Annotated in this window: 52 protein-coding genes and 1 pseudogene; 27 read left to right on the top strand and 26 right to left on the bottom strand. The window is 57.4% G+C overall.

Annotated features, from left to right (window positions below):
• Window positions 1–101: 101 nt before the first annotated feature.
• From ttcA to ccoN, 11 genes are all read right to left on the bottom strand, one after another.
• Window positions 102–1,010, bottom strand: coding sequence for a tRNA 2-thiocytidine(32) synthetase TtcA (gene ttcA, locus OKC42_RS19745; RefSeq protein WP_115578116.1), 909 nt, complete (start codon window positions 1,008–1,010; stop codon window positions 102–104).
• A 74-nt stretch (window positions 1,011–1,084) separates the two neighbouring features.
• Window positions 1,085–2,032, bottom strand: coding sequence for a universal stress protein UspE (uspE, locus tag OKC42_RS19740; RefSeq protein WP_005345417.1), 948 nt, complete (start codon window positions 2,030–2,032; stop codon window positions 1,085–1,087).
• Window positions 2,033–2,182: 150 nt separating this feature from the next.
• A complete protein-coding gene (locus OKC42_RS19735; RefSeq protein WP_005351934.1) occupies window positions 2,183–2,938 on the bottom strand; it encodes an FNR family transcription factor in 756 nt (251 codons plus the stop codon).
• Between the two features lie 68 nt (window positions 2,939–3,006).
• Window positions 3,007–3,693: a sulfite exporter TauE/SafE family protein gene (locus OKC42_RS19730; RefSeq protein ID WP_108613359.1), complete on the bottom strand. Its 687-nt coding sequence runs from the start codon at window positions 3,691–3,693 to the stop codon at window positions 3,007–3,009.
• The gene (gene ccoS, locus OKC42_RS19725) at window positions 3,677–3,865 is read right to left on the bottom strand and encodes a cbb3-type cytochrome oxidase assembly protein CcoS (protein WP_081990675.1); all 189 of its coding nucleotides are present in this window, start codon (window positions 3,863–3,865) and stop codon (window positions 3,677–3,679) included. Before ccoS ends, OKC42_RS19730 begins: the two co-directional genes overlap by 17 nt.
• A gap of 138 nt (window positions 3,866–4,003) precedes the next feature.
• Window positions 4,004–6,388 carry a heavy metal translocating P-type ATPase gene (locus tag OKC42_RS19720; RefSeq protein WP_270820701.1) on the bottom strand — a complete coding sequence of 795 codons (2,385 nt, stop codon included), beginning with the start codon at window positions 6,386–6,388 and terminating at the stop codon, window positions 4,004–4,006.
• A 93-nt stretch (window positions 6,389–6,481) separates the two neighbouring features.
• Window positions 6,482–6,982, bottom strand: a complete 501-nt coding sequence (locus OKC42_RS19715) for a FixH family protein (RefSeq protein ID WP_139411796.1) — start codon at window positions 6,980–6,982, stop codon at window positions 6,482–6,484.
• 140 nt (window positions 6,983–7,122) lie between these two features.
• Window positions 7,123–8,106: a cytochrome-c oxidase, cbb3-type subunit III gene (gene ccoP, locus OKC42_RS19710; RefSeq protein ID WP_019446377.1), complete on the bottom strand. Its 984-nt coding sequence runs from the start codon at window positions 8,104–8,106 to the stop codon at window positions 7,123–7,125.
• Window positions 8,106–8,285 carry a CcoQ/FixQ family Cbb3-type cytochrome c oxidase assembly chaperone gene (locus tag OKC42_RS19705; protein WP_005336620.1) on the bottom strand — a complete coding sequence of 60 codons (180 nt, stop codon included), beginning with the start codon at window positions 8,283–8,285 and terminating at the stop codon, window positions 8,106–8,108. Before OKC42_RS19705 ends, ccoP begins: the two co-directional genes overlap by 1 nt.
• Window positions 8,286–8,295: 10 nt before the next feature.
• Complete coding sequence (ccoO, locus tag OKC42_RS19700; RefSeq protein WP_005336618.1) at window positions 8,296–8,910, bottom strand: cytochrome-c oxidase, cbb3-type subunit II; 615 nt, start codon at window positions 8,908–8,910, stop codon at window positions 8,296–8,298.
• Window positions 8,911–8,926: 16 nt separating this feature from the next.
• Complete coding sequence (gene ccoN, locus OKC42_RS19695) at window positions 8,927–10,351, bottom strand: cytochrome-c oxidase, cbb3-type subunit I (RefSeq protein ID WP_005336616.1); 1,425 nt, start codon at window positions 10,349–10,351, stop codon at window positions 8,927–8,929.
• Between the two features lie 281 nt (window positions 10,352–10,632).
• Here ccoN and OKC42_RS19690 point away from each other — a divergent pair, with 281 nt between their 5' ends.
• From OKC42_RS19690 to OKC42_RS19650, 9 genes are all read left to right on the top strand, one after another.
• Complete coding sequence (locus tag OKC42_RS19690) at window positions 10,633–11,094, top strand: hypothetical protein (RefSeq protein WP_005351925.1); 462 nt, start codon at window positions 10,633–10,635, stop codon at window positions 11,092–11,094.
• Between the two features lie 93 nt (window positions 11,095–11,187).
• Window positions 11,188–11,646, top strand: coding sequence for a GAF domain-containing protein (locus OKC42_RS19685; protein ID WP_005336610.1), 459 nt, complete (start codon window positions 11,188–11,190; stop codon window positions 11,644–11,646).
• A gap of 102 nt (window positions 11,647–11,748) precedes the next feature.
• Window positions 11,749–12,387: an RNA chaperone ProQ gene (proQ, locus tag OKC42_RS19680; protein ID WP_139747246.1), complete on the top strand. Its 639-nt coding sequence runs from the start codon at window positions 11,749–11,751 to the stop codon at window positions 12,385–12,387.
• A gap of 8 nt (window positions 12,388–12,395) precedes the next feature.
• On the top strand, window positions 12,396–14,411 hold the full coding sequence (gene prc / locus OKC42_RS19675; RefSeq protein ID WP_042062350.1) for a carboxy terminal-processing peptidase: 2,016 nt from the start codon (window positions 12,396–12,398) through the stop codon (window positions 14,409–14,411).
• Window positions 14,412–14,555: 144 nt separating this feature from the next.
• The gene (gene pepN, locus OKC42_RS19670) at window positions 14,556–17,180 is read left to right on the top strand and encodes an aminopeptidase N (protein WP_270820699.1); all 2,625 of its coding nucleotides are present in this window, start codon (window positions 14,556–14,558) and stop codon (window positions 17,178–17,180) included.
• A gap of 72 nt (window positions 17,181–17,252) precedes the next feature.
• Entirely contained in the window at window positions 17,253–17,474 is a 222-nt protein-coding gene (locus tag OKC42_RS19665) for a DUF2835 family protein (protein ID WP_270820697.1), read from the top strand.
• 278 nt (window positions 17,475–17,752) lie between these two features.
• Complete coding sequence (locus OKC42_RS19660; protein WP_270820695.1) at window positions 17,753–22,591, top strand: NAD-glutamate dehydrogenase; 4,839 nt, start codon at window positions 17,753–17,755, stop codon at window positions 22,589–22,591.
• 77 nt (window positions 22,592–22,668) lie between these two features.
• Window positions 22,669–23,679, top strand: coding sequence for a quinone-dependent dihydroorotate dehydrogenase (gene pyrD, locus OKC42_RS19655; RefSeq protein WP_139733235.1), 1,011 nt, complete (start codon window positions 22,669–22,671; stop codon window positions 23,677–23,679).
• Between the two features lie 90 nt (window positions 23,680–23,769).
• Complete coding sequence (locus tag OKC42_RS19650) at window positions 23,770–24,306, top strand: cell division protein ZapC (RefSeq protein WP_151286014.1); 537 nt, start codon at window positions 23,770–23,772, stop codon at window positions 24,304–24,306.
• On the opposite strand, the gene OKC42_RS19645 is transcribed toward OKC42_RS19650, so the two are convergent.
• A complete protein-coding gene (locus OKC42_RS19645) occupies window positions 24,294–24,530 on the bottom strand; it encodes a hypothetical protein (RefSeq protein WP_247822789.1) in 237 nt (78 codons plus the stop codon). The two genes, OKC42_RS19650 and OKC42_RS19645, sit on opposite strands and share 13 nt — an antisense overlap.
• A gap of 156 nt (window positions 24,531–24,686) precedes the next feature.
• On the opposite strand from OKC42_RS19645, the gene OKC42_RS19640 reads away from it, so the two are divergent.
• The 6 genes from OKC42_RS19640 (at window position 24,687) to rmf (ending at window position 29,949) form a co-directional block, all read left to right on the top strand.
• Window positions 24,687–24,950, top strand: a complete 264-nt coding sequence (locus OKC42_RS19640; RefSeq protein ID WP_005336598.1) for a type B 50S ribosomal protein L31 — start codon at window positions 24,687–24,689, stop codon at window positions 24,948–24,950.
• Window positions 24,951–25,076: a type B 50S ribosomal protein L36 gene (ykgO, locus tag OKC42_RS19635; RefSeq protein ID WP_005336596.1), complete on the top strand. Its 126-nt coding sequence runs from the start codon at window positions 24,951–24,953 to the stop codon at window positions 25,074–25,076.
• Between the two features lie 139 nt (window positions 25,077–25,215).
• Complete coding sequence (rlmKL, locus tag OKC42_RS19630; RefSeq protein ID WP_113739533.1) at window positions 25,216–27,393, top strand: bifunctional 23S rRNA (guanine(2069)-N(7))-methyltransferase RlmK/23S rRNA (guanine(2445)-N(2))-methyltransferase RlmL; 2,178 nt, start codon at window positions 25,216–25,218, stop codon at window positions 27,391–27,393.
• Window positions 27,393–27,623: a glutaredoxin family protein gene (locus tag OKC42_RS19625; protein ID WP_113739534.1), complete on the top strand. Its 231-nt coding sequence runs from the start codon at window positions 27,393–27,395 to the stop codon at window positions 27,621–27,623. Before rlmKL ends, OKC42_RS19625 begins: the two co-directional genes overlap by 1 nt.
• 74 nt (window positions 27,624–27,697) lie before the next feature.
• Window positions 27,698–29,611, top strand: coding sequence for an ATP-binding cassette ATPase Uup (gene uup / locus OKC42_RS19620; RefSeq protein WP_151286016.1), 1,914 nt, complete (start codon window positions 27,698–27,700; stop codon window positions 29,609–29,611).
• A gap of 158 nt (window positions 29,612–29,769) precedes the next feature.
• Window positions 29,770–29,949, top strand: coding sequence for a ribosome modulation factor (gene rmf / locus OKC42_RS19615; RefSeq protein ID WP_005315693.1), 180 nt, complete (start codon window positions 29,770–29,772; stop codon window positions 29,947–29,949).
• Window positions 29,950–30,033: 84 nt separating this feature from the next.
• Here rmf and fabA read toward each other — a convergent pair whose 3' ends face one another.
• Both fabA and OKC42_RS19605 read right to left on the bottom strand, forming a co-directional pair.
• A complete protein-coding gene (gene fabA / locus OKC42_RS19610; RefSeq protein ID WP_005336586.1) occupies window positions 30,034–30,594 on the bottom strand; it encodes a 3-hydroxyacyl-[acyl-carrier-protein] dehydratase FabA in 561 nt (186 codons plus the stop codon).
• Window positions 30,595–30,671: 77 nt separating this feature from the next.
• Window positions 30,672–32,648, bottom strand: a complete 1,977-nt coding sequence (locus OKC42_RS19605; protein WP_151286017.1) for a Lon protease family protein — start codon at window positions 32,646–32,648, stop codon at window positions 30,672–30,674.
• Window positions 32,649–32,777: 129 nt separating this feature from the next.
• Here OKC42_RS19605 and OKC42_RS19600 point away from each other — a divergent pair, with 129 nt between their 5' ends.
• Window positions 32,778–33,143, top strand: coding sequence for a hypothetical protein (locus OKC42_RS19600; protein ID WP_151286027.1), 366 nt, complete (start codon window positions 32,778–32,780; stop codon window positions 33,141–33,143).
• Window positions 33,144–33,147: 4 nt separating this feature from the next.
• Here the strand turns inward: OKC42_RS19600 and OKC42_RS19595 are convergent, their stop codons facing one another.
• From OKC42_RS19595 to OKC42_RS19580, 4 genes are all read right to left on the bottom strand, one after another.
• Window positions 33,148–33,417 carry a hypothetical protein gene (locus OKC42_RS19595; protein ID WP_151286028.1) on the bottom strand — a complete coding sequence of 90 codons (270 nt, stop codon included), beginning with the start codon at window positions 33,415–33,417 and terminating at the stop codon, window positions 33,148–33,150.
• Window positions 33,418–33,963: 546 nt separating this feature from the next.
• Window positions 33,964–34,194: a hypothetical protein gene (locus tag OKC42_RS19590; protein ID WP_270820691.1), complete on the bottom strand. Its 231-nt coding sequence runs from the start codon at window positions 34,192–34,194 to the stop codon at window positions 33,964–33,966.
• 481 nt (window positions 34,195–34,675) lie between these two features.
• Window positions 34,676–35,953: a tyrosine-type recombinase/integrase gene (locus OKC42_RS19585; RefSeq protein WP_270820710.1), complete on the bottom strand. Its 1,278-nt coding sequence runs from the start codon at window positions 35,951–35,953 to the stop codon at window positions 34,676–34,678.
• Window positions 35,954–36,264: 311 nt separating this feature from the next.
• Window positions 36,265–36,567, bottom strand: coding sequence for a YebG family protein (locus OKC42_RS19580; protein WP_005333111.1), 303 nt, complete (start codon window positions 36,565–36,567; stop codon window positions 36,265–36,267).
• Window positions 36,568–36,737: 170 nt separating this feature from the next.
• On the opposite strand from OKC42_RS19580, the gene OKC42_RS19575 reads away from it, so the two are divergent.
• On the top strand, window positions 36,738–37,613 hold the full coding sequence (locus tag OKC42_RS19575) for an esterase/lipase family protein (RefSeq protein ID WP_151286030.1): 876 nt from the start codon (window positions 36,738–36,740) through the stop codon (window positions 37,611–37,613).
• Between the two features lie 90 nt (window positions 37,614–37,703).
• On the opposite strand, the gene OKC42_RS19570 is transcribed toward OKC42_RS19575, so the two are convergent.
• Window positions 37,704–39,677: an SDR family oxidoreductase gene (locus tag OKC42_RS19570; RefSeq protein ID WP_270820689.1), complete on the bottom strand. Its 1,974-nt coding sequence runs from the start codon at window positions 39,675–39,677 to the stop codon at window positions 37,704–37,706.
• Between the two features lie 248 nt (window positions 39,678–39,925).
• On the opposite strand from OKC42_RS19570, the gene OKC42_RS19565 reads away from it, so the two are divergent.
• From OKC42_RS19565 to OKC42_RS19550, 4 genes are all read left to right on the top strand, one after another.
• Window positions 39,926–40,498 (top strand): phasin family protein, encoded by a 573-nt coding sequence (locus OKC42_RS19565; protein ID WP_005333118.1) that lies wholly within the window; start codon window positions 39,926–39,928, stop codon window positions 40,496–40,498.
• Window positions 40,499–40,592: 94 nt separating this feature from the next.
• Complete coding sequence (locus OKC42_RS19560) at window positions 40,593–41,780, top strand: patatin-like phospholipase family protein (RefSeq protein ID WP_270820688.1); 1,188 nt, start codon at window positions 40,593–40,595, stop codon at window positions 41,778–41,780.
• Between the two features lies 1 nt (window position 41,781).
• Window positions 41,782–42,423, top strand: coding sequence for a TetR/AcrR family transcriptional regulator (locus OKC42_RS19555; RefSeq protein ID WP_005333120.1), 642 nt, complete (start codon window positions 41,782–41,784; stop codon window positions 42,421–42,423).
• Window positions 42,424–42,448: 25 nt separating this feature from the next.
• Window positions 42,449–43,237: a hypothetical protein gene (locus OKC42_RS19550; protein ID WP_204418965.1), complete on the top strand. Its 789-nt coding sequence runs from the start codon at window positions 42,449–42,451 to the stop codon at window positions 43,235–43,237.
• A gap of 115 nt (window positions 43,238–43,352) precedes the next feature.
• Here the strand turns inward: OKC42_RS19550 and OKC42_RS19545 are convergent, their stop codons facing one another.
• A complete protein-coding gene (locus OKC42_RS19545; RefSeq protein WP_270820684.1) occupies window positions 43,353–44,783 on the bottom strand; it encodes a wax ester/triacylglycerol synthase family O-acyltransferase in 1,431 nt (476 codons plus the stop codon).
• 255 nt (window positions 44,784–45,038) lie between these two features.
• The gene (locus tag OKC42_RS19540; protein WP_151286033.1) at window positions 45,039–45,371 is read right to left on the bottom strand and encodes a polyhydroxyalkanoic acid system family protein; all 333 of its coding nucleotides are present in this window, start codon (window positions 45,369–45,371) and stop codon (window positions 45,039–45,041) included.
• A gap of 259 nt (window positions 45,372–45,630) precedes the next feature.
• Between OKC42_RS19540 and OKC42_RS19535 the strand changes: the two genes are divergently transcribed.
• Window positions 45,631–46,359, top strand: coding sequence for an FFLEELY motif protein (locus tag OKC42_RS19535; protein ID WP_204477083.1), 729 nt, complete (start codon window positions 45,631–45,633; stop codon window positions 46,357–46,359).
• A gap of 99 nt (window positions 46,360–46,458) precedes the next feature.
• On the opposite strand, the gene OKC42_RS19530 is transcribed toward OKC42_RS19535, so the two are convergent.
• Genes OKC42_RS19530 through prpB form a run of 3 tightly spaced genes read right to left on the bottom strand, consistent with a single transcriptional unit; the run spans window position 46,459 to window position 49,940 of the window.
• Entirely contained in the window at window positions 46,459–47,904 is a 1,446-nt protein-coding gene (locus OKC42_RS19530; RefSeq protein WP_270820680.1) for a bifunctional 2-methylcitrate dehydratase/aconitate hydratase, read from the bottom strand.
• Window positions 47,905–47,914: 10 nt separating this feature from the next.
• Window positions 47,915–49,042 carry a bifunctional 2-methylcitrate synthase/citrate synthase gene (gene prpC / locus OKC42_RS19525; RefSeq protein ID WP_139733205.1) on the bottom strand — a complete coding sequence of 376 codons (1,128 nt, stop codon included), beginning with the start codon at window positions 49,040–49,042 and terminating at the stop codon, window positions 47,915–47,917.
• Window positions 49,043–49,052: 10 nt separating this feature from the next.
• Window positions 49,053–49,940, bottom strand: coding sequence for a methylisocitrate lyase (prpB, locus tag OKC42_RS19520; RefSeq protein ID WP_204484152.1), 888 nt, complete (start codon window positions 49,938–49,940; stop codon window positions 49,053–49,055).
• A 147-nt stretch (window positions 49,941–50,087) separates the two neighbouring features.
• On the opposite strand from prpB, the gene OKC42_RS19515 reads away from it, so the two are divergent.
• The 4 genes from OKC42_RS19515 (at window position 50,088) to rsmF (ending at window position 55,483) form a co-directional block, all read left to right on the top strand.
• Window positions 50,088–50,714: a paraquat-inducible protein A gene (locus OKC42_RS19515; protein ID WP_100645876.1), complete on the top strand. Its 627-nt coding sequence runs from the start codon at window positions 50,088–50,090 to the stop codon at window positions 50,712–50,714.
• Window positions 50,698–51,300, top strand: a complete 603-nt coding sequence (locus tag OKC42_RS19510) for a paraquat-inducible protein A (protein WP_005333132.1) — start codon at window positions 50,698–50,700, stop codon at window positions 51,298–51,300. The genes OKC42_RS19515 and OKC42_RS19510 overlap by 17 nt, the downstream gene beginning before the upstream one ends.
• A 55-nt stretch (window positions 51,301–51,355) precedes the next feature.
• The gene (locus OKC42_RS19505) at window positions 51,356–53,908 is read left to right on the top strand and encodes an MlaD family protein (protein ID WP_270820677.1); all 2,553 of its coding nucleotides are present in this window, start codon (window positions 51,356–51,358) and stop codon (window positions 53,906–53,908) included.
• 144 nt (window positions 53,909–54,052) lie between these two features.
• Window positions 54,053–55,483 carry a 16S rRNA (cytosine(1407)-C(5))-methyltransferase RsmF gene (gene rsmF / locus OKC42_RS19500; RefSeq protein ID WP_270820676.1) on the top strand — a complete coding sequence of 477 codons (1,431 nt, stop codon included), beginning with the start codon at window positions 54,053–54,055 and terminating at the stop codon, window positions 55,481–55,483.
• A 226-nt stretch (window positions 55,484–55,709) separates the two neighbouring features.
• On the opposite strand, the gene OKC42_RS19495 is transcribed toward rsmF, so the two are convergent.
• A complete protein-coding gene (locus OKC42_RS19495) occupies window positions 55,710–55,982 on the bottom strand; it encodes a RepB family protein (RefSeq protein ID WP_151286039.1) in 273 nt (90 codons plus the stop codon).
• 171 nt (window positions 55,983–56,153) lie between these two features.
• Window positions 56,154–57,095 carry a tyrosine-type recombinase/integrase gene (locus tag OKC42_RS19490; protein ID WP_270820675.1) on the bottom strand — a complete coding sequence of 314 codons (942 nt, stop codon included), beginning with the start codon at window positions 57,093–57,095 and terminating at the stop codon, window positions 56,154–56,156.
• A 430-nt stretch (window positions 57,096–57,525) separates the two neighbouring features.
• On the opposite strand from OKC42_RS19490, the pseudogene OKC42_RS19485 reads away from it, so the two are divergent.
• Window positions 57,526–57,671, top strand: a pseudogene (locus tag OKC42_RS19485) (IS3 family transposase); the annotation flags it as partial.

The following is a 57,671-nucleotide window of genomic DNA, read 5'->3' as shown; positions in this document are numbered from 1 at the left end:
TCGATGGTGCCGCCACGTTGGTAACAGGCAGATCAAGAAAGCAAAAAAGGAGCGATGATCGCTCCTTTTTTATTGCGTGGCGTTTGCCCTGTGACGGCGGCTTAGCGCACTTCAATCACATCCAGCATGTCCATCTCGTCGATGTCCAGCAGCGGCGCCTTTGGCATCTCGGGGGGATCAAACGCCTTGTCGCCGCCATCGATGATGCCGGAGTCGCGGTTGATGCTCTTGAAGTCAAACAGCTTGTGGTCGAGCAGGTGGCTCGGGATCACGTCCTGAATGGCGGTGAACATGGTCTCGATACGACCGGGGAAGCGGCGATCCCAATCCTGCATCATCTGCTTGATGGCCTGACGCTGCAGGTTCTCCTGCGAGCCGCACAGGTTGCACGGAATGATGGGGAAGGCTTTGACGTCGGCGTAGCGGATCAGATCCTTCTCTTTGCAGTAGGCCAGCGGGCGGATCACCACATTCTTGCCATCGTCGCTCACCAGCTTGGGCGGCATGGACTTGAGCTTGCCACCGTAGAACATGTTGAGGAACAGGGTCTCGAGGATGTCGTCGCGGTGGTGGCCAAGGGCAATCTTGGTGCAACCCAGCTCCTGGGCGGTGCGGTAGAGAATACCGCGGCGCAGCCGTGAGCAGAGAGAGCAGGTGGTTTTGCCTTCCGGTACCTTCTCTTTGACGATGGAGTAGGTATCTTCCTCGACGATCTTGTACTCGATGCCGAGGGAATCCAGATAATCGGGCAGCACATGCTCGGGGAAGCCGGGCTGCTTCTGATCCAGGTTGACGGCAACCAGATCGAAATGGATGGGGGCGCTGGCTTTGAGGCTCATCAGTATGTCGAGCATACCGAAGCTGTCCTTGCCGCCGGAGAGGCAGACCATGACCTTGTCGCCCTCTTCAATCATGTTGAAGTCGGCAATGGCCTGACCCACGTTGCGCCGCAGGCGCTTCTGCAGTTTGTTAAAACTGTATTTTTCTTTGGCGTTCAGCTCTTCTAGCATGCTCGTAAAACCCGGGACACAAATAAGCGCGTTATTATAGCCATGTCCCGGGGGAGGGCAAGGTGCCAGGCACCTTATGATTGATTGCGACGACTGTCGACCGGGCAGCTGTAGTCTGCCGGTTTGAGGATCAGGATGTCGCAGGAGAGGCGGTCAATCACATGTTCGGCGGTATTGCCGAGCAGAGCAGCAGAAAGCCCGGTACGGCCGACGCAGCCCATGATCATCAGGGTCGCCTTGAGCTCTTCGGCCATATCCGGCAACACCTCTTCCGGTAGCCCCTCTGCAACCCGGGTCCAGAGATGACCGATCCCGAATTTGTCGGCATGGCTCAGCAGCAGGCTTTCATGGTGTTTGCGGATCGCTTCGTTGTAGGCGTTGGGGTCAAACTCTGGCAGCTCGATGGCCACGTTGACCGGGGTGCCCGGGTAGGTGTTGACCAGATAGAGGTTGGAGCCCAGCAGCTCGGCGATGTCGCTTCCCTCCTGGGTGATCCGTTCGTTGAGCAGTTTCTGATCCGGATCGTCGCTTGAGCAGTTGATGGCGGCGATGATGTTGCCGCCCCGTTGCCAGTGCCCCTCCTTGACCAGCAGCACCGGACAGGGGCATTTGCGCAGCAGGTGCCAGTCGGTGGGGGTAAAGATGAAGGTTTGCAGGAAGCTGTGATGGTGAGTGGCTTTGACCACCAGATCGTGGCGCTGCTCCAGCACTTCCTGAATGACACACTCGAAGGGACGATTGTGCCAGACTACTTTCACTTCGCATTCGATCCCCTGTGCCCGATAGGGGGTCAGGATCTCGTCCAGCCACTCACGTCGCTGTGAAATGACGCCGTCGCGCATCTCTTGCCGCTCGTCCACCGAGAGCATGGCAGTCATTTCATACGAGAAGTCATAGATGGTGAGCAGCAGGGTCAGATGGGCGTTTTCGTCCAGCTCGGCGACTTTGACTGCCCGTTCGAGGGCGATTTGACGCTCCTCTTCTGGATTGATAACCACCAGAATATTCTGATATTTGACCATCTTCTCCTCCTTGGAAAAGTCCAATGACAGCAGAATCTTAGCCATTACAGCTTAGCGCAGGAGGAGGGTATGGGGAACGTACCGGATCACATTCCAGAGGAAAGGATCCGGCAGGAAAAGCAGGAGTAAAGTGAGAGGGGAAGCGGAAAATCAGCCGCAGGGCGGGCGAGTTGCACCGGCCATCATGCCCAGCGCGACCTGATCCAGCACGGTAATGTATTTGCCTTTGACGCTGATGAGACCGGACTTCTGGAAGCGGCCGAGCAGACGACTGATGGTCTCGACGGTCAGACCCAGATAGTTGCCAATGTCACCACGGGTCATGGAGAGACGGAACTCCTTGGCGGAGAAACCGCGCTCGGAGAAGCGTACCGACAGATTGTGCAGGAAGGCAGCGAGGCGCTCTTCAGCATTCTTCTTGGAGAGCAGCAGGATCATCTCCTGATCACCCATGATTTCGCTGCTCATCAGACGCATGATCTGCTGGCGCAGTTTGGGCATCTTGCCGGAGAGATCATCCAGCACTTCAAACGGGATCTCGCACACCATGGCCGTTTCCAGCGCCTGAGCGAAGGAGGGGTGGGCCTGCTTGTTGATGGCATCAAACCCGACCAGATCGCCAGCGAGGTGGAACGCAGTGATCTGCTCATCCCCTTGCTCGGTGATGGTGTAAGACTTGATGGTCCCGGAACGGATGGCATAGAGCGATTTGAACTCATCGCCAGCCTTGAACAGCTCTTCACCCTTCTGGATCGGCTTCTTGCGCTCGATGATGCTGTCCAGCTGATCAAGCTCGTTGTCGTTCAGAGTGAAGGGAATACAGAGCTGACTGATGCTGCAATCCTGGCAATGAATTGCACAGCCACCGCTCTGGATACGTCTGCCAGGTTTCTTTTCCGGGATCATAGGCTCATACGAATAATTGATTTATATCAAACAAGTTTACCATCAACTCATCCGTTTTGGATAGGGTTTCAAAAGGAAGCAATGCCAATCCAGAAGGTATGTACCCCGAACAAAATGAGCAGCAGGGCACCGCCAAGGCGCAAACTGCGCAGGGTGAGCCAGTATCTCAGGCGATCGGCAAGCCCCCCCAACGCGAACAAGGTGGGCAGGGTGCCGAGACCAAAAAAGAGCATGATGAGCGCCCCGCCGCCGGCCGAACCCGCCGCCGCGCTCCAGGTCAGCATGGAGTAGACCAGCCCGCAGGGGAGCCAACCCCACACCATTCCAAAGGGCAATGCCTGCACAGGTGAGGTGAAGGGGATAAATTTGCCCGCCAGCGGTTTGATACGGGGCCAAAGTCTGGCGCCGAGCCGCTCCAGCAGCAAGATCCCTTGCCACCAGCCCGCCAGATAAAGGCCAAGCGCAATCATCAATAGCGCTGCCACCAAGCGCAAGCCGGCGATAGCGTGTTTGCCAGCGCCCAGCTCGCTGGTGGTGGCGAGCAGGCCGCCCACCAGTGCACCTGCAATGACATAGCTCAGGATCCGGCCGAGGTTGTAGTTGAGCAGATAGGCAAGCCGCCCCCAGAAGTGCTGCTTGTTGGCTGGGATTGCCATGGAGAGCGCGGCGGATACACCCCCGCACATGCCGATACAGTGGGCAGAGCCTGCCAGTCCGACCAGCAGGGCGCCGGCCAGATCAAGGTTGTGGGTCATGGTCAGCAGGCTTTGCGGGTTTGTGGGCAGGTTGCTCTTCGTCAAACAGGATGTTGGAACCCTGCCGGTCGAGATCTTCAAACTGTTCGGAGCGAATGGCCCAGAAGAAGACGACCCCGGCGATGATCACAAACAGGATGGCGATGGGGATCAGGACAAAAATTATATTCATGAGAGGTACCTTGGCGTTCATCCTTGGCAAGCGTCCCCTATGGTAACCCTGTTCGGGCAGGGGGCCAGCCGCTATCAGTGAGAAATGTGGCCTGCATCGGAGGCAGGCCACATTTTCAGCTATTTTCCGCCACCAGCCTCATCGGTTGAGGCGCATGGAGTTGGTTACCACGATGAGTGAGCTGAGCGACATGCCCGCCGCCGCCAGATAGGGCGGCAGCCAGCCGCAGGCCGCCAGCGGCAGCACCAGCAGGTTGTAACCGATGGACCAGGCGAAGTTCTCGATGATGATCTTGCGGGTACGCATTGCCAGCACTCTGGCCTCGAGCAGTCGGCTCAGGTCATCGGCCAGCAGGATGGCATCGGCGCTGTTTTTCGCCAGATCGGTGCCACCGGCCATGGCGAACGAGGCGTGAGCGCCAGCCAGTACCGGGGCGTCGTTGATGCCATCGCCCACCATGATGCTGATATCCCCTTGGGCTTCCCGGGCCTTGAGGTAGGCCAGCTTGCCATCGGGCGAGACCCCCTTGACCAGCTCATCCACCCCCAGCTCGCGGGCAATCTCGTCTGCCTGCAGAGAGCTGTCGCCAGTCAGCACGGTAGTTTGCAGACCGGCCGCCTTGAATGCCGTGATCAGCGCCCTGGCATCGGGGCGCAGGGTATCTTCCAGATTGAAGCGGGCCAAGACCTGCTGCTCGTCGGCCAGATAGATAGCCAGACCGCGGCCGCGTTCTTGCGCCGGATCCAGCCCAAGCCAGCGGGCACTGCCGATGCGGTAGCGTACGCCATCCACCAGCGCTGTGATGCCGTGACCGATGACCGGGGTGATCTCGCGAACGGATGGCAGCACACTGATACTGTCGGTGGGTAGCCGGAAGGCGCGAGCTATGGGGTGCTCGGATTGCGCCTCCATGGCCCGGGCGATGGCGAGGCATTGCGTCTCGTCCATCTCTCCCAAGGTGGTGGTGCCGGTCAGACTGATCTCACCTGTGGTCAGGGTGCCAGTCTTGTCCATCACGATCCGGTTGGCCTTGGTCAGTACGTCCAGCACATGACCACGGCGCAGCAGAATGCCGTTGCGGGTCAGATTGGCGGTGGCCGAGGTTAGCGCCGTCGGGGTGGCCAGCGACAGGGCACAGGGGCAAGTGGCAACCAGCACGGCGAGGGTGACCCAGAACGCCTGATCCGGTTGATGGAAGTGCCAGAAGGTCCAGACCGCAGCGGCAATGATCAGCAGCACCAGAATAAAGTGGCGCGACAGTTGATCCGCCATCTGGGCGATGGCCGGTTTGTCGTCGAGGGCGTGATCCTGCAGCCGCATGATCTGAGCGATCCGCGACTCTTCAATACGGTGGCTGACCCGGATCTGCAGCGGGGCATCCGTGTTGATGGTGCCGGCATAGACCTGATCACCGTGCTGTTTGAGCAGGGGCAGCTGTTCACCGGTCAGCATGGATTCGTTGAGGCTGGCTTGCCCTTCGACAATGATGCCATCCGCCGGCAAGGTGGCGCCAGCCAGCACACGTACCCGATCGCCGACCTGCAAGGTCTTGGCCGCTACCTCGTGTTCCCCTTCATCATCGATGCGGGTCGCCATGATGGGCACCAGTCGCGCCAGGTTGGAGCTTGATTCCGACGCCTTGCGTCGGGCCCGCAACTCGAGAAAGCGCCCCAGCAGCAGGAAGAAGACGAACATGGTGATGGAGTCGTAATAAACCTCACCGGTATTGAACACAGTGGCCCACATGGAGGCAACAAAGGCACCGATCAGCGCAAGTGACACCGACACATCCATCGACAGGTGACCCTGTTTCAGGCTGCGCCAGGCACCCACGTAAAAGGGCTGGGCCGAGTAGATCATGATGGGGGTGGAGAGCAGCAGGCTTATCCACTTGAAGTAGACCATGAACTCATCTTCAACGCTGATGAAGAGATCCATGTAGAGGGCCACGGCGCACATCATCACCTGCATCGAGCCCAGCCCCGCCAGTGCCAGCCGGAACATATAGCTGCGCACCTCTTTGGCGTAGAGCGCCTCCTGTTGATGGGTCTGGAACGGATAGGCGCGATAGCCGATCTGGGCAAATCCCTTGAGGATGTCACTCAGAGAGAGCAGGTCCGGATCCCACTTGATGCGGGCCCGGTGGGTGGTGGTGTTGACGTTGATGTAGCGCAGGCCGCCAAGGGTCATCAGGTGGCGTTCGATCAGCCAGGCACAGGCTGCGCAGGTTAGCCCTTCTACTGTCAGCTGGATTTCGCGAAGGGTGCCGTTGTCGGTGACAAAATCCTGTTGTATTTCTGCCAGATCGTAGTGGGTGAGGGCGGCCAGCTCCTCGGGCACCAGATCGCCCTTGGTGCCGGGAGCGGTGCGGTGATCGTAGTAACTTGCGAGGCCGCACTCCATGATGGTCTCTGCCACAGCCTGACAACCGGGGCAGCACATGGGGCGAACAATCCCCTTTATCTCGAGGGAATAGCCACTATTGGCGGGTACCGGCTCGCCACAGTGAAAGCAGGGGGTCATGCGTTATGCCTCCCTGAATGCTGAATGCTGAATGCAAGCAGCAGGGGCGCTGGCGAGAACCGGCTCGCCACAGTGATAACAGCCGGTCATGGCTTAGCGTCCTTTCGGGTCGAGTTCGACAGGGGCCAGGGTGGGCAGCTGGACGGTCTCTTGCAATCGCCACTCGTGATCGAAAGCATCGACCCGAATGTGCCACTTGCCGACCAGCGGCTTGTCGAAATGGAGGCGATAGGTGCCGCTCGCATCGGCGGTGATCATGTGTTCGCTGTCCTGACCGGCCAAGGTCGGGTGAAACAATGAGAGATAGAGAGCTTGCCCGGCAGGAATGTCACCGCTGATGGGTTTGAGGGTCAGCTCGTTGCCGTCAACCTCCAGCCCAAAGCGGATATTGAGCGCTTCGGAGCGGTCAAACTTGCTCAAGTCCTGATTGATCTCTTTCCCTTGTTTGTAATAGTCCTCGGCCACCAGATTGACCCCATCCTTGCTGGCGATGATGGCGGTGGCGATGCTGCCAACAACGGCGGCAGTGGGGAGGGCGATGATAAACCAGGGCCAGAATTGGCGATACCACGGTTTGGATAGAGATTGGGTCATGATTGCTACTGCCATGAAACGAATGATTAACGTGGAAGATGGTTTTTACGCAACACAAGATAACAAAAAGCCTCGAGGAGTCGAGGCTTTTTGCTGTGTAATCACGTGTTTATCACATGTTACAACGTTACGGGCGAACCTTATTTGGCAGACTGTTGATGAGACAGGCTGTAAACGTAGGAGGCCAGCAGGTGAACCTTGTCCTCACCCAGAATGTCTTTCCAGGCTGGCATTACGCCGTGACGACCGTGGGTGATGGTTTGCACCACCACTTCGCGGGAGCCACCGTAGAGCCAGGTGTTGTTGGTCAGATCTGGCGCGCCGACGGCAACACCGCCCTTGGCATCGGCCCCGTGGCAGGCAGCGCAGATGGCGAAGCGTGCTTCACCTTTCTTCGCTTCCACCAGGTCGACCTTGCGACCGGAGAGGCTCAGCACATAGGAGGCCACTTCCTGAACGCCATCTTTGCCGAGGATTTCACCCCAGGCAGCCATGATCCCCTGACGACCGCCCATGATGGTGGTCTTGATTTGATCAGGCTGGCCGCCCCATTGCCATTCGCTGTCGGTCAGGTTCGGGAAACCGCGACCACCGCGGGCGTCAGAGCCGTGGCACTGGGAGCAGTTCTGCAGGAACAGACGCTGACCCACTTTCAGGGCTTCCGGATCCTTGGCGATCTCGGTGATGGCACGATAGGTTTTGCCATCCGCTTCGTAGGTGAGTTCACGGAACTTGGCGCCGTAGATCTCGTCAGCCTTGGCGACCTCACGGTCATACTCCACCGCGCGACCTTCAGCCTTGGCCGATTCGGTTGCAGCCTTGGACTCGGCCAGCGAGCGCACGTCCTGGTTGGAACTTTGCCAGCCCAGCAGGCCTTTGAAGTTGCCAAGCCCCGGGAAGGCGATCAGATAGACCAGACCGGTGACGATGAAGAAGAGGAACATGTAAGTCCACCACTTCGGCAGCGGGTTGTTGATCTCCTCGATGCCATCGAAGGAGTGACCCATCGATTTGCCTTCTTCCACACCCATCTTGTCCTTGCGGCACCACATCAGCAGCAAGAAGCAGCCGAGGATAGTTCCCAGACTGATGACAGTCACAAAAATGCTAAACAGAGTGCTCATTATTGTTTCGCTCCTGCGTTCTTTTTATCAGCACCGGGTTGCTCATCATCGGCAAAAACCAGATTGGCAGCCTCGTCGAAAGAGGTCTTGCGGCGTTTGCTGTAGGCCCAGACGATGATGCCAATCATGATGGCCATCAACAGCAGGGTATACAGACCGCGAAATGTGCCGTAGTCCATTTTCGCCTCCTTATTTCAGGGCATGACCCAGTGATTGCAGATAGGCCACCAGCGCATCCAGCTCGGTTTTGCCCTTGACGGCTTCGCCTGCACCCTGAATATCGGCGTCGGTATAGGGCACACCGAAGTGATCGCGGAACAGCGCCAGCTTCTTGGCCGTCATCTCACCGGTCAGCACATTGGTATCAAGCCAGGGGTAGGCGGGCATGTTGGATTCCGGTACCACATCGCGCGGGTTGATCAGGTGAACCTTGTGCCACTCATCGGAGTAACGGCCACCGACACGGGCCAGATCCGGACCAGTACGCTTGGAGCCCCACAGGAAGGGGTGCTCCCAGACGCTCTCACCGGCGACCGAGTAGTGACCGTAACGCTCGGTTTCGGCACGGAACGGACGGATCATCTGGCTGTGGCAGTTGGTGCAGCCTTCGCGAATGAAGATGTCGCGCCCTTCCATCTGCAGAGCGGTGTAGGGCTTGAGGCCCTCCACCGGCTCGGTGGTTTGCTTTTGGAAGAACAGCGGGGTGATTTCAACCAGGCCCCCCAGACTGATGGCAAAGATGATGCCGACCACCAGCATGGGAACGCTTTTTTCAAATATTTCGTGACGGTTATTGTTGCTCATGGGTTGACCTCTTCAATCATGCTGGCTGGGCGACAGGTTCCAGAGAACCTTTGGGCGCAGTGATGGTGCGATAGGCGTTGTAAGCCATCAGCAACATGCCGGTGACGAAGAAGCAGCCTCCCAGGAAGCGCACGAAATAGAAGGGATAGGATGCCTGCAGCGCTTCAACGAAGCTGTAGGTCAGGGTGCCGTCTTCGTTGACTGCACGCCACATCAGGCCCTGCATCACGCCGGAAATCCACATGGCAACGATGTAGAGCACGGTGCCCACGGTCGCCAGCCAGAAGTGAACGTTGATCAGCTTGACGCTGTACATCCGGCCCTGGCCGAACAGGTTCGGGATCAGATGGTAAACCGCACCGATGGAGACCATGGCAACCCAGCCCAGCGCACCGGAGTGAACGTGACCAACGGTCCAGTCGGTGTAGTGGGAGAGGGCGTTGACGGTTTTGATCGCCATCATCGGGCCTTCGAAGGTCGACATGCCGTAGAAAGAGAGGGAGACGATCAGGAAGCGCAGGATGGGGTCATAACGCAGTTTGTGCCAGGCACCGGAGAGGGTCATGATGCCGTTGATCATGCCGCCCCAGGAGGGGACAAACAGGATCAGGGACATAACCATGCCGAGGGACTGAGCCCAGTCAGGCAGTGCGGTGTAGTGCAGGTGGTGCGGACCGGCCCAGATATAGAGGGAGATCAGCGCCCAGAAGTGCACGATGGAGAGGCGATAGGAGTAAACCGGACGACCGGCCTGCTTGGGCACGAAGTAGTACATCATCCCCAGGAAGCCGGCGGTCAGCAGGAAGCCTACCGCGTTGTGGCCATACCACCACTGCACCATGGCGTCCATGGCGCCGGAGTACATGGAGTAGGACTTCATGCCGGAGAGCGGCACTTCCATGTTGTTGACAATGTGCAGCACCGCAACGGTGATGATGAAGGCGCCGAAGAACCAGTTCGCCACATAGATGTGGGAGGTGGTGCGCTTCATCAGGGTGCCGAAGAAGACGATGGCATAGGCGACCCATACCACAGTGATGGCGATATCAATCGGCCACTCCAGCTCGGCATACTCTTTGGCGGAGGTGTAACCCAGCGGAAGAGAGATGGCGGCAGAGAGAATGATTGCTTGCCAGCCCCAGAAGACGAAGGTTGCCAGCGGGCCACCAAACAGTCTGGTTTGACAGGTGCGCTGCACCACGTAAAACGAGGTGGCCATCAGTGCACTGACGCCGAAGGCGAAGATCACTGCGTTGGTATGGAGGGGCCGCAGACGACTGTAAGTCAGCCACGGGGTCTCGAAGTTGAGGGCAGGCCAGATCAACTGGGCTGCGATCAGTACGCCAACCGACATGCCGACAATTCCCCAGACAATCGTCATGACGGTAAACTGGCGAACAACGGTGTAGTTGTACTCAGGATGGTTAGTTGTATGGCTCATCGTTATATTCCGCTTCCGATGCTGCTGTTGTTTGGTTTTGTATCCGGAGGACCGGACTGGCTTCATCAGCCACCGCCGACCAGTTGTTAACATCTGTTAACGAAAGGAAAAGCAAAAGATGGCTAAATGAAAACTGCATGGGAATGATACTGAAGTGACAGGTAAAATAACAGTATAAACAGTGATATATTTGGCTCCGTCCGGTCTCGATATGGCAGTTTTTTACCTTGTTCGAGATCACAAAAAACTATTTTAATTGCATCTTAATCGGGCTGTTTTTGATGAAAGAGAGACTTACCGCACGTAAAGTTTTGCACCTCGTACTGGTATTGGCGCTGTTATTGGCGCTGATGGCCTATCGCACCTGGTTTTCGGCCGATAACAGCGTCTCTGCTGACCAGAAAAAAGATCAGATTTGTGATCTTTCCCACACCCCTTGCAGCGCGCTGATTGGTGACAAGCCACTGACGGTCGCCATCAAGGAATTACCGCTGCGCGCTGAACATGACTTTGCCATCGCTATTACCGGCGGCGATCCGGCCATCAAACCGGTGAAAGCGACACTCGAAGGCAAAGATATGTTTATGGGCACCATTCCGGTGAGCTTTGAAGAAATAGACGGACAGTGGCAGGGGGTGACACAGGTGGGGAGCTGTACATCACCCGTCATGATCTGGTTGTTAAATATCGAGTGGAGTAATGGTCAACGCCAGCAATTGGCGCTTTCCGTTGCCCGGGAATAACGGCGCAAGAGGTGGGGAGTGGAAAAAATATTTGAAATTTCCCGGCCAGGCGTTACCTTCCCCAAACCATCAGGGAGTGAAGTTCATTTAATCATGATTGAAAAACAACCGTTTTATCGCACCCTCAACCAGCAGGCCAAGGCGCTGCTGGAGGGGGAAACCGATCTGATTGCCAATCTGGCCAACCTCTCCGCACTGCTTAATCAGGAGCTGGAGGAGATCAACTGGGTCGGTTTTTATCTGTTGCAGGGCGAGACCCTGGTATTGGGGCCATTTCAGGGCAAACCGGCCTGCGTGCGGATCCCGGTCGGCCGCGGGGTGTGTGGTACGGCAGTGGCAGAGGGGAGAACCCAGCTCATTGACGATGTCCACCAGTTCGACGGTCACATCGCTTGCGATGGCGCGAGCAACTCGGAAATCGTGATCCCGGTTCGCCGTGGTGGCGAGATCATCGGGGTGCTCGATATCGACAGTCCGATTTTTAACCGTTTCGACCAGCAAGACCGGATTGGCCTCGAAGAAACGGTGCAAATTTTGGAAAGCATGCTCTAAGTCATTGCTAGATGGTTCGCAAAAGGCCCCAAGCTCTCTATAATGGGGCCTTTGTTGTGCTCGGGACGTGCCCGTGCGTTTATATGAAAGCCAAGGTTATACATGGAAAACACTGAGAAGCTGAAGAACAGTAAAGAGATCGTTGCCTACCTGGTCGAGAAATTCCCGGCCTGCTTCGTTGCTGAAGGAGAGGCCAAGCCGCTCAAGATTGGCATCTTCCAGGATTTGGCCGAGCGTCTTGCTGACGATGCCAGAGTCTCCAAGACCATGCTGCGTTCCGCACTGCGTCAATACACCTCCAGCTGGCGCTACCTGCACGGTCTCAAAGCTGGCCAGGCTCGCGTTGATCTGGATGGCAACCCGGGCGAGCTGCTGACCGAAGAGCACATCGAGCACGCCAAGCAAGCTCTGAAAGAGAGCAAAGAGCGCGTATTCGCCAGCCGTCGTACCAATACCAAAGAGAAGGATGAGAAGGCCAAGAAGCCTCGTCGTCCTGCTGTGCGCAAAACCGAGAAAACTGATGTAGCTGCCAAGCCGAAAGCTGCCGCCAAGGCACCGGTCGCTGACGCTCCGCTGGTTAAAGTGGATGCCGCTACGCTGAAAGTGGGCCAGGATGTGCGCGTCGTTATGGGTAAATTCCCGGTTCCGGCAACCATCAAGGAAGTAACCAAGGACGATGTACAGGTCCAACTGCAGACCGGCATGATGGTGCGGGTCAAATCAGAGCACTTGGTTCTCTAAGGAGACAAATGTTGAAGCATGGCGTAATTCGTTTTTCCCTCGTTGCCTGTAGCCTGGCGCTTGCCGGGCTTGCACAGGCCATCGAGCCGGTGCTCAAGGAGAGTGATTTGCCTGTGTTGGCTCAAGAGAGCCAACATGCTACGGCCAGCAAGCGAATTACCAATCTGTTTACCCGCTCGCACTACAAACAGTTCAAGCTTGACGATGCCTTTTCCTCCGTGATTTTCGATAAATATCTGGAGAATCTGGACTACAGCCGCAACCTGTTTTTGGCCTCTGATATCAGCCGTTTTGAAAAGTACCGTAACGGTTTTGACACCGACCTCGAAAGAGGCCGTCTGGCTCCCGCCTACGAGATGTTCAACCTGAGTCAGCAGCGGCGTTATGAGCGGTTCGAATACGCCCTCAAACTGCTTGATACTCCTTTCGATTTTACCCAGACCGACAACTATGTGTTTGATCGGGAAGGGGCGGCTTGGCCCAAAGATGAAGCAGAGCTCAACGAGCTGTGGCGTCAGCGGGTCAAGTTCGATGCCCTGAGTCTCAAGCTCAGCGGCAAGGAGTGGCCCGAGATCAAGGAGCTGCTTGGCAAGCGTTACAACAACGCCATCAAGCGGATGTCCCAGACCGAGAGTGAGGATGTCTTCCAGCTCTTCATGAACTCCTTCGCTCGCGCCATCGAACCGCACACCAGTTACCTCTCACCGCGCAGTGCCGATCGTTTCAACACCGAGATGAACCTCTCGCTCGAGGGGATTGGTGCCGTGTTGCAGGCGGAAGATGACTTTACCGTCATCCGTTCTTTGGTGCCCGGTGGCCCGGCTGCCAAATCCAACCACCTCAAACCCGATGACAAGATTACCGGGGTAGGGCAGGAAGATGGCAAGATTGTCGATGTGATCGGCTGGCGTCTTGATGACGTGGTCGAGCTCATCAAGGGGCCCAAGGGGAGCAAGGTCAAGCTGGAGATCCAGCGCGGCAAGGGCGCAACTGCCAAGACCGAGCAGATCGAGCTGACCCGTGACAAGGTGCGCCTTGAAGACAGGGCCGCCAAGTCCAAGGTGATTAATGCCGAAGGCAAGAAGATTGGCGTCATCGAGATCCCGAGTTTCTACGTCAATCTGCACGACGACGTGATCAAGGAGCTCTCCAGCCTCAACAAGCAGAAGATCGATGGTCTGATCATCGATCTGCGCGGTAACGGCGGTGGCGCCCTGACCGAAGCTTCCGCCCTGAGCGGTCTCTTCTTTGCCAGCGGTCCCGTGGTGCAAATTCGTGATCACATGGGCCGTATCACGGTCAATGGCGATGACGATGGCAACGTCTACTACGGCGGCCCCATGTCGGTGATGATCGATCGCTATAGTGCCTCTGCCTCCGAGATCTTCGCAGCCGCCATGCAGGATTATGGCCGCGCCCTGATCCTGGGTGAAAACTCGTTCGGCAAGGGGACGGTGCAGCAGCATCGCAGCCTCGCCAAGGTCTATGACTTCTACGAGCAGCCGCTGGGTCACGTGCAGTACACCATCGCCAAGTTCTACCGGATCGACGGTGGCAGTACCCAGAACAAGGGCGTTGCGCCGGATATCAGCTTCCCGACACCGGTTGCCCCGGAAGAGACGGGCGAGAGCCGTGAGTTCAATGCGTTGCCGTGGGACAAGATTGCCTCCGCCAACTACGAGAAACTCGGCAACTTCGCCAGCCTGCTGCCCAAGTTGCAGTCGGCGCACGATGCCCGGATCGCCAAGGATCCCGAGTTTGCCTATGTGATGCAGGACATCGCCGACTACAAGGAGGAGAAAGACAAGAAGTCGGTCTCCCTCAACGAGGCGGAGCGTGTTGCAGAGCAGGCGAAACAGGATGAGAAAGCGCTCAAACGTACCAACGAGCGTCTGGCACGTCTTGGCAAGCCGGCGGTGAAGAGTCTGGATGAACTGCCTGCTGATTTTGAAGCGCCCGATGAGTATCTCATCGAAGCGGCCAATATCACGGCAGATCTGGCCAAGGTCAGCAAACGCAGCTGACAAGGTGACACCTAATGCACAAGGGCGACTTCGGTCGCCCTTTCTTTTTGTCTGGCGTATCTGACGTAATGCAAATTGTTTGACCCCGCCAGTTGGTTGTGACAGCCTCTTTCTCGCCTTTAACAAGCGTGGAAGCAGACAATAATGACCGATCACTCCCAGGCCATGACGGCCAAATATCGCCAGGATTATCAGGCGCCGCTCTACTGGATCGACACCATCGACCTCGATTTCCAACTGCAGGAGCCGCTGACCCAGGTCACCGCCATCACCCGCATTCGCCGCAACGGCGAGCACAATGCGCCGCTGGTCCTTGATGGCGAGCAGCTGACCCTCAAGAGCGTTGCCATCGATGGCATTCCCTGTGACCACTACGAGCAAGGCGAGAGCAGCCTGACTCTGTTCAACCTGCCTGCCGAATGTGTGCTGACCATTGTCACCCTGCTGGATCCGGCTGCCAACACTGCGCTGGAAGGGCTTTACAAGTCTGGCGATGCCTACTGCACCCAGTGTGAAGCGGAGGGCTTTCGTCGCATCACCTATTATCTGGACCGCCCCGACATTCTGGCCCGTTACAGCACCCGCATTACCGCCGACAAAGCCCAGTTCCCCTTCCTGCTCTCCAACGGCAACAAGGTCGACAGCGGTGATCTGGATGGTGGCCGTCACTTCGTGCAGTGGCAGGATCCTTTCCCCAAACCGAGCTACCTGTTTGCGCTGGTGGCCGGTGATTTCGATGTGGAACGCAGCCACTACACCACCCAAAGCGGCCGCAAAGTGGCTCTCGAGATCTTCGTCGACAAGGGCAACCTGGACAGAGCCGGTTTTGCCATGGAGAGCCTCATCAACTCCATGCGCTGGGACGAACAGCGTTTTGGCCTCGAGTATGACCTCGACATCTACATGATCGTCGCGGTGGACTTCTTCAACATGGGCGCCATGGAGAACAAGGGACTCAACATCTTTAACTCCAAATTCGTGCTGGCCAATCCGGCTACTGCCACCGACAGCGATTACCACGGTATCGAACGGGTGATCGGTCACGAATATTTCCACAACTGGACCGGCAACCGTGTCACCTGTCGTGACTGGTTCCAACTCAGCCTGAAAGAGGGGCTGACGGTATTCCGGGATCAGGAGTTCTCCTCCGATCTGGGCTCTCGCGGCGTCAATCGCATCAACAACGTGCGTACCGTGCGCGGCCCGCAATTTGCCGAAGATGCCGGCCCCATGGCGCACCCCATCCGCCCGGATGTGGTGATCGAGATGAACAACTTCTACACCCTGACCGTCTACGAGAAGGGGTCGGAAGTGATCCGCATGATGCACACCCTGCTGGGGGAAGATGCCTTCCAGGCCGGTATGCGTCTCTACTTCGAGCGTCACGACGGCTCGGCCGCCACTTGCGATGACTTCGTGCAGGCGATGGAGGATGCTTCCGGTGTGGATCTCGGCCGTTTCCGCCGCTGGTATAGCCAGTCTGGCACCCCCGAGCTGACGGTGACCGACGAGTACGATGCCGCGAGCGGAATTTACCGTCTGCACGTGCGCCAGCATACCCCGCCGACTCAGGATCAGCCGCAAAAGCTGCCGCTGCACATTCCGTTCGATATCGAACTCTATGACGAGCAAGGTGCCGTCATCCCTCTGCAGCATCAGGGCAAGGCCATCGGCAATGTGCTCGACGTGCTGGAAGCGGAGCAGACCTTCGAATTCGATCAGGTGCCGGTCAAGCCGGTTCCCTCCCTGCTGCGGGACTTCTCCGCGCCGGTCAAGCTGCACTATGACTACAGCGATGAAGCGCTCGCCTTCCTGATGCGCTTTGCCCGTAACGAGTTCGCCCGCTGGGATGCGGCGCAGATGCTGATCAACAAGGCGGTCATCGAAGGGGTAGCGCGGGTGCAACATGGGCAGGGGGTTGAGCTCTCCCAAACCCTGCTGGCCGCCTTCGTCGCCATTTTTGACGACAGCGAGCTGGATTTGGCCCTCAAGGCGGAGATCCTGGCGCTGCCCGGTGAGGCGACCCTGGCCGAGCTGTTCGAGGTGGCCGATATCGATGCCATCCATCAGGTGCGCGACGCGATCCACACCCGTCTTGCCGAGGCCTTTGGCGCGAGCTTGGCGGCAACCTATCAGAGCCTGCGTCTGAGTGGTTATCAGGTGGTGCACGCCGACATGGCCAAGCGAGCTCTCAAAGGGGTGGTGCTCGGTTATCTGGCGGCGCTGGATGCGGAGCATGCCGATGCGCTGGTGCGCGAGCAGTACGCAACCGCCGACAACATGACCGACACCCTGGCGGCGTTGCAGGTGGCCAACGGCTATCTGCTGCCATGCCGCGCCGCGCTGCTGGCCGATTTCGAGGGCAAGTGGGCCAAGGATGGACTGGTGCTGGACAACTGGCTGCGGCTGATTGGCAGCAAACCGGCTGCCGATGTGCTTAGCGAAGTGAAGCAGGCGATGAATCACCCCACCTTCAGCATTCGCAACCCGAACCGGCTGCGGGCATTGATCGGCAGCTTCGCCATGAGCAATCAGGTGCAGTTCCATGCGGTGGATGGCAGCGGTTACCGCTTCCTGACTGATCTGCTGATCGAGCTCAACGAGGTCAATCCGCAGGTGGCCTCCCGCCTCATCACGCCTCTTATCCAGTTCAAGCGACTGGATGAAGCGCGCAAGGCCCTTATCCGCGCCGAGCTGACCCGTCTTGCCAACCTTGAGGGGTTGGCACGGGATCTGTTCGAGAAGGTAAGCAAGGCGCTGCAGCAGTAAGTAGCGACGGGGCAGGGGCGTTGAACGCGCCTGCCCCCCATTATGTGATTTGCCGTGTGATCAGGAGCAAGCGTGAAGCAGTTTACTTTTCGGCTCTCATTGAATAGCGATGAGGTGATACTGATGTATCAGGGCCATGCCAGACGGCTGGTGGTGCGCAGCGAACAGGGATTGACCCTGGAACTTGGCATAGAAAAAATACGGCCCTTTGTCGCCATCAATGGTGTGCATGGCTACTTTCGGCTGAAAACCCAGGACGATTACCGCTTTATCAGTCTCGAACGCATAAATTAACAAAAAGTGAACAGATTACCGACTGTTTATCTGCTTTGAGTCACTATCTATCCGGCAAACTGGCACAAAGGTAGTGGGAATTTCTGTATTTTTGGTTATTTGCAAAATTTCTCACAGTTTAAGCCGTGATCTGCACCTTGTTTTTAACATCTCGTTAGCACCTTTCCTCGCCTTCCCTTATCCAAGCCATTACACTTCGCAACAACTCTGCACCAGCGGGTAACCAGGGTGGTTGCCTCTGCGTCGGTGGTTAATGTCGTCCGATAAGGAATATAAAAATGGCATTGAAAGACGCCCCTACCTCAGTTCTGCTCGAAAACGTTCTCAGCCTGATCCATCAGAAGTTGCCCAAAAACAGTGCCTCTCTGGTCGAGCGCTTCGTTGCCAAGTTCTACGGCAACATGGCGAGCTCCGATCTGCACGATCGCAATGACAGCGATCTCTACGGCGCGGCCCTGAGCTTGTGGAATGCCCTCAATCAGCGTACCGGCACCGATCCCTATATCCGGGTCTACAATCCCGAGCTGACCCGTCACGGCTGGCAGTCCCCCCATACGATTGTCGAGGTGATCCTGCAGGATTCCCCCTTCCTGGTGGACTCCATCCGGATGGCGCTCAAGCGACTCAATATCACCGCCCACATGATGCTGCACCAACCGCTGCACCTGATTCGTGGTGCGGATGGCAAGATTGACGCCATTCTGGCGCTCGACAACACCGACGGGCAGACTTCGGTTGAAACGGCATTCCTTATCGAGATCGATCACCTCACCAGCGAGGAGCAGATGGCTGCGCTGGCTGCCGAGCTCAACTCGGTGGCCGGTGAAGTGGCGCTGGCGGTCGGCGACTGGCAGCCGATGCTGACCAAGCTCAATGAGATCATCGACGAGCTGCCTAAACGCAAGAGTCCGGCCAGCAAGGAGGAGGTAGCCTCCTGCGTCGCTTTCCTCAAATGGGTGGCTGCCCACAACTTCACCCTGATGGGCTATCGCCGTTATGACGTCAAGGCGGTGGAGGGGGATCACGAGATCCTGCCGCAGGCCAGCTCCAGCCTCGGTCTGATGAAGAACTCCATCAAGGAGGTGGGCCAGCGTCTTGGCAACATGCCAGCCAGCGCTCGTCACGCCGCCCTGAGCTCTGACTTGCTGATCCTCACCAAATCCAACAGCAAGTCTCGCGTCCATCGCCCGGCCTATGTGGATTACATCGGCATCAAGCGCTTTGACGAGCACGGCAAGGTGGTGGGGGAAGATCGCTTCATCGGCCTCTACGCCTCTTCCATCTACAACACCAGCGCGACCCAGATCCCGCTCATCAGCCATCGTCTCGAACGCATCATGGCTGCCTCCGGTCACGAGAAGGGATCCCACGCCTACAAGGCGCTGCTGAACGTATTGGAAACCTACCCGCGCGATGAGCTGATCCAGGCCCGCGAAGAGGAGCTGTTGGCCACCGGTCTTGGGGTGCTGGAGATGCAGGAGCGGGACATGCTGCGGCTGTTCGTGCGCCGCGATGTGTACGGCCGTTTCTTCTCCTGCATGGTCTATGTCACCAAGGAGCGCTACAACACGGCGCTGCGGATCAAGACCCAGCAAATATTGCAGAAGTATTTTGGCAGCAACGAAGAGGTGGAGTTCAACGTCTACTTCACCGAAGGCGTGCTGGCGCGGACCCACTACATAGTGCGGGTCAACAACAACAACGTGGATGTGGATGTGAACGAAGTACAGAACAACCTGATTGAAGCGGCCCGCAGCTGGGACGACAGACTCGATTCCGTGCTGCTTTCCCACTATGGTGAGGCCCGTGGCAACGAGCTGCGCCGCCGTTTCAGCACTGCCTTCCCTCGCGCTTACAAAGAAGATGTGCTGCCGGGCTCGGCCGTGGCCGATATCATGGCGCTCGATAACCTGAGCGAAGCCGAGCCGCTGGGCATGCTGTTCTACCGCGCGCAGGAGGAGGAGAACGACCGTCGGGTACGGCTCAAGCTGTTCCACCGCACCGAACCCATTCACCTCTCCGATGTGTTGCCGATGCTGGAGAACATGGGGCTGCGGGTGATCGGTGAGACCCCGTATCAGGTTCGCACTCCGGGGGGCGATCTGTTCTGGATCCTCGACTTCTCCATGCTGCTGCATGGCGAGCAGCCCTTTGATCTGGCCCAGAGCCAGCAGCGCTTCCAGCAGGCTTTTGCTGCCATCTGGAACAAGCAGCTGGAAGATGACGGCTTCAACCGGCTGGTGCTGGGGGCGGGTCTCACCGGCCGTCAGGTCTCGGTGCTGCGCGCCTATGCCAAATACATGCGCCAGACCGGCGTCTCCTTCAGCCAGTCTTATATCGAAGAGACCCTGACCCGTTACCCTGATATCGCCCAGCTGCTGTTTACCCTGTTCGAGCAGCGCCTCGACCCGGCTGGCAAGCAGGATGCCAAAGCAGAAGCCAAGTTGCACGAGGAGCTTGCCACCAAGCTGGATCAGGTGGCCAACCTGGACGACGATCGCATCATTCGCCGCTATGTGGAGATGATCGATGCTACTCTGCGCACCAACTACTACCAGCTGGACAAGGCGGGCAACATCAAGCCCTACATCTCCTTCAAGCTGGCCCCCTCCAGCATTAGCGACATGCCGCTACCGTTGCCGAAATTCGAGATCTTCGTCTATTCGCCGCGAGTGGAAGGGGTACATCTGCGCTGGGGCAAGGTAGCCCGTGGCGGCCTGCGCTGGTCCGATCGCAAGGAGGACTTCCGTACCGAAGTGCTGGGTCTGGTGAAAGCCCAGCAGGTGAAGAACACCGTCATTGTGCCGGTGGGGGCAAAAGGCGGCTTCTACTGCAAACAGATGCCGGTGGGGGCGCCCCGTGCCGTCATCCAGGAGGAGGGCAAGGCCTGTTATCGTCTGTTTATTCGAGGTCTGCTCGATGTGACTGACAACATCATCGGCGGCGAGGTGATCCCGCCCAAATCCGTGGTGCGTCACGATGAGGATGACTACTACCTGGTAGTCGCCGCAGACAAGGGCACAGCCACCTTCTCGGATATTGCCAACGAGATCAGCCTCGAATACGGTCACTGGCTCGGCGATGCATTCGCCTCCGGCGGCTCGGTCGGTTACGACCACAAGAAGATGGGCATCACTGCCCGTGGTGCCTGGGAGTCGGTCAAACGGCATTTTCGTGAAATTGGCGTCAACTGCCAGACCACCGATTTTACCTGCGTCGGGATCGGCGACATGGCGGGGGACGTGTTCGGCAACGGCATGCTGCTCTCCGAGCACACCCGGCTGGTGGGCGCGTTCAACCACATGCACATCTTCGTTGACCCGACCCCGGATGCGGCCAAGAGCTTTGTCGAGCGCCAGCGCCTGTTCGATCTGCCGGGTTCCAGCTGGGATGACTACAACCGTGAGCTGATATCACAGGGGGGCGGCATCTTCCTGCGCTCGGCCAAATCCATCAAGCTCAGCCCGGAAATGCAGACCCTGCTCGGCACCGACAAGGCCAGCATGGCCCCGAACGAGCTGATCAAGGCGCTGCTTTGCCTCAATGTCGACCTGCTGTGGAACGGCGGCATTGGCACCTATGTGAAGAGCGCTCGCGAGAGCGATGGGGAAGTGGGCGATCGCAGCAATGACGCATTGCGGGTCAATGGTCGCGATCTGCGGGCCCGTATCGTGGGTGAGGGGGGCAACCTCGGCTTTACCCAGCTCGGCCGGGTGGAGTACGCCAGTCAGGGCGGTCGCATCAACACCGATTTTACCGACAACGTGGGCGGGGTGGATTGCTCCGACAACGAGGTGAACATCAAGATCCTGCTGAACCAATTGGTGGCGGCAGGGGATCTGACCCTCAAGCAACGTAACCAGATGCTCTACGAGATGACCGACGACGTGGCGCAGATCGTGATCACTAACGCCTATCGCCAGTCCCAGTCCATCTCGGTCACCAGCTTCCGCGGCTCTGAACAACTGAAAGAGCAACAGCGCTTTATTCAGGGGCTGGAGCGGGAAGGCAAGCTCGACCGTGCGCTGGAGTTCCTGCCATCCGATGAGGAGCTTTCCGAGCGGATGGCGGCAGGGCAGGGGCTGACCCGCCCCGAACTGGCGGTGCTGGTGGCTTACGGCAAGATGGTGCTGAAAGAGCAGCTCAACTGCCCGGAAGTGACCGACGAGCCCTTCCTCGCCAACATGCTGGTCACCAGCTTCCCGGCCAAAGTACAGCAGCAGTTTGGTGCCCAGCTGGCCGATCACCCGCTACGCGGCGAGATCATCGCTACCCGGGTGGCCAACATGCTGGTTAACGACATGGGGCTCAACTTCGCCAGCCGGATGAAGGACGAGACCGGTGCCTCGGTCGCCGAAGTGGCTTGCTGCTTCGCCATGGCCCGCGAAGTGTTTGGCATGAACCAGCTGTGGCGCGATATCGAAGGGTGCGACAACCTGGTGGATGCCCAGACTCAGCTCGAGCTGATGTTCTACAGCCGCCGCATCGTGCGCCGTGCCACCCGCTGGTTCTTGCGCGCCCGCAATCGCAGCTGGAGCATCAGCGAGAACATCGCCTTCTTCCGTCCTGCGTTCGAGACCCTCGGCACACACCTTTACGAGGTGATGGATGAGAGCGAAGTGGCCGAGCATCGTCAGGCTGTTGCCAAGTGGATGGAGAAACAGGTGCCGGAGGCCATTGCCCGTCAGGTCGCCCATATGAGCAGCCTCTTCTCCAGCCTGGATCTGGCGCAGATTGCCGCGGAGCACAAGACCGATATCCTGCGCGCCGCCAATGTCTACTATCGCCTCGGTGCCAAACTGGATCTGCACTGGTTCCTTGATCAGATCAACCATCAGCCAGTCGGCAACCACTGGCAGGCGATGGCGCGAGCCTCCTTCCGCGAAGATCTTGACTGGCAGCAACGCAGTCTCACTTCTGTGGTACTGGAAGGGTGCAAAGATCAGGGAGAATGCGCTACCATACTGGCCGACTGGATTTCGGAGCATGAGCAACTCTTGTCCCGTTGGACCCATATGTTGGCCGACTTCAAGACCACCAGTACCCACGAGTTCGCCAAGTTCTCGGTGGCCTTGCGAGAGTTGAACCTGCTCCAGTTGAATTGTCGGGCACTTTAATTGCCAGATTAAGGCATGACACCGACATTACACCCAAAGCCCCGGCCAGTTGCCGGGGCTTTCTTTAAGGAGCAAAGATGTTGTACCCCATCGCCAGGCATTTCCTGTTCAAACTCAATCCGGAACAGGCTCACGATCTCTCCATGAAATATTTGCCCCGCCTTCTCGGTACGCCACTCGATTGTTTCTTCCGCCAGAATTTGCCGAAACGCCCCGTCACTGTCATGGGGCTTTCTTTTGCCAATCCGGTGGGATTGGCGGCCGGTCTGGATAAAGATGGTGAGTGCATTGACGCGCTGGGCGCCATGGGATTTGGTTTTATCGAAGTCGGTACCGTCACCCCCAGACCCCAAAGCGGCAATGACAAGCCGCGCCTGTTCCGGGTTATCCCGGCAGAGGGGATCATCAACCGGATGGGATTCAACAACAAGGGGGTGGATCATCTGGTGGCCAAGGTAAAAGAGGCCAAATATCAGGGAGTCATCGGCATTAATATCGGCAAAAACAAAGACACTCCCATCGAACAGGGCAAGGATGATTACCTGATCTGCATGGACAAGGTTTATGACCATGCCGGTTATATTGCCGTCAATATCTCTTCCCCCAACACCCCGGGTTTGCGTTCACTGCAATATGGCGAGGCGCTGGATGAATTGCTGGCCGCCCTCAAGGTGCGCCAGCAAGAGTTGGCCGCCAAATATAAAAAGTATGTGCCGCTGGCGGTTAAAATTGCCCCTGACTTGAGCCTTGAGGAAATAGATCAGGTGGCAGCTTCGCTGGTACGGAATGGTATTGATGGGGTTATCGCCACCAATACAACCCTCGAGCGCGAGATGATTTATGACATGCCCCACGCCGGTGAAGCGGGTGGCCTGAGTGGGCGTCCGCTGCAGCACAAGAGTACCGAGGTGATCCGCCATCTGGCCAAGGCGCTCAATGGTGCTCTGCCAATTATCGGGGTGGGTGGTATTGATAGTGCCATGGCCGCCCGTGAAAAATTGGCCGCCGGTGCCAGTCTGGTACAAATTTATAGCGGCTTTATTTATAAAGGGCCGGGGCTGGTCAAAGAGATTGTGACCAATATTTAAGAAATAGATGGCGGAGCCCTTTATTTGACGTTGCTGATTTCCTGCATATGGAATAAAGTCAACTGGTAATTATCAAGTAAGGGCTCCAACATGTTTATCCAACCGACCGATAGCTGGCAATGGCACTATGATGCCCAGAGTGACCGTCTGATGTTGGACCTGTCTGATAACATGTTATTTGCTACCGAGTATAAAGGGCGACAATTGGTGCCCAGCTCATTTGCAACCCAGCCTTTTTGTGTTGATGATGCCGCCCTCTATTATCAGTTGATGGATAAAGCAGCCGAACTTGAGTGGAGTATTCCGCATCAGGTTCAGTTGGTGCTTAATGCCATCGCGGTCAGTCGTTTTTATAAACCCCTGATGCCGCAAAGCTGGTTTTTTAGTGAACAGCATCCGCAAGTGATCCCGCAAAACGGTGATCTGGTCCTGATGAATACACCTCATGGCAACGGCGAATTTATGGTCATTGAGTCAGGGGATCAGGCTAGCGTCTGTTTGAACCTCACTGCCGATCTGGTATTGACCACCAGTAAAACCTTGCCGCGTTTCGGGGTGATCAAGGTGATGAATAACCGGATGAAACCGCGTATTACCGTGACCGAGCAATATCGTCAGGTTAGTTGATATATTTTCATCAATCGTTTTATCTCTGTGATTACACCGCTGCCTGTTTTTACTGTTGTCACCTCAATCGCGCCTCTTTTCTGATACTTCATTGATCCGCGAACATCTTGCACATTCTCATTGATCTTCATGGTTGTGATCCAGCCTCTCTTGAGGCTTGTTACAGTCACTTGCACCTTGTGTTCTAACCCACGCAGTATCTTGGTCTTCCGTGCTGCAAGCATGGTGTCTCCCTCTTGTTTCGTTCTGCTTGTGTAGTGCCTCCACCTCAGTGTCAACACATCGCTCACTGAAGCGATTTTCTTCATACGACATTTTATACTTGAAACGAGAGCTATTCTCACTTACATTTTGTTATAACATAACAAAATGGAGTTGCTATGAAGCCTCATATTCATCCTGATTATCGTTTGGTGCTGTTCCATGACACGGCGGCAGATGCCTTTTTCCTGGTCGGTTCAACCATCAAGAGCGATCGCCGCTATACGTGGCAAGACGGGAAGGAGTATCCCTATGTATCGCTCGATGTTTCCAGCCAGTCGCACTCGTTCTATACCGGCAAGCAGAAGCAGGTATCGAGTGAGGGGAGTGTGGCCCGTTTCAACAAGCGCTTTGGCGCATTTTCAAGCAAGAAGGAGTCCTGAATGCAGGTCGTCTGTTCACTCAAATCCGCACGGGCGCGCCATCCCGATTGTCAGTTGGTGCGTCGTCGGGGAAAATTGTTCGTGATTTGCAAAAGCAATCCCCGTTTCAAGGCCCGTATGAAGTGATCCGCTAAATGATGTCTGGCCCCATGATCTCGCCATCGGGTAGTCATGGGGCCTTTTACCTTTTCGCCACCTATCAATCTGTTTCCATCCTGCCGTTTGCGCCGACTTTTGCATGCTCCAGCCCGCCTGATGAGGTATAATGCGGCACTATTTTTATGGGTTCCCCGTGAGCGTGATGAAAGAATTTTTTGCAACCTGCCCCAAGGGGCTGGAAAACCTGTTGGCCGACGAGCTGACCACCTTGGGCGCAGAGCAGGTCCGTGAGACCGTGGCTGGCGTCCACTTCAAAGGCGAACTGGCGATTGGCTACAAGGCGTGCCTGTGGAGCCGTTTTGCCTCCCGTATAGTGCTGGTGCTCTCCGAATTCCAGATGAACGACGATCTGGATCTCTATCTGGGCGCCCACACCATCCCCTGGGAAGAGCACTTCTCCGGAACCGCCACCATCGCGGTGGACTTTACCGGCACCAACCCTGCCATTCGCAATACCCAATATGGCGCGCTGAAGATCAAGGATGCCATCGTCGACCGCTTCACCAAGCGCGGTCATGTGCGTCCGGACGTGGACAAAAAGTCGCCGGATATCCGCATCATGGCGCACCTGGGCAAGGGCAAGGCCAATATCACGCTGGACTTGTCGGGCCCGGCGCTGCACCAGCGTTTCTATCGTCAAGGCACCGGTGAAGCACCGCTCAAAGAGAACCTGGCCTGCGCCATGATTGCCCGTAGCGGCTGGGCAGGTGAGCCCATGATGGACCCCATGTGCGGTTCAGGTACCTTGCTGATTGAAGCGGCCTTTATCGCCGCCGACATGGCGCCGGCGCTGCGCCGCGAGCGCTTCGGTTTCGATCGCTGGCTGCAGCACGATAGTGAGCTGTGGCAGAGCCTGATGATGGAAGCGCAAGTGCGCGCCAAACGCGGCATGCAACGTTGCGAAGTAAAACTGTTTGGCTGTGATGCCGACAGCCGAGTGCTGCTCAAAGCGCGCGACAACGCCAAAGCGGCCGGTGTGGCCCATCTCATCACCTTCAAGCAAGCCGATGTCACCAAGCTGGAAAACCCACTGCCGATGCCGACTGTGGAAGGGGAGGCTCGCCAAGTCGGTATGCTGATCTCCAACCCGCCTTATGGCGAGCGTCTTGGCGAGTTCCCGGCGCTGTTGGAAGTGCACCAGGCGCTGGGCGATGCTCTGCGTCGCAGCTTCCAGGGTTGGAAAGTCTCCATTCTTTCCGCATCGCCCGAGCTGCTTAGCTGTCTGCGCCTGCGCGCCGACAAGCAATATCGCCTGTTCAACGGCGCCCTCGAGTGTCAGCTGCGTAACTACCAGATCGCACTGGACTCCGTGGCTTCCCAAAAAGAGGTCGCACAGGACTTTGCCAACCGTCTGCGCAAGAATCTGAAAACCCTCGAGAAGTGGGCCAACAAAGAGGGGATCGATTGCTATCGCATCTATGATGCCGACTTGCCGGAATACAACGCCGCCATCGACCGCTATCAGGACTATCTGGTGGTGCAGGAGTATGCCGCGCCCAAGGACATCCCCGCCCAGAAGACCCGTCAACGTCTGCTCGACATGGTTCAGGCCGCCATCAAGGTGACCGGCATGGATGGCGAGAAGGTGATCCTGAAGGTGCGCGAGCGTCAGGAAGGGAAACAGCAGTATCAGAAGCTCTCCGAAGAGCAGCACCGGATGGAAGTGCAGGAGTACGGTGCCCGGCTGTGGGTCAACCTCTACGACTATCTGGATACCGGCCTGTTCCTCGACCATCGCCAGACTCGCCGCATGCTGGGTCAGATGGCGAAGGGCAAGCGCTTCCTGAACCTGTTTGCCTACACCGGCAGTGCCACCGTGCACGCAGGTCTTGGCGGTGCCAGCGAGACCACCACGGTGGACATGTCCCACACCTACCTGAACTGGGCGCAGGACAACATGCGTCTCAACTCGCTGGTGGGCCGTCAGCACAAGTTTGTGCAGGCCGATTGCCTGAAGTGGTTGTCTGAAGCAGATGATCAGTACGACCTCATCTTCATCGATCCGCCCACCTTCTCCAACTCCAAGCGGATGGACGAGAGCTTCGACGTACAGCGCGATCACCTGTTGCTGATGCAGCACCTGAAGCGCCTGCTGGCGGCGGACGGCACTCTGGTCTTCTCCAACAACAAGCGTCACTTCAAGATGGATCTGGCCGGTCTCGAGGCCACTGGTCTCAAGGCCCAGAACATCACCCAGAAGACGCGACCGAAGGATTTCGAACGTAACCAGCACATCCACAACTGCTGGATCATCACCCATGCGCCGGAGCAAGGCGAGGCGTGATGCTGACCCTGTTTCATACCGACGGTTGCCACCTGTGCGAACAGGCCTGGGCGCTGGTGGAGGAGGCTGGTCTTGCCACCTCCACCCGCCAGTGCGACATCATGGATGATGAGCTGTGGCTTGCCGCCTATCGGGTGCGCATTCCGGTGCTGCGTGACGAGGCTGGCCGCGAGCTGGGTTGGCCCTTCACGCTAGTGGAGCTCAAAGGCTGGCTCGCTCGTCAGGGTTGATTTGTGATTTGACGATGAAACGGGGGCAGACCCAGTCTGTTGCCCGTTTTTTTCATATGAAATAAGGAACACACATGGCTCTTTTAACATTGCACGGCGCATGTCTGTCGTTCAGTGATTTCCCGCTGCTCGACAATGCCGAATTGACCATCGAGCGGGGCGAGCGCCTCTGTCTGGTTGGCCGCAACGGGGCGGGCAAGTCCACCCTGATGAAGGTCATTGCCAGCGAATTGCCGCTGGACGACGGGCGTCTGGTGCTGCAACAAGATTTGAAAGTGACCCGCCTTGAGCAGGATCCGCCTGCTTCCAGCGAGCTGACGGTGTTTGACTATGCCGCCGAAGGGCTGGCGGGGGTGGGGGAACTGCTCAAGCAGTACCACCACATCTCCATGGAGCTGGCGAGCGATCCGTCAGATGCCAACATTCGCAAGATGAGCGAGTTGCAAGAGCAGCTCGATTATCAGAACGGCTGGCAGTTCGAGACCCGTATCAGTCAGGTGTTGACCCTGCTGGGGCTGGATCCTGACGTGACCCTCGACAGCCTCTCCGGCGGCTGGCTTCGCAAAGTGGCGCTGGCCCGTGCGCTGGCTTGCGATCCCGACTTGTTGCTGCTCGATGAGCCGACCAACCACCTGGATATCGAAGCCATCAACTGGTTGGAAGATTTCCTCAAGGATTTTCGCGGCGCCATCGTCTTTATCTCTCACGATCGGGAGTTCATCCACAAGCTGGCCACCCGGATCATCGATCTCGATCGCGGTGCCATCACCTCCTGGCCGGGCAACTACGACGAGTATCTGCAGGGGAAAGAGGAGTGGCTGAGGGTTGAAGAGCTGAAAAATGCCGAGTTCGACCGCAAGCTGGCCCAGGAAGAGGTGTGGGTTCGTCAGGGTATCAAGGCTCGCCGTACCCGTAACGAAGGTCGGGTGCGCGCCCTTGAGGCGATGCGGATGGAGCGCTCCCAGCGCCGCGAGCTGCAGGGTAAGGCCAAACTGCAACTGGATGAAGTCAATCGCTCCGGCAAGCTGGTGTTCGAGACCGAAGGGCTGGGGCTCGACTTTGGCGATCGCACCCTGTTCAAGGGGCTCGATCTGCAAGTGCTGCGTGGCGACAAAATTGCGCTGGTCGGCCCCAATGGCTGCGGAAAATCGACCCTGATCAAGCTGTTGCTGGGGCAGCTTGAGCCGACCCGTGGCACCGTCAAGGGGGGCACCAATCTGGAGGTGGCCTACTTCGATCAGTACCGCGAGCAGCTCGATCCCGAGCAGACCGTGGTGGACAACGTGGGGGAGGGCAAGCAGGAGGTGATGGTGCGCGGCCGCTCCCGTCATATCCTCGGTTACCTGCAGGACTTCCTGTTCGAGCCCAAGCGGGCCCGTACGCCGGTAAAGGCGCTCTCCGGTGGCGAGAAGAACCGGCTGCTGCTGGCCAAGCTGTTCCTCAAGCCCAGCAACCTGCTGATCCTCGATGAACCGACCAACGACCTCGACGTCGAGACTCTGGAACTGCTGGAAGAGCTGCTTTCCGACTACCCCGGTACCCTGCTGCTGGTGAGTCACGATCGTCGCTTCATCGACAACACAGTGACCGGCTGCTGGCTGTTTGAAGGGGATGGCCGCATCAGCGATTACGTGGGCGGTTACGCCGACATGATGGCGACCCGCGAACAGCAGAATGCCCAGCAACAGGCCAGGAGTGCACCGGTCAAGGCGCCCGAGCCAGTCGTAGCCACCGCGCCAGAAGCGCCGAAGAAGAGCAAGAAGCTCTCCTACAAGCTGCAGCTTGAACTGGAAGGGTTGCCTGCTCGTCTTGAGCAGCTGGAAGCCGAGCTGGATGCGCTGCAAAGCGAGATCAACCAGCCTGGGTTCTTCTCGCTGCCGGCAGATAAAACCCAGCCGAAACTGGATGCGCTCAATGCCGCTGAAGCCGCGCTGGAACAGGCATTTGCTCGCTGGGAAGAGCTGGAAGGACTCAAAAATCAGGAGTAAGTTCCCTGTAATTAAAACTTAATCCAGTTCAGTGCCTTGTGTCACATAGCCCGGTTAGGGTGGAAGTTTTTGTTTGACCGAGTGCGCTCGCAGGAGTAAAGATGAAAGCGACCGATGCAGAATTGGTCGCTTTTTTTGTTCCACGAAGAGGGTCGTAGATGATGAAGAGACAGAAGCGGGACCGTCTGGAAAGAGCTCGTGCTCGTGGTTATCAGGCTGGCGTGGTCGGCAAACAGAAAGAAGCGTGTCCGTATCAATGCCTGGATGCCCGAGGGCATTGGCTTGGTGGTTGGCGTGACGCCATGGAAGGGCGGGGCTCAGGCCTCTTCATGAAGTAGCAGGTATTTCATCACTCATTACAAAAGGAAAGGGGCCGTTGTGGCCCCTTTGCGTTAATGCTGTTTTACCACCAATCAGAGAGATCAGAATGCGGTAGTATCTTTGAACAGGCCCACTTTCAGGTCGGTGGCGCTGTAGATCGGACGGCCGTCGACTTCGACCACACCATCAGCAATCCCCATCACCAGCTTGCGGTTGATGACGCGCTTGAAGGTGATCTTGTAGGTCACTTTCTTGGCAGTCGGCAGGATCTGGCCGGTGAATTTCACTTCACCTACGCCCAGAGCACGACCCTTGCCGGGGCCACCTTTCCAGCCAAGGAAGAAGCCAACCAGCTGCCACATGGCGTCCAGACCGAGACAGCCAGGCATCACAGGATCACCCGGGAAGTGGCAATCGAAGAACCAGAGATCCGGAGTAATGTCGAGCTCAGCCAGGATCTCGCCCTTGCCGTGTTCGCCGCCGTTGTCATTGATCTTGACGATGCGGTCCATCATCAACATGTTGGGGGCAGGCAGCTGACTGTTACCCTCACCAAACAGTTCGCCACGGCTGCAAGCCAGCAGCTCTTCACGGGTAAAAGAGTTCTTGCCCTGTTCGCACAGGGAAAGGCGGGCTTCCATGGTGGTATTGTCTACGGTCACGCGGTATTTCCTTCAAATGGGTCAAAGCCGAGCCAATTTAGCTTACAGTTGTTCGCTAAACAACTCCGATCACTTCATCAGCGGCCAAACAGGCGCCCCAGCAGGGATTGCAGCAGTCCGACTTTGGCAGTGGAGCCGTTCAACTCGTCCAACCGCTCCTGAATACGGCCAAACAGGGTATCGGGCATATCAGGCTCACCGGCGACACAGCCAGTGAGCAACTCGATGGCCTCTTCCACATGATCCACCGGGTGGATGTGGAACTGGCCTGCTTCAACCGCTGCAATCACCTCGTCAGAGAGGTTCAGCTGCTGGATGTTGGTGCCCGGCAAAATGATCCCTTGCTTGCCGGTGATGCCGTGGATTTTGCACACCCGGAAGAAGCCTTCAATCTTCTCGTTGACGCCACCAACGGCCTGCACATTGCCAAACTGATCGACCGCACCGGTCACGGCGAAGTGCTGATAGATAGGCTGGCGGGCGAGGGCAGAGAGCAGGGCACACAAGCCGGTCAGGGATGCACTGTCGCCATCAATTTCGTGGTAAGACTGCTCAAACACCAGATTGGCCGACAGGGGGGAGGGGTTCTCTGCGCCAAATTTGTTGGAGAGATAGCCGTGGATAATCATCATCGCCTTGGCGTGGATATGACCGGCCAGCTCCGCTTTGCGCTCGATATCCGCCACATCGCCATCACCAAGGTGTACGGTCGCGGTGAGGCGCACCGGCTCACCGAAATCATAAGGGTGACCGGAGACCTGAATGACCGATAGGCCGTTGATCTGCCCAATCTCTTCGCCATCGGTTTGCAGCAGGATCTGGCCGTCGATAACCCCTTGATCGGACTGCTCAACCAGATAGTTGAGGCGGTAATCCTGCTCCTCCAGTGCGCCACGGATATGCTCGTCGGTGACCACCTCGGCTCCCAGCTCCCGGGCCAGACTGTCAGCCATCCGCATGATGGCGGAGAGTTGCACTTCGGAGAGCGACAACCACTCCTGATGGTCACAGAGGCGGCTGGCATGGCGACAAAGGGCGGCGAGGGCGGCTGGCGTGAAGTCCAGCAGGCTCCAGCGCTGGCGCAGCCAAGCCAGGTACTGCAGAAATTCCTGCAGACCCTCTTCAATATTCACCTCTGACACCAGATCCGCGCGCAGGAAGATGCGCTCGGACATATCCCGATCCAGCATCTGGAACTCGGCCACGTCCAGTCGGTCACCGACCAGGATCAGCTTGAGCTTGATGGGGGTCGCTTCAGGCGCGAAGAAGGGGGTCAGGGTTTTCCCTTCCTGATAGGCGTTCCAGTCCAGCTCGCCTTTTTGCATGGCATTTTTCAGCTTGAACCAGAGGTGTGGCTGATCCAGCAGCTCATCCAGTTGCAAAATGAGGTAACCGCCGTTGGCTTCGCGCAGCAAGCCGGGCTCCAAAAGGTGCTGGTTGGCATAGACAGAGCCTTGCTCGGTCTGGTAATTGATGGAGCCAAATAGGGTATCCCAGTTGAGATCACGGCCATAAATCACCGGCGCTTCCTGCGCTTCGTGGTGGATCAGCAGATTGATCAGAATGGGGTGCTGGAACTCCAGACCCAATGCCACGTGAGCCGCCAGATCGGAGAGGAAATCATCGATTTTCGGATCATTGTTCTGCTTGCGCATGATGCGGGTCACGATGCGTTCGGCATCGAGATGGTGGCTCAACAGCTTGAGCAGCTCGCCAACCATTTCGCAAAACTCGACGCCGGTGCCCGGTTGCAGGCGCAGCCAGATAGGTTTGTAGGGGTTGTTCAGATTCTCGGTGTAGCAGAGATCAAACAGGTCACCATCCTTGCCATTAGAGTCGGCAATCAGCGTCTGGCAAACGCCTTCGTAATCTGCGCCGGGGAATCCGTTGAGCAGCATGACCGGACAGTCACCATCAAAACTGGCAAGACGTTTGATGCCGGAAATGGCTCTGGGTTGCAGCGCAGCAAAGGGGATAGGTTCAAGCTCGCTGAGCTTGGGGAACTGTTCAATCGCAAAAGCGGGTTTTAATTGTTCTGATGTTAATTCAGCCACTTAAGACATCCGGTCGAAGATAGGATCAATTGTTGCCATTATACACAGTTCAATAAGTGGTGACAGGAAACAAGATATTCCATTTAACATAATATACATTATGCGCAATTATGGATGCAGGAGGACTGAATGAAGAGAACTGAGCAATGGAGCCGCTTTGATGTGGCTGACGGCTTGGCCACCGAGGCCGATATGGTTGCCTATCTGCAGGCAGCCCTTGAAGATGGTGATCCGGCGCTGCTGACTGCGGCGTTTGATGATGTGGAACGTGCCCGCGCCAAACTGTGCGATGATGGCAAGCCGAGCTACACACTGGAAGAACTGTTGGCTCAGAGTGACCCCAATGCCACGTCACCAGGTGAAACAGATTGGGGAACCGATGTGGGTTTAGAGCGTCAGAATTATCTGCCGGAGCTACTGGCCAAGGTCGATCCTGACGAAATCGGTTGGGATTGGGATGCATCCGACAAGTCACCGAAATCAACTGAACAATAAAGAATTACTCATCAGGAGCAGCTTCTGACGAATTTTCTTCCAGGTCTGGTCCACGCACTGTGATGACATCCTCGCGCTCAGTCAGGAAATCTGGGGATGCCGGTTCGGTATCAAAGAAACCATTCAAGTCACGTGAATTTGACGGCTCTGATCTAGAACTGCGCTGAGCAAGAGCTGACCGTGCTTCAGACAGGCTGTAAGTGAGCCCCTGTTCTATATCTGCCATGGACAATTCCAGCAGCTGAATCAATGGATCTTTTTGATGTTCGGACATGCCTGACCTTTTCAGCCGATGCCGATAAATGGGGTTATCGGCATCATTGTGAGAGATAACAAGGCTTGTTCAAAGCAGTAGCCCGCAGCTTTTTCCTTAGCTTAAAGGTTCGGAAATCGATCAGGATCGAGGCTGCATACAGACCTCCAGCGATCTGACTGCCCAAAGCAGAAAGACAATATCTGGTTGATTCCTCCGCAGATGCTCTTGCAGCGACAACAGAATAACACAGTCAACCGCCCTGCCCCACATCACCGAAATGTCCTATTTTGAGACAAGAGTCCACTATTAAATCAATACGTTGTGCGGAATCCCCCTCACTAATTGAGCGTTATGTTTGATTTTCACCGTTATAACCATCGTCATTACCGTGAATCTTCTTGGAAATATCTGTCCCCTACTTGAGAGGTCTTTCTCTCGAAATATTGATACTCCTTCTTGTAAAAAAGCCATAAAAATGCCGACTATCGCAATAGATTCCCCCCACCTTAATCCTCACGGCTTATTGTTGTGGCTGACATAATTGCGACTTTTTTGGAAGTTGGGTCAATTCATATTCAAGGCACGTTTGGCGATGGCCAATGTGGGTGGCCAGCAGGTCAAGTAGAGGTTGCTGTTGAATTGCAGCAATATACGTTTGAGCTCGTTCATATCGTCGGGATGGAGGGTTAAGGACCAGAGTGCTCTGGGCTGGCCATGATGGAGGCCATTGGTATAGATAATGGTGCAATCTTCGATACGCAACTCTTTGCAGTGGGCCTCCATCTGCAGGCCCACATCCGGAAACCAGATATGCAGTGTGCCTGAAGAGATAAAGGGTGAACTGGGCCATGAGCGACCCTTTGCCAACGATCCTGAAGGTCTTTTCCACCACTGCCACTTGCATACCTGCTCCTTGGTATCTCGTTAATATTGACATCAACATCACCAATAATGACTGGATATGCAAGTGTGATAACAAGGCGCTGTTCAACCGAATATGACTGCTTCCGGCATGTTACTTAGCTTTCGGCATCGGGTGTTCTCGTTGTTTCAGCAAGCAATTTCGTTTTTTGCTTCTCTGCTACGGGATAAATATGTATGCCGCAGATGGCAAGGTGCCTGTTCTGAATCATCCATGTGAGCCAAAAATATTTCCTGAACCGATTGTCATCCAGAGAAGTACAACATTGCCGAGCCAACTTCTATGACACCCCAAACAAGCCATTCTGTGTTCTAAGAGCAGTCAATACAAATCAGGGTCATGTCACATTGTTCGTTAGCCCTTGTGAATGTTATCTCTCACGTGTTGGTTCAATCGGTCCAGCGGCTTTTGCTGGGCGCTCTCATGTCGTTCACTGTTGCTGGTGTGCAGGTATTTCGAAGTGGTGTCGATGCTGTCATGCCCGGCATCGGCCTGTACATGGGAGAGCGGCCGCCCATGCAGGTTGATGTCATGGGTGATCCCGGTATGGCGGATCGCATGGGGAGAGAGTTGCCGCATTTCGGCTGCATCCTGGGCAAATCCATCCTGCTCTGCCAATTCTGCGCCTTTATCGATGATCACCATGATCAAATCCCGTAACTGGCGAATACCGAGATTGGCGTTTAGCTCGCCCTGCTCGCGGCCGTGGGCTGCCGCTTTATGACGAACGAACAGTGGCGTCTGTTCATCCGGTCTCGGCAAGGGAGAGAGACCGAGGAAACGGCGGTAGCGTTCGAGTGCCGCCAACAGCGCTTGGGATACCGCCACGGTACGCCGTTTGCCCCCCTTGCTTTGCGGAATAAAGTAGCCCCAGACGCCGGTTTTACGATCCCGCCTGAACTGCCCCATCACAGGTGTAAAGCCCGGCCGGGCAGCAACCTCAGAGATCCGCAGATAACAGGCATACATCAGAATGGTGAGAAAACGGCTGCGCTCGTGCTGCTCCGGATGGTCGTTGGCAAGGGTGTCGGCGGCCTGCATCACATATGACCACTGCAACTCGCTGAAGGCCTGCACCTGATCATCGGCTTCCTGCTGTTGCGGCCGTTTGACCCGCTGCAGTAGCAGAGCGGGATTCCTGTCCATGTACTCCTCCTGGATCAGGAACTGGAAGAAGGCCGACAAGATGGCGAGCTTGGTCTTCATCGCCTGCTCGCTCAGGCGATAGGGCAAGGTGCGGCCCAGCTCCCGCTTGCCGAGAAACGGTCGCCATTGCGGGTTGGGCAACCGCTCTCCCCACTCCTTGTCGAGAATAAACTGCGCCACGTTGCGATAGGCGATCAACTCGTCAGGGGGCGACTGACAGTAGTCGAGATAGCGGATCATGATGCGGCGAGTGAGATCTTTCGGGCTGATGGCCGCCTCGCGAAAGCACCAGTGCAAAAAAGTGGTCAGTTCGCTGCGATAGGTTTTGTAGTTGTTTTCGCTGTTGCGCTGCTCCAGCAGCCAATCGACCGCCAGTTCGTAAACCAGCCCGGCATCGGGTACATCGTTGAGGCTGAGGTTGGCAAGGTACTGATTGACCTGTGGGTTACCGGCCTCTAGATAGATAAGGCTGTCAAACAGCGGCATAGCTGGCGGCAAGGATAATGGTTGTTGAGTCATGGTGTTGCTTGTTGATGCTGAGGTGAATCGATATGAGCCTGTGAGCCGAGTTGCTAGAAAAGGGCTCGTGATAGATGAATGCGGCTTCTGTTGGGATTGGTACTACCTCTTGTTGTTGCTGATTAAGTGTCGCTCAGTGATGCACGCTATTTAGTTATGCATTGGATATGCACCGCTGTTAAAAAATTCTCGGGGTAAATAGCCGTAAAAATGGTTTTAAATGCAAATGAAGTGAATGCGGCGAGCTATTTATCCCGAGAAATAGCAGGTCTATGCAATCAGGCCACCTGCTTTAGTGGCTTCTCCTTGCGCTTGGCTGCTGGGGCCTCTTCCTCTTTCGTGCCTGCCTGAACCTTGCCGCCGCGCAGCAGGGTTTGCAACACATCGCGCTGCTCTGCCAGGTAGAATGCCAGACTCTCTTGCTGCTCTGGCGCCAGCTCGATCGGGGCGCCAGCCAACAGGGTCATCAACTCATCGGCCGTATCCAGCAGCTTGTCATAGGCATCGGCCTCTTTTTTGCTGGCAAAGGTCATTTTTTCCACTCCCCCACGAACAACCACATATTTGATCTCGACAGCCATGATGGCCTCCTCTTGGTGATGATGGATAGAGTATATGTATGGATATACAGCGTTGCAAATAACCTGATCGGAAAAGAGTTCGCCGGGGTTTAGCGACAAAAGCCGCGCTGGATCAAGCTGTCTCAAAGTGCCATTTGACTTCCACGCCTGACTGGCCGGATCATGGCCTTATGACGATCGTACGACACCTGTTTATCCTGCTGATGGTAGAGGTGCTGCTCCTCGGGAGTATCGCCCACTTGGTCGTGGGACTCCCCTGGTTGCTGACCCTGCTGTTTGTCGTGTTTGCCCTGCTTGGATTGCGTTGTCTGGTGGTGCTCGGCAGCTGGCTGTTTACCCGTTTCTACCCCTCCCCGGCTATCGGCCCCTGGCGCAGGGTGAAGATGATGGCGCAGGAGATGCTGGCCTACCTTTACACCTTCACCTTGTTGCTGCCGTTCGAGCCTTTGCTAATGGCACCCGATCGGCTGCGGCCATGCCAGCGCCCCGTATTGTTGGTGCATGGTTACGGTTGCAGTCGCGGGATCTGGCACACCCAGCGCGCCCGACTGGAGGCTGCAGGCCATGTGGTCGCCACCATTACCCTGATGCCACCATTTGGTCATATCGATGAGATGGTGCCGCTACTGGCCAAGCGAATTGACGATGTGCTCGCGCAAACCGGGGCTGACAAGCTGGTGCTGGTCGGTCACAGCATGGGGGGGCTGGTCTGCCGCGACTATCTGGCTATCCATGGTGGTGACAAGGTCGCACGCCTGATCACGCTGGCTACGCCTCATCAGGGCAGTCAGCTGGCCGCCCTTGGGCTTGGGGCCAATGCCCGCGAGATGGAGCCCGGTTCCGGCTGGTTGCAGCGTTTTGCCTCGGTGCCGCTTTGCGTGCCCGGCATCTCAGTGCGCACCAGTCACGACAATGTGGTGATGCCGCAAGAGCGGCAACGATTGGTGGGAATGGAGGATATCGAGTTGCCCGCCATTGGCCATCTCTCTTTGCTCTACTCCAGCCGCACGACTGATCTGCTGCTTGATCTGCTGTCCCGAGTCTGATCCTCCTTATTCGTCCTTCAACTGTTATTCCAAATAAAACAGGGGCCTGATTGCTCAGGCCCCTGTTGATCTCTTTATCCCATCATCCGGTTAGAAGTGGATCCCCTTGATCAGGGTCGAGACGGCAACCTGATCGGCGGTCGCCTTGGACTTGTCGCCATCCTTGGGATCGGCAAAGGTGCGGAAGCTGGTGTTCATGATCACCTGGGCGACGCGTGGTGCCAGGGCATGCACCACCTGACCAAACACCCCGAGGCGAGTGGCCAGTCGCACATGCTTGTTGATGATGGTATCACACACAAGATCGGCCGCCTCTTCCGGCGTCATCATCGGCACCTGCTCATAGACCTTGGTCGGCGCGACCATCGGTGTTTTCACCAGCGGCATATTGATGATGGAGAAGCTCACCCCTTTATCGGCAAACTCGGAGGCTGCGGTACGCACCCAGGCATCAAGGGCCGACTTGGAGGCAACATAGGCGGAGAAGCGCGGCGCATTGGTCAACACCCCGATGGAGGAGATGTTGATGATGTGCCCTTTTTTCTTCTCAATCATGGTGGGCAGTACCCCCATGATCACCTTGAGCGCACCGAAGTAGTTGAGCTGCATGGTGCGCTCCAGATCGTGGAAGCGATCGAAGGAGTCCTCGATGGAGCGGCGGATGGAGCGGCCGGCATTGTTGACCAGAATATCGACGCCACCGTGATCGGCCACGATGCGAGCGGTGATCTCCTCGGCCTGCGCCAGATTGGAGAGATCCCCCTGATAGATCTCGATGGTCAGCCCCAGCTCGGCAAACTCGGCTTTAGTCTCGGCAATCTTCTGCTCGTCGCGAGCGATGGTAACGACGTTGGCCCCCGCACCCGCCAGCTTGCGCGCGGTTGCACGGCCGATACCAGAGGTTGCCCCGGTCACCAGCACCACCTTGCCCTCTACCCGACCACGCAGGGTGCGATCGATGAAGAGCTCCGGGTCGAGATGACGCTCCCAGTAATCCCACAACCGCCAGGCGTAGCTGTGCAGCGGCGGTACTTCGATGCCTGTCCCTTTCAGTACCCGCTGGGTTTCGCGACTGTCGAACCGGGTGGGATAACTGATAAGGCGGAACACATCCTTGGGTAGACCCAGATCGGCGATGGCGGCATCGCGGATGCGGCGCACCGGCGCCATGGTCATCAGCATGGCTGTCAGGTGGCGGGGAATGAAGTTAAAGAGAGAGGCGTTGATGCGGATCGCAGGCTCCGGCGCATGGGCGGCGCGGGAGAAGGTGCTCAGCATGTCGCCAACCCGCATCGGGTTGGGGTCGGTCAGGTGGAAGGTCTTGTTCTCCTCTCCCTCCTGATGGGCGATATGCACCATGGCATCGACCACAAAGTTAACCGGCACGATATTGATGCGCCCGCCCTCAACTCCGATGGCTGGCATCCAGGGCGGTAGCAGACGACGCAGTTTCTGAATGGTCTTGAAGAAGTAGTAAGGGCCGTCGATCTTGTCCATCTCGCCGGTGTTGGAGTCACCGACGACGATGCCCGGGCGGTAGACGCGCCACGGAATGGTGCACTCATTTCGCACAATCCCTTCCGCTTCGTGCTTGGTCTGGAAGTAAGGCATGTCGAGGTGTTCGGCCTCATCGAACATGTCCTCGCGAAACAGACCGTCAAACAGGCCCGCTGCAGCGATGGAGCTGCAGTGATGGAACTGCCCCGCCCCCAGCCGCTCGGCAAGTTGAACGGCTTGACGGGTCCCTTCGGTGTTGACCTGCTGCTGGATCCCGGCCTTGGCGTTGAGATCATAGATAGCAGCCAGATGGAAGAAGTGGTCGATCTTGCCGATCAACTGCTCCTGCATCTCGACCGCCCCCCCCAGCAGCGGTTGCGTCATGTCACCAAAAACCGGGACTGCGCGCGATTCATCCACATTCCAGAATGCAAATAACTCCGGCAATTTATCCTGATGAGAGGCGCGCATCAGAAAATAGACGATACAGTCGGGATGCTGTTGGAATAACTTTTTGATCAATCGACGCCCGATAAAACCACTACCGCCAGTAATGAAATAGTTCATAAAGAGAATCCTGCTACTGATTAGGGTGTTACTAGGTTGTTAGATATATCACGATTCATATGGGAATCCGCAATTTGATTGTCGGTTCGTGAGCAAACCCTAATTTCGGTGGTGTGCCTGTTCCGTTATTAGGTAGAACCCTCTATTTTTTGTCCCTAGACTGAAGTTGAAAAATCAGTAATGCCACAACCCGATTGCAGTTTCGTTGTCGCCATTACATTTAACTGTCGTTATTCAAGGAGAAGATCATGGCTAAGAAATTGAAAGCGCTGGCAGGGTCAGTGACCGACAACCAACTCACCTCCACCATCAAGGAGTCCACCCAGCAGATCTGGTTGGCGGGTCTGGGTGCCTATGCCAAGGCGCAGGAAGAGGGTGGCAAGATCTTTGAAGCGCTGGTGCAGGAAGGCGAAGCGCTGCAAGCAAAAACCCGTCAGAGCGCAGATGAGAAGATTGCCGCTGTGACCGACAAGACCGCCAATACCTGGGGTCGTCTGGAGCAGGTGTTTGAAGATCGCGTGGCCCGCGCTGTGGCCAGCCTCGGCATTCCGACCCGCAAGGATATCGATAAGCTCTCCAAGCGCATGGCCGAGCTGACCGACGTGGTCCAGCAACTGCTGGATGCACAGGAAGAGGAAGCCCCTGCCGCTGAAGCCAAACCGGCTGCCGCCAAAAAGCCCGCTGCCCGCAAGCCTCCGGTAAAAAAGGCACCGGTAGCCAAGGCTAAAGAGGCCGTGGTTGAGCAGGCCGCAGATCTCCTCTCCGCTGCGGAAGATGCGGTGAAAGAGGTGAAGGCCAAAGCAGAGAGCGTCCTGCCCTGATCCCTCGCGGTGACGGAAGGTGATTGATACCGGCCCATGCCCTGCGCTGGGCCGGTCTTGTCATGGTGAATGTCATGGATAGAGAGGCGACGCTATGAGTACCATCGCAATTGCCCTTGCTGGCGGCGGGCCGCTCGGCGGCATCTACGAGATCGGTGCCTGCGCAGCCCTCTCTGACAGCATCAACGGCCTGCGCCTTGACCATGCCGACATCTATGTTGGCGTCAGTTCGGGGGCCGTGGTGGCATCGGCGCTGGCCAACGGTATCTCGCCGGCTAAGCTGGTGCGGATCCTGCTCAGCGATGATTCGGGGGAGATGTTTGACCCGGCCACCTTGCTGCGCCCCGCCTTTCGTGAATATGCCGACCGCCTGACCTCGATCCCGCCGCTGGCGTGGCAGAGCCTGACCTACTATCTGGCTGCGCCCTGGAAGCGCAGCCTGTTTGAATCGCTGCAGGGGCTCTCCAAGGCCATTCCGACCGGACTGTTCGACAACCGCGGGGTGGATCGCACCCTGACCCAGTTTTTCTCTCGTCCCGGCCGCAGCAACGATTTTCGCCAGCTGCGCAGCCGACTGTTTGTGGTCGCTACCGAACTCGATACCTGCCATCCGGTCGCCTTCGGCAGCCCGGGGCTCGATGACGTGCCTATCTCGGCGGCGGTACAGGCGTCGGCCGCCCTGCCCGGCCTCTTTCCCCCTTCATTGATTAACGGGCGTTACTATGTGGACGGGGCGCTGATCAAGACTCTGCACGCTTCGGTAGCGCTGGAAGAGGGAGCGGATCTGGTGTTCTGCATCAATCCGCTGGTGCCCTATGATGCGGACATGGCCGCCGGCGCGCCGACCAATCTGGTGGACAGCGGTCTGCCGGTGGTACTGGCCCAGACTTTTCGCGCCATCATCCACTCCCGCATGCATGTGGGGATGGATCGCTACAAGCACCAATATCCCGATGCTGACGCATTGCTGTTTGAGCCCTCTTCTGCCGATGGCGAGATGTTCTTCACCAATGTGTTCAGTTACCGGGATCGTCGCCGTCTCTGCGAGCACGCTTATCAGCATACCCGCCGCGATCTCTGGCAGCGCCGTGACGAGCTGGCGCCGGTGCTGGCCAAGCATGGCCTTGAGCTCAATCTGGCCGCGCTGGCCGATGAAGATCGCACCCTGCTGGCCCCCGGCATTGGCTCGGTCGCCGCCCTCGACAAGTCGCTGGAGCAGTTGCAGCACTGGCTTGCCAAACGCTATCGCCACGGCGTGCGCCGTTCATCACCAAAGGAGTAGCATGGATCGCAAACCCAAACGTCGTACCCGGGAGCGGATCCTGACCACTGCCCTCGCCTGCTTCAATCGACAAGGGGAACCCAGCGTCACCACCTCGGCCATTGCGGCCGAGATGGAGATCAGCCAGGGCAATCTCTACTACCACTTCCACAACAAGGAGGAGATCATCAACGCCCTGTTCTGCGAATTTGAACAGCAGATGGATCGCCTGCTGGAGGCGGTCAGCTCCCCGTCCGATGAGCCCGAAGATATCTGGCTCTTTCTCCACCTGATGTTTGAAGCCATCTGGCAGTACCGTTTCCTCTACTACGATATCGCGACCCTGATGAGTGGTTATCATCAGGTGGAACAGCGCTTTTCCGCCCTGCTGCGCCGCAAGGAGCAGACCGCCATCGCCATTTGCAACCATCTGCAAACGGTCGGGCTGATGGAGGGCACGGCGCAACAGATGCGCACGCTGGCGGCCAATGTGGCGCTGGTGGGCACATTCTGGATCTCTTACCAGCGGGCACTGCACCCCAAGGCGGACGCCGATATTGCTCTCGGCGTCTTTCAGGTGATGCAGCTGGTCGCACCCTATTTGCGGGCCGATGCCCGCGCTCATCTGGGCGCCCTCGCCCACCACTACACCGACAAGGTTTGATTCACATGCTACAGGGAGAACAAGCATGACCACTTCACAACTCGAATTTGTCCCCTTCCCCTACGCGGATGCGGCCTATGACTATGCTGGCCAGAAGCTGGCGGACAACTGGGATCGTCTCCATCAGGGGGATGCCGAACCCTGGCCCGAAGATGAACAGGTACAGGATGCCTGGCGGGCCTATCATGCCGGGGATTTTGCCCGAGCCGTCGCTCTTGGTGAAGCGGCCGGTGAGGCGGGCCTCAATGTGGCAAACAAGGCACTGGTGATCCACGCCAGCTACCTGCTGGAGGACAAGTATGCCAAGCGCGCCGCCTTCGAGCGGGCGGCCAGCCATGCCGAGAAGCTGCAAAAACGCCAGCCCAAGAACGCCAACGCCTGGTATTTCCACGCGCTGGCACTCGGTCGCTACAGTCAGGTCATTTCCATCTCCAAGGCCCTCTCGCAAGGCATTGGCGACAAGATCAAGGCAAGCCTTGAGAAGGCGCTGGGTCTGGCACCAGATCACGCCGAGGCCCATATCGCCTTTGGTGCCTGGCATGCGGAGATCGTCGACAAGTTGGGGGCCATGATCGGCGGCCTCACCTATGGCGCCAAGAAGGAGGAGTCCGAGCGTCACTTCAAGGAGGCGCTGGCGCTGATCCCCGACTCGGCTATCGCCCGCATGGAGTACGCCAACGCTCAGGTGATGCTGCACGGCAAGAGCCGCCTGAAAGCCGCCGAAGCCCTCTATGCCGAAGCGGCCGAGTGCGAACCCATGGATGCCATGGAGCGCCTCGATGTGGAGGCGGCGCGCGAGGAGCTGGAGGATTAACCGCCATTCCTGCCAGTAAGAGGTAGTAAAACAAAAGGCCAACCCGCGGGTTGGCCTCTTTTATGATGGGTGCAGTCCGGTTGGCTACGCTGTCACTGGTCGCTCAAATGCTCGCTCAACCGAGCAGCGCATCCAGCCCGTTGGGGTCAAACAGCAGCTCCGGTTCCATCAGCACCAGCAACAGCAGTTGCTCGAACTCCACTGCAAACCGCTCGACCACCCGATCCGGATCCGGTACCAGCTTCTTGTCGGTGATAAGGCCCAGCTGCACCTTGTGATCGTAAGAGAGGATGGAGACGCCGACGCCGATATCCCCCGATTGTGGCACCCAGAACAGCGGCTGACGCAGTCTTGCACCGGCCAGATAGAGGGTCTGCTGCGGGCCAGGCACGTTAGTGATCACGGCACTGGCCTTGGCCGTGAGCAGCTCGACGGCCTGCTGCTGCACCGCATTGGGGGCCATGCCAAGGGCATGTAACAGGTTGAGCACCACCACGGGTTGCAGCGAGGTGCGCAGCGCCTGCATCCGGTCACGTACGGTATAGAGCCGCTGCAACGGGTGTTCAACATCCAGTGGCAAGTCCAGGGCCACCAGCCCGAAGCGGTTGCCAAGTGCCCCCTCATCATCCGGCGCACGCATATTGACTGGCACCAGGGCGCGGATCTTGACCTTGTTGGCATCATCCCCTTTCTCCTGCAGGTAGTGGCGAAACGCCCCTGTGGTGGCGGCGATCAGCAGATCGTTTACCGAGCAGCCCAGAACCTTGCCCACTGCCTTGATATCCGGCAGATCAATTTGCTCCGACCAGGCCACCCGCTTGGTGCTGGTAGTCTTGCCACGCAGGCGGCAGGGTGAATCATCACCGAGGGTGGCGATATTGCACAGCTCGCTCGCCACATCCCGCCCGGTCTTGAGGTAATCCACCGCCTTGGTGGGATGGGTGACCACTTCGACATATTTGGACCAGAGGCTACCGGTCAGCTTGAGACCGGCCCGCACCAGACGGCTGCCCTGGTGGCAATCCTCATCATCCTCGTCATCGCTGTCATCCAGTGGCTCCGGTGACGGTGGTCGCGGCGCCCCTTCCGGTGTGTTATTCATCATGGTCAGCATGGCTCGCACCAGCGAGAAGCCATCGCCCATAGCGTGGTGAATGCGCACCACCAGCGCTTGCCCACCCAGCGACGTGTCGGTCAGGTGCATATCCCACAGGGGGCGCTGGTGGTTGAGCGGCGTCGAGGCGAGATCGGCCACCAGCTTCTCCAGCTCCAGCTTGCCTGCTTCACCCGGCAGGATCACTCGCTTGAGGTGCTGATCGAGATCGAAATCGGGATCATGGCGCCAGTAGTAGGAGCCCCCCTCCAGCACGGCCCGCTGGTGAAAGCGGGGTTGCACCGAAATGGTGTGGCGCAATCCGGCCCGCAGACGCGTTTCATCAAGCTCCCCTTCAAACATCAGGACACCGATGATCTGCATCAGGTTGTTGGGTCTGTCCATGCGTAACCAGGCGGTATCGACGCAGGAGATAAATTCACTCAGTGGCATGGTTGTTTCCCTACAAAATGAATTTACCGAGGCGGCAAATTGCTTCTGCCCTCATATCCGGATGAAGGCTTGATGCAATCAGAATGACTTTAATGAGTGCCGACTCGAAATATGAAATAAAGATGAAAGATTACTTACAAAATAGAATCGAGACCTTGCCGAATAATAAATCTGACAAACCATATGGCTTGCCAACTTATTTTAAACAGCCATCGTTTACAGCTGGTTTATTTAAAACCAGTGCAACGAAGAGATTCAAACACGTTTGGGGCAAGGTAAGCGATTGTCGACATAATCGAGGATCTCTTGCTCCAGTACGCTGCGTACTGGCAACAGTATCAAACCAAGATGCACTTCCAGTTCCAGGGTATCTTCGTCCAGGGTGAGAGTGCCATGTACCCCTGAGCCGCGAAAGTGTAGCTCGGTCTCCTCTTCATCTGCCCATTCGCAATCGAGTTGATAGCTCTCGCTCATGTCCGCAGCGATGGCCTCGGCCGCGAGCCGGGCGGCGGCCAGTCCCAGCGGATGCTGACGGCTGATCTGAATGATGGAGAGTGCGCTGCTGCCAGCGAGCGAGTTGAAGAACATGGTCGTTACTCTGGGTCATAAGTTAGTTATTGATATTAAACACATGTTCACAACAAATGAAAGGATGGTTCACATAAATGGGACTCACTTAACAGAGTCGAGAGGGATGCAGGCCATCAGCGGGGCATGGCATTTATTCCCTCCCCCGTGCGCGCTACACTTGTCACGGAACGGTCAGCAAAAGCTGCTTGTTTTTCATTCACTTGTATCTTCGTATCACCCAATCCCCATCAATGGGCCCAAGGCCAGAGAGCTGTAGATGACGCATCAAGAACATGCCCACGACGACGATAGCACCCTGGGTCGGCTATACCGCCAGCTCAAGCGGGTTGCAGCCTTGCGCGAGCAGATGCGTGCTCACCCGGAGGATCTGCAGGATCGGGATCGGCTACGCCAGTGGCAGGCCGACCGGTTGGGGCGGACCCATCGTGATCTGCTGGAGAGTGACCGCTACGGCCCTGCCGCCGAGTTTTTCCTGACCGACCTCTATGGCCCGGGGGATTGCGCCCGCCGCGATGCGGATGTGATGCGGGTGATGCCGACTGCCGAGCGGCTGTTGCCGGAGTCCGGCCTCAAGGTGCTGGCGCAGGCGATCGAGCTCGACGCTCTCTCCGAAGAGCTGGACTACCTGATGGTGGTGGCGCTGCGACGCATTGATGGCATTGATCCCATCACACCGGATCATTACACCATCGCCTATCGTGCCGTGGGTGAACAGGCGCGCCGGGAGCATCAGATTGCGCTGGTGAGCGAGCTTGGCATGACGCTGGACAGGCTGGCGAGAAAGCCACTGCTGGGGGCGACCCTCAAGCTGGTGTCAGGGCCCGCCCATCTGGCGGGGCTTGGCGAGCTCTTCTCCTTTGTCGAGCGTGGATATCAGGTGTGTCATCAGATGGGGCGTGCCAACGAGTTCCTCGAGACCATCGCCAGTCGCGAGACGGCCATCATGACTGCGCTCTTTAACGGCGACAGCCGTGCGCTGGGGTAAGGCTTATCGAGGGATAAGCCGCCAGAATAACAAAGCGGGCCGATGAGCCCGCTTTTCGTTTATCACTGTTTGCCGATATGTTGGCCAATGCAAGAGCGATCAGATCACCAGCAGATCCATAAAGGCGTGTACCGGGGTGGCGGCAAGGCGCGGCCCATCCTGACAGAGGGCCATAATATCGTTGACCCGTTTGGCCGGGAAACGGGTGGCCAGATTGTGCTGGAATTTCTCCACCAGCAGCGGGATCCCCTCCTCCCGACGGCGACGATGGCCGACTGGATACTCCACCTCCACCTTGGTGGTGTGAGTGCCGTCCTTGAAGAAGATCTGGATGGCGTTGGCGATGGATCGCTTATCCGCCTCCAGATATTCGCGGCTGTAGCGTTTATCCTCCTGCACCACCATCTTGCTACGCAGCGCGTCGATGCGGGGATCGGCAGCGATGCCATCTTCGTAATCCTCGGCGATCAGGCGACCGAAGATGAGCGGTACCGCCACCATGTACTGCAGGCAGTGATCCCGATCGGCCGGGTTATTGAGGGAGCCGACCTTGCTGATGATGCGAATGGCCGACTCATGGGTGGTGAGCTCGATACGGTCGATCTCCTCCAGCCGTCCCTTCACCTGCCCATGCAGCTTCATGGCGCACTCTACCGCAGTCTGGGCGTGGAACTCGGCGGGATAGGAGATCTTGAACAGCACGTTCTCCATCACATAGCTGCCGTACCCTTGATGCAGGGCGAACTGATTGCCCTTGAACAGCACGTCGTAGAAGCCCCACTTGGGCGCGCTCAGTACGCCTGGATAGCCCATCTCGCCGCTCATGGTGATAAGGGCGAGGCGCACCGCGCGAGAGGTGGCATCCCCCGCCGCCCAGCTCTTGCGCGACCCCGCATTGGGGGCATGCCGGTAGGTACGCAGGCTCTGGCCATCGACCCAGGCCTGGGAGACCGCATCGATCACCTGATCACGGGTGCCACCCAGCATATGAGTCACCACGGCGGTGCTGGCGACCTTGACCAACACCACGTGATCGAGACCGACCCGGTTGAAGGAGTTCTCCAGCGCCAGCACCCCCTGAATTTCGTGGGCTTTGACCATGGCCACCAGCACATCTGCCATGGTGAGCGGCGCCTTGCCCTCGGCCACGCGAGTACGGGAGAGCCAGTCGGCGGTGGCCAGAATGCCCCCCAGATTGTCGGATGGGTGACCCCACTCGGCGGCCAGCCAGGTGTCGTTGTAATCGAGCCAGCGGATGATGGCGCCGATGTCCCAGGCTGCCTTGACCGGGTCGAGGCATAGCTGGGTACCGGGCACCCGGGCGCCGTGGGGTACGAGGGTGCCGGGTACGATGGGGCCAAGGTGTTTGGTGCACTCGGGAAAGCGCAGGGCCAGCAGGCCGCAGCCAAGGGTGTCCATCAGGCAGTAGCGGGCAGTGTCGAGGGCAGCCTCACTGGTAATGGGGTGGTTGCAGACATAATCGGCAATATCGACCAGCACCTGATCAGGGTCTGGTCTGTGGTTGACGTCGACGTTGGCGGACATCGTGACTTCCTTATCGTTGTTGTAGAGAGACAAAGTGACGGGGTGCCGGGCCGACATAATCGGCGCTCGGACGGATGATCCGGTTGTGCTCGCGCTGCTCCATCACGTGGGCGCACCAGCCGGTGACACGCGAGCAGACGAAGATGGGGGTGAACAGCTTGGTCGGGATCCCCATGTAGTGATAGGCGCTGGCGTGGAAAAAGTCGGCGTTGGGGAAAAGCTCTTTCTCCTCCCACATCACCTTCTCCGCCTCGCAGGAGACGCGATAGAGGCGATCATCCCCCACCGCCTCGGCAAGCTTGGCCGACCACTCCTTGATGATGACGTTGCGCGGATCAGAAGTGCGGTAGATGGCGTGGCCAAAGCCCATGATCTTCTCCTTGGCCGCCAGCTTGGCCAGCAGTTCGCGCCTTGCCTGCGTTTCATCCTGCCAATGTTCGATCATCGCCATGGCCGCCTCGTTGGCTCCGCCGTGGAGCGGGCCGCGCAGGGTACCGATGGCGGCGGTGATACAGGAGAACATGTCGGAAAGGGTCGAGGCGCAAACCCGCGCCGCAAAGGTGGAGGCGTTGAACTCATGCTCGGCGTAGAGGATGAGGGATACATGCATCACCCGGCGCTCCAGCTCGCTCGGAGCCTTCTGGTGCAGCAGCGCGAGGAAATGGCCACCGATGCACTCTTCATCGGTATCGAGGGCGATGCGAACTCCCTCGTGGCTGAACTTGTACCAGTAGATCAGAATGCCCGGGAAGGCGGCCAGCAGCCGATCCGCCACTTCATGCTCATGCTCGAAGCCATCTTCCGGCTCCAGATCGCCGAGCATGGAGCAGCCTGTGCGCAGCACATCCATGGGGTGAGCATCGGCGGGAATCCGCTCCAGTACCTCCAACAGCGGCTGGGGCAAGGTGCGCAGGCGACGCAGTTCGCGCTTGTAGGTGTCAAGCTGCTGCTCATCAGGCAACTCCCCCTTGAGCAGCAGATAGGCGACCTCCTCGAACTGGGCGCTATCGGCTAGCTCCTTGATGTCATAGCCGCGATAAGTAAGACCGGTGCCGCTCTTGCCCACGGTGCAGATACTGGTCTCCCCCGCACTTTGCCCGCGCAGACCGGCCCCGCCCAACGGTTTTTGCTGTCCCATAAGCTGCCTCCTATTCCTTGGCTGTAAACAGACGATCCAGTGTCTGCTCGTAGTGGTGATATCCGAGGAAGTCGTAGAGTGACTCCCGGGTCTGCATGGTCTCCACGACGGCCCTTTGATGACCATCCTGGCGAATATGGTGATAGACGTTGAGGGCGGCCTGATTGGCTGCGCGGTTGGCGCTTAACGGGTAGAGCACCATGTCGACCCCGTGCGCGGCCAGTTGCTCTTTGTCAAACAGCTCGGTTTTGCCGAACTCGGTCATGTTGGCGAGGATCGGCACTTCGGCCGCCTGCTTGAACTGGTCGTACTGGGCAAGCTCGGTCACCGCCTCGGCGAAGATCATGTCGGCACCGGCTGCCACATAGGCAGCGGTGCGTTCAAGAGCCGACTCCATCCCCTCCACCGCCAGTGCATCGGTGCGGGCCATGATGACGAACTCGCTATTCTCGCGGGCATCCACTGCGGCCTTGATGCGATCACACATCTCTTCAAGCGTGACCACCGCCTTGTTGGGGCGATGACCACAACGCTTCTGGGCCACCTGATCTTCCATATGGACGGCGGCAACTCCGGCTCGCTCAAACGCGCGAATGGTGCGGGCGATATTGAATGCCCCGCCCCAGCCGGTATCGATATCGACCAGAAGCGGCACACGGGTCGCTGCGGTGATGCGCTCTGCATCGATCAGCACGTCGTTGAGGGAGGTCATGCCGAGATCCGGCAAGCCGTAGGAGGCATTGGCCACTCCGGCGCCGGAGAGATAAAGAGCTTGAAAGCCGCTGCGTTCGGCCATCAGCGCCATATAGGCATTGATGGTGCCGACGATCTGCAGGGGATGTTCATTGGCAAGGGCGGTGCGAAAGCGCAGGCCTGCCGAGGGGGACAAACTGGACATCATGACTCCTTTCACCTGTCTAGTCTGGCTATCTAATATCACGTTTACGTTAACGTCAATTATACTTTCGTAACATTCCGGCCGCAGGCAAGACAGGAAACCGGTTTTAGGGTAAATTTCACCAATTCCTTCAACAGGTTGAATTGTATGATGGAGCCCGGTTCCGTAATTGTCTGTCCGGCGTGCGACTTGCTGATCCAGCGCAAAGCACTGCCGCTGCGTCGTCATGCCCACTGCCCGCGTTGTCATCAGCATCTCTATGGCCGTTATGCCTTTCGTCCTTCCCAGTTGATGGCCCTGACCATCACCGGTTTTCTGCTGCTGCCCTCCGCATTTTTTGAGCCGCTGATCTATCTGCGGCTGGCGGGGGTCAACACCGACGCCGACCTGCTGCGCGGTATCCTGGTGCTGTTTGGCGAAGGTGAGTTTTGGGTGGCCTCTTTGGTGCTTTGGTGCGCCGTACTGGCACCGGTAGGGTTATTGGCGGGGATCTTTGTGCTGGCTTCGGGTCTGGCCAAACGTTGGCACATTCTTCCCGTCACCTTGAAGCTGGTCGAGGTGTTTCGCCACTGGGCCATGCTGGAGGTCTATATCGTCAGCCTGCTGGTTGCCCTGTTCAAACTGATCGACATCGCCGATGTGCGCCTCGGTGGCGGGTTGCTCAGCCTCGGTATTCTGATGCTGCTCAACATGACCCTGCTGATCCTGTTTGACCCCGCCCCCTACTGGGCGCGGATCCCGTTAAAGGAGCCGGAACATGACCAGCGCCCGTGAGATGGGGCTCTGCCGCTGCCATACCTGCGGTCTGCTGGTGCGTTATCAAGCCGGGGCTGTCTGCCCCCGTTGCAGCAGCAAATTACAGGTGCGCATTCCCCGCTCCCTCGCCTGGTCGTGGGGCTTGCTGGCGCTCGCCACCTTTATGCTGCTCCCCGCCAACCTGCTGCCCATCACCCACTTCTACAACAAGGGACTATTGCAGTCGGATACCATCTTCAGCGGTATCATGATGCTCTATCGCAGCAAAATGAGCGGGATTGCCACCATAGTCCTCACCGCCAGCATACTGGTGCCAGTGGGAAAAATATTGGGGCTGGGCTGGATCTGCTGGCAGTTGCAGCGGGCCAAACCGGTGCGGCGCAAGCGCCAACTGGTGATGTATCGGGTGATCGATTTTATCGGTCGCTGGTCGATGCTGGACTTGTTCGTGATTTCGCTGATGGTGGCACTGGTCGATCGGGGTGTACTGCTGAGTGTCCGCGCAGGCCCGGGGGCCACCGCCTTTGCCGGTGTGGTCGTGCTGACCATGATGTCGGCCCGCATGCTCGATACCCGTTTACTGTGGGACAAGGCGGCCCGTTGATGATTTCTCTGTTTTTGTCTGATGTGCTGTTTAATCCAGCCAATAAGGAGTCACTATGATCGGGGCTGAACCCGTCATCGAAAAGCGCCGCTGGTTATCGCCGGTCTGGCTGTTACCCCTGATAGCCATGCTGCTGGCAGGTGGCTTTCTCTATCAGCAGGTATTGAGCCGTGGCCAGCTTATCCAGATCAACTTCGCCCAGGGCAACGGCATCTTGCCGGGTAAAACCCAGGTTCGTTATCAGGGGGTGGCCATCGGCGTGGTGCAAGAGCTGGAGCTGGCTGAAGATGGCCGCAAGATTGCGGTGATGGCCAAGATTGACAGCCGTGCCAGACCGCTGATCCGCAAGGGATCCGACTTCTGGCTGGTGAGCCCCAAGGCATCGCTCACCGAGATCTCCGGCCTCGATACCTTGGTCTCCGGCAACTACATCAACCTGCAACCGGGGCGTGAAAGCAATCCGCTGGAGGAGACCTTCGATGCACTGGAGGGCCCTCCTCCCGGCTATCAGGCTCAGGGGCGCATGCTGCACCTGACTGCCGATTCGCTGGGTTCTGTGGGGATTGGCGCCAAGCTCTATTTCCGCGGTATCGAGGTGGGCAGCGTCATCAATACCCGTCTGGGTCAGGACAACCAGAACGTCATTCTGGATCTGGTGATCGAGCCACGTTTCGAACATCTGGTCAAAGCCGATACCCGCTTCTGGAACATCAGCGGCATCAAGGGCTCCTTCAGTCTGGCCGGGGTGAGCGTGGAGGCAGGCAGCCTCACTTCCATTCTGAGCGGCGGCATTGCCTTTGACTCACCCAAAGATTCACCAGAGCCGGAGAAGGGACAGACTTTCGTCCTCTATAAAGGGCTTGCGGAAGCGGCGCGTGGCGAGCGTATCGACATTGCGGCTGGCGATCTTCCGGTCAAGGAGGGGATGCCCATCCTCTATGAGGGGATCGAGATTGGTCGTATCGACCCCATTCGCCTCACCGATAAAGGCCGTATGGTCACAGCGCTGATCAACCCGGAGCAGGCCTATCGCATTACCGACAAGAGTCAACTGGTGTGGGAGAGTGTCTCCCTCTCCGCGACCGGCGTGCAGCATGCGGATCGCCTGCTCTCCGGCCCAGCTATTCGCCTCGACTATGTGGCGGGCAAACCGGTACAGAAGATGACCCTGACCGATCGCGCGCCCCAGAGCGGCACCAAGGTGACGCTGCAGGCTGACGATCTGGCGGGGCTCAATCAGGATGCAGCTGTCTGGTACAAGGGATTGCAGGTGGGCCGTATCAGCCAGCTCACCCTGGATGCACGCGGTAATGCCAGCGTCGAGCTGGTGATGGCGCCGAACTATGGTCACCTGCTCAATCGTGCCCGCTTCTATCGCGCCGCCCCGCTGCAGATCGATGCCGATCTGAGCGGCATCAAAGTAGAAACCAGTCCGGCCAGTGCCTGGTTGGGGGGCGGGATCAAGCTGGTACAAGCCAGCAGTGGCGAGCGGATTAACCGTCTCTACCCGAGTCAGGAGCTGGCACTGCTCGGTACCCGTGATGCCAAGCCGCAGCGCTGGTTGCTCAAAGCAGATCAGGCCGATGGCATTGGGATTGGCTCGCCTGTGCTCTATCTGGGGCTGGAAGCGGGCAAGGTCAAACAGCTGCGCGCCGCCAAAGAGGGGGTCGAGATCGAACTCGAGATTGATGGAGTCTATGCTCCCCTTCTCGCCCAACAACCCCAGTTCTGGAAAAAACCGGCCATCGACACCAAGGTGCGGGTCGATGGGGTGCAGGTCAAGGTGGGCAACCTCGGTACCCTGCTGCGCGGTGCCATTGAGTTTGATCGGTTGGCCAATGGCCGCAGCAGCCATCAACTGTTCGATTCCAGGGAGCAAGCCAAGGCCAAGGTGCGCCAGCTGTCACTGGTGGCAGAGAGTAACCCGGGGCTCGGGATTGGCAGCCCGATCCGCTATCGCGGTGTCGATATCGGCAAAATTGAAGAGATCGAGCTGGAGCCGTCACTGGGTCAGGTGATCTTCAAGGCGGAACTCGATGGCCACTACGCCGAGCGTTTCCTGCAGTCCGGCGCCCGCTTTACTCTGGTGCAGGCCAAGCTGGGGCTGGGCGGTGTCGCTCACCTTGATACCCTGATCAAGGGGGCGTTTGTAGAAGCACAACCCGGTAAAGGCGCTGGCAAAGATCGCTTCCCCTTGAGTCAGGTCGGCCCGGTGGGTCTGGCCCTGACCCTCAAGAGCCCCTCCGTCAATGGCCTGAGCGTCGGCAGCCCGCTGCTGTTTCGCAAAATGGTGGTGGGCAGTGTCACCAAGGTGGCGCTGGCTCGGGATGGTAGCGAGGTGGTGATCGACGTTAACGTGGATCAGGAGTATGCCCATTTGGTGCGGGCCAACTCCCGTTTCTGGAATGTCTCCGGGGTCAAGGCGGATATCGGCCTGACCGGGGGTACCATAGAGGTCGAGACAGTACAGAGCCTGCTGGCCGGCGGCATAGCCTTCAATACGCCGGAGAGAGAGATGGGGCCAACCGTTAAGGCGGGACACAGCTATCCGCTCTACGGCAAGGCCGAGAAAGAGTGGCTGGAGTGGAGCCCGCGCATCCAGCCCTGATTTCTTCCCTTTGTATCTCATCCAAGCCCGGCACAGTGCCGGGCTTTTTTATATTCCGGTGCCTGTTGATAGGGTTCAGATTCAGAATATTCTTAGCCTTGTGGTAGGATATCGCCCCTCTTTTTCGGTCAACGAGACGGCACAGTGCACGACAACACCTTCCTTCCCGATTACTTTTTACGCCACATTGCGGCCATCATGCCGGCCCATCTCTCGATGGATGAGTTTGTGGCCAGTTGTCGACGTCCGCTGCGCCGCAGCATTCGGGTCAACACCTTGAAGATCGCCGTCTCAGACTTCGTCGCCCTGATGGAGCCACTGGGTTGGCAGCTCGACCCTGTGCCCTGGTGTGATACCGGCTTCTGGCTGACCCGCAGCGATGAAACCGTCCCCCTTGGCAACACCGCCGAGCACTTGAGCGGGCTCTTCTACATTCAGGAAGCGAGCTCCATGCTGCCGGTGACGGCGCTCTTTGCAAGCGACAAGATCAAAGCGGATGGTATGTTGCTGGATGCAGCGGCGGCCCCCGGCTCCAAGACCACCCAGATAGCCGCCCTGATGAACAATCAGGGGATGCTGGTTGCCAACGAGTTTTCCAGCAGCCGGTTGAAAGTGCTCAGCGCCAATATCCAGCGCTGCGGAGTGACCAATGTAGGTATGACCCATTTTGATGCCAAGGTATTTGGCCAGTGGTTGCCGGAGACCTTCGATGCCATCCTGCTCGATGCCCCCTGCTCCGGTGAAGGGACGGTGCGCAAGGATGAAGATGCGCTGCGCAACTGGAGCATCGAGAGCATCGACGAGATTGCGGCGGTGCAACAAGGGTTGCTGGAGAGCGCCTTCCATGCCCTGAAACCGGGCGGTGTGCTGGTCTACTCCACCTGTACCTTGAGTGAGCAGGAGAATCAGGCGGTCTGCCAATCCCTGCTGGACAAGTTTGGCGATGCCCTGAGTTTTGACTCGCTGGCTGACCTGTTCCCTCATGCAGAGCAGGCCTGTACATCAGAAGGATACCTGCACGTTTGGCCCCAGATCTTCGACAGTGAAGGCTTTTTCGTCGCCAGATTGCGCAAGAATCACTCTGTGCCCAACACCATGTTCAAGCCGGGCAAGCTGGGTAAATTCCCTTTTGCGCCCCTTCCAGCCAAAGAGGCTAAACCCATGCTGCGCGAGATCGAAGCCAACTTTGGGGTGGCACCGCAGGGTCAGCTGTTTGGCCGCAATGACGAGATCTGGCTCTTCCCCCAGCGGTTTGATCAGGTGCAGGGCAAGTTGCGTTTCGATCGCATCGGCATCAAGTTGGCCGAGACCTTCAAGAAAGGCTATCGCCTCACTCATGAGTGGGCACTGGCCTATGGCGATAAAGCGAGCAAGAGCGTGGTCGAGCTGGATAGCGCCAATGCGCGGGAATTCATGATGGGTCGGGACGTCTGGCCAGAGCTGGCTGCTGGCGTTGGCGAGGTGATCGTCCGCTATCAGGGGCATACCCTGGGCATGGGGAAATGGGTGGGTAGTCGGGTCAAGAATGCCCTCCCCCGCGAGCTGGTGCGTGACAACAATCTGTTCAATGCGTAGTGGGCCGTTCAGTGCATCAGCACTTGAACGAGTCTGAAATACCCACACTCTGGTTGAACTTTTATTCGGATCTTGAAAAGCCTCGAGCCTTGTCTAAGCTTAAGGCAATCCGAACACCAGTTAGCGCACGGCTCTGCAAGGAGCCAATTCCCCTATGCCAGGTACAAGGAATTCGTACCTGGCTTTTTTTATCTCTTCACCTATCGCTGTTACTTCACTTTTGTGTCTATTCAACAGTCTCTTCGACCTGTATGGCGACTCTGTTTTCAAACGGAGGTTCTCTACCCAGCTCATGTTGGTAGAGCAGATCGATCGCCTGCTCGATGAGTGACGCCTGACTGTCTTCGAGATGAAGACCCAGTGCGGCCAATCGTTCGGCGTGGCGATTGCTGATCCAGCATTGCAGCCGGGTATGGGTCTCCTGCTTGCGTTTTACATGTTGGCGCTGCCGCTCGGCATTGTTTTGGGGCCCCGCCTCTTGCTCTTCACGCACTGTCATTTCTTGGCTCATAGTCCTTGCGATATTTCGTTTCCGAGTTTGTTATCTCTCATCACATGCCATTATCCATTGGAAGATGCCCTTCCCCTTTGGGCTACTGGCTGCGCGCCAAATATATCATTAGATCAACAGGATATCATTTAACATAAATAACTCAGTGGCGCAGTTATATCAGAGCAAGCCATCAAGGGCATGATCGGAGAATTTGTGGGCGTCATCGAAGTACTCCTGCAGGGTTCGCATATCCTTGTGGCGAGTGACTTCAATGATCTTGTTCATCGGCTTTCCGGCAGTTACAGCAGAGGTGATAAATCCACGGCGCAGGCTGTGGCCACTGACGTAGAGATCGTCAATGGTTTGGCCGGTTCGGCGCTTGATCATCAGATTGATGCCCTGAGGGCCGAGCGGTTCGGCCATCAGTTGACCCCAACGATTCATGCGCCGAAATAGTGGCCCCTCGCTGATCCCGCTTTTGTGTAGCCACTTTTGTAGTGCCGAGACGGGACAGTAATGCTTGCCCGGGATCAGGGCGATCTCGGTTTCATGCAGCTGATGTTTGCTCGGTTTGAGGCGAAGGCGGATCCCCTGCCCCACAAAATCGAGATCGCTCACCTCAATTCGGGCTGCTTCCGAGCGGCGCAAGGCGCCACTGAACATCAAGAGCAGCAGGGTGTGATCACGCAAACCAGCCAGATCACCGGTGTCGATGCCATCCAGCACCTGGGTCAATGGTTGCAGCGTCAGGGCGCCGGTTTTGTGTTTACGGTTATCCCCCAACCTGACAATGCCGCGCATCATCTCCTTGATTTCGGGATGTTCGGTGGGCATGGGATGAATGCCTTTCTGCTTGAAGGCATAACGGATCCCGGCAAGCCGTCTCACCAGGGTTGCCGGTTTTCGAGGCTCGCCATTACGCAGCTCTCCCTTCCCCTCCTCTTTATTCAGCCATATCCAGTCGGCCAATACGCCGTCGGCCTGATCAGCGAGAAAATTCATGATGTCGTGATGGGTGGTTTGCAGTGGATCCAGCCCGTGCAATTGACACCAGAAGACAAAAATACGGGTATCCGCCTGATAGGCATTGAGTGTGGAATCCGCTTTTGCACTGCGCAAAAAGCGGCGTGCCCGACTATTTAGCTGCGCATCGAAAACAGTCTGCAGTGACTGATGAGCCGGATTGGATAAGGTTGGATATGTCACGGAACCCTATGATTCATATGATGTTTGAGAGGATCTTACAGGATCCTCCACACACATCAAGTATCGATAATGAATATTATCGATACTTAGAGCATCCTTTTTAATGCCCATTAACCACGCTGAATCAAGGAAACATAGGAATATCATTCGACTCAGTCTAGCAGAAACGAAAAAGTAAAATTGGCAGGAAGTAGTGAGAGATAACGCAGCTGGTTTTTATATTCAGGTGGGTAATCAGCTTGGTATTTGAAATCTAAAAGCCCCGAGCAACGGGGCTTTTGGGTTATTTTTGTCCCGTCCTGAATATGGTTTACACCTTTCCCCCCAATAAATGGAGAGCCCGATGGGACAAGGTGTGAAACGGACACAGCGCGATTACTCGCTGACTTTTAAACTGGCACTGGTCGAGCAGATTGAAAAAGGCGAGCTCACCTACAAACAGGCTCAGGTGCGTTATGGCATTCAGGGCCGCTCCACCGTTCTGGTATG

Origin of the sequence: Aeromonas sp. Y311-2 (assembly GCF_027706025.1) — a bacterium.
In the GTDB taxonomy this organism is placed as follows: Bacteria; Pseudomonadota; Gammaproteobacteria; order Enterobacterales; family Aeromonadaceae; genus Aeromonas; species Aeromonas veronii.
This window is presented reverse-complemented; position numbering and strand designations above follow the sequence as displayed.

Coding starts and splice junctions, on each gene's coding strand:
- ttcA (WP_115578116.1), bottom strand. CDS start 1,010: ATGCTAGAAGAGCTGAACGCCAAAGAAAAATACAGTTTTAACAAACTG.
- uspE (WP_005345417.1), bottom strand. CDS start 2,032: ATGGTCAAATATCAGAATATTCTGGTGGTTATCAATCCAGAAGAGGAG.
- OKC42_RS19735 (WP_005351934.1), bottom strand. CDS start 2,938: ATGATCCCGGAAAAGAAACCTGGCAGACGTATCCAGAGCGGTGGCTGT.
- OKC42_RS19730 (WP_108613359.1), bottom strand. CDS start 3,693: ATGACCCACAACCTTGATCTGGCCGGCGCCCTGCTGGTCGGACTGGCA.
- ccoS (WP_081990675.1), bottom strand. CDS start 3,865: ATGAATATAATTTTTGTCCTGATCCCCATCGCCATCCTGTTTGTGATC.
- OKC42_RS19720 (WP_270820701.1), bottom strand. CDS start 6,388: ATGACCCCCTGCTTTCACTGTGGCGAGCCGGTACCCGCCAATAGTGGC.
- OKC42_RS19715 (WP_139411796.1), bottom strand. CDS start 6,982: ATGACCCAATCTCTATCCAAACCGTGGTATCGCCAATTCTGGCCCTGG.
- ccoP (WP_019446377.1), bottom strand. CDS start 8,106: ATGAGCACTCTGTTTAGCATTTTTGTGACTGTCATCAGTCTGGGAACT.
- OKC42_RS19705 (WP_005336620.1), bottom strand. CDS start 8,285: ATGGACTACGGCACATTTCGCGGTCTGTATACCCTGCTGTTGATGGCC.
- ccoO (WP_005336618.1), bottom strand. CDS start 8,910: ATGAGCAACAATAACCGTCACGAAATATTTGAAAAAAGCGTTCCCATG.
- ccoN (WP_005336616.1), bottom strand. CDS start 10,351: ATGAGCCATACAACTAACCATCCTGAGTACAACTACACCGTTGTTCGC.
- OKC42_RS19690 (WP_005351925.1), top strand. CDS start 10,633: ATGAAAGAGAGACTTACCGCACGTAAAGTTTTGCACCTCGTACTGGTA.
- OKC42_RS19685 (WP_005336610.1), top strand. CDS start 11,188: ATGATTGAAAAACAACCGTTTTATCGCACCCTCAACCAGCAGGCCAAG.
- proQ (WP_139747246.1), top strand. CDS start 11,749: ATGGAAAACACTGAGAAGCTGAAGAACAGTAAAGAGATCGTTGCCTAC.
- prc (WP_042062350.1), top strand. CDS start 12,396: ATGTTGAAGCATGGCGTAATTCGTTTTTCCCTCGTTGCCTGTAGCCTG.
- pepN (WP_270820699.1), top strand. CDS start 14,556: ATGACCGATCACTCCCAGGCCATGACGGCCAAATATCGCCAGGATTAT.
- OKC42_RS19660 (WP_270820695.1), top strand. CDS start 17,753: ATGGCATTGAAAGACGCCCCTACCTCAGTTCTGCTCGAAAACGTTCTC.
- pyrD (WP_139733235.1), top strand. CDS start 22,669: ATGTTGTACCCCATCGCCAGGCATTTCCTGTTCAAACTCAATCCGGAA.
- OKC42_RS19650 (WP_151286014.1), top strand. CDS start 23,770: ATGTTTATCCAACCGACCGATAGCTGGCAATGGCACTATGATGCCCAG.
- OKC42_RS19645 (WP_247822789.1), bottom strand. CDS start 24,530: ATGCTTGCAGCACGGAAGACCAAGATACTGCGTGGGTTAGAACACAAG.
- OKC42_RS19640 (WP_005336598.1), top strand. CDS start 24,687: ATGAAGCCTCATATTCATCCTGATTATCGTTTGGTGCTGTTCCATGAC.
- ykgO (WP_005336596.1), top strand. CDS start 24,951: ATGCAGGTCGTCTGTTCACTCAAATCCGCACGGGCGCGCCATCCCGAT.
- rlmKL (WP_113739533.1), top strand. CDS start 25,216: ATGCGGCACTATTTTTATGGGTTCCCCGTGAGCGTGATGAAAGAATTT.
- OKC42_RS19625 (WP_113739534.1), top strand. CDS start 27,393: ATGCTGACCCTGTTTCATACCGACGGTTGCCACCTGTGCGAACAGGCC.
- uup (WP_151286016.1), top strand. CDS start 27,698: ATGGCTCTTTTAACATTGCACGGCGCATGTCTGTCGTTCAGTGATTTC.
- rmf (WP_005315693.1), top strand. CDS start 29,770: ATGATGAAGAGACAGAAGCGGGACCGTCTGGAAAGAGCTCGTGCTCGT.
- OKC42_RS19600 (WP_151286027.1), top strand. CDS start 32,778: ATGAAGAGAACTGAGCAATGGAGCCGCTTTGATGTGGCTGACGGCTTG.
- OKC42_RS19595 (WP_151286028.1), bottom strand. CDS start 33,417: ATGTCCGAACATCAAAAAGATCCATTGATTCAGCTGCTGGAATTGTCC.
- OKC42_RS19585 (WP_270820710.1), bottom strand. CDS start 35,953: ATGCCGCTGTTTGACAGCCTTATCTATCTAGAGGCCGGTAACCCACAG.
- OKC42_RS19580 (WP_005333111.1), bottom strand. CDS start 36,567: ATGGCTGTCGAGATCAAATATGTGGTTGTTCGTGGGGGAGTGGAAAAA.
- OKC42_RS19575 (WP_151286030.1), top strand. CDS start 36,738: ATGACGATCGTACGACACCTGTTTATCCTGCTGATGGTAGAGGTGCTG.
- OKC42_RS19570 (WP_270820689.1), bottom strand. CDS start 39,677: ATGAACTATTTCATTACTGGCGGTAGTGGTTTTATCGGGCGTCGATTG.
- OKC42_RS19565 (WP_005333118.1), top strand. CDS start 39,926: ATGGCTAAGAAATTGAAAGCGCTGGCAGGGTCAGTGACCGACAACCAA.
- OKC42_RS19560 (WP_270820688.1), top strand. CDS start 40,593: ATGAGTACCATCGCAATTGCCCTTGCTGGCGGCGGGCCGCTCGGCGGC.
- OKC42_RS19555 (WP_005333120.1), top strand. CDS start 41,782: ATGGATCGCAAACCCAAACGTCGTACCCGGGAGCGGATCCTGACCACT.
- OKC42_RS19550 (WP_204418965.1), top strand. CDS start 42,449: ATGACCACTTCACAACTCGAATTTGTCCCCTTCCCCTACGCGGATGCG.
- OKC42_RS19545 (WP_270820684.1), bottom strand. CDS start 44,783: ATGCCACTGAGTGAATTTATCTCCTGCGTCGATACCGCCTGGTTACGC.
- OKC42_RS19540 (WP_151286033.1), bottom strand. CDS start 45,371: ATGTTCTTCAACTCGCTCGCTGGCAGCAGCGCACTCTCCATCATTCAG.
- OKC42_RS19535 (WP_204477083.1), top strand. CDS start 45,631: ATGACGCATCAAGAACATGCCCACGACGACGATAGCACCCTGGGTCGG.
- OKC42_RS19530 (WP_270820680.1), bottom strand. CDS start 47,904: ATGTCCGCCAACGTCGACGTCAACCACAGACCAGACCCTGATCAGGTG.
- prpC (WP_139733205.1), bottom strand. CDS start 49,042: ATGGGACAGCAAAAACCGTTGGGCGGGGCCGGTCTGCGCGGGCAAAGT.
- prpB (WP_204484152.1), bottom strand. CDS start 49,940: ATGTCCAGTTTGTCCCCCTCGGCAGGCCTGCGCTTTCGCACCGCCCTT.
- OKC42_RS19515 (WP_100645876.1), top strand. CDS start 50,088: ATGATGGAGCCCGGTTCCGTAATTGTCTGTCCGGCGTGCGACTTGCTG.
- OKC42_RS19510 (WP_005333132.1), top strand. CDS start 50,698: ATGACCAGCGCCCGTGAGATGGGGCTCTGCCGCTGCCATACCTGCGGT.
- OKC42_RS19505 (WP_270820677.1), top strand. CDS start 51,356: ATGATCGGGGCTGAACCCGTCATCGAAAAGCGCCGCTGGTTATCGCCG.
- OKC42_RS19495 (WP_151286039.1), bottom strand. CDS start 55,982: ATGACAGTGCGTGAAGAGCAAGAGGCGGGGCCCCAAAACAATGCCGAG.